The organism is Phreatobacter sp. AB_2022a, assembly GCF_026847585.1.
GTDB lineage: Bacteria > Pseudomonadota > Alphaproteobacteria > Rhizobiales > Phreatobacteraceae > Phreatobacter.
This window is the reverse complement of record NZ_JAPSET010000003.1, coordinates 114,142-170,543: the sequence shown is the minus strand read 5'-3', so window position 1 is coordinate 170,543 and position 56,402 is coordinate 114,142. Positions and strand designations below refer to the sequence as shown.

The window sequence follows — 56,402 nt, the reverse complement described above, 5'->3', positions numbered from 1 at the left end:
AACCGCACCGGGCTCGCGCCCGGCAAGACGCCGCTCGCCGTCGAGCTCGGCCTGGAAAAGGTCGTCCCCGAAGCCTACCGCCTGCATGCGCACCATTGGCTGATCCTGCACGGCCGCTATGTCTGCAAGGCGGCGAAGCCGGCCTGCCCGTCCTGCGTGATCAAGGATATCTGCCGTTTCGAGTTCAAGACCGCCGCCTGAGGCGCAAGCCGGTCTCCCTTGCGCTGCCTCGGCTTGCTTCGCCCCGCGGCGGCGGCCGACATTGCCGCAACGACAGGCGCCGGGGAGGGGAGGGCCATGACCACGATTGCCGAACTGAAACGAATGCGCGTCGACCAGGTCGGCTCGTTCCTCAGGCCCGAGGACCTGAAGGCGGCCTTCCTGCGCCATGCCCGAGGCCAGCTGCCGATGGAGGGCCTGGTCGCCGCCCAGGACGAGGCGATCACGGGGCTCATCGCGACTGAGGAGGCCCATGGCCTGCCCTTCGTCAGCGACGGTGAATATCGCCGGCTGAACTGGCAGGTGAGCTTTTCCGACGTGTCGGGCTGGGACCTCTGGTCGGGCTCCTGGGCGCAGTTCCTGACATCGCCCGACAATCTCGGCGCAGGCGAGCAGCACAACAGCAAGGGCGCCGACGCGGTCCTGAGCTTCCGGACGCCCGCCACCGCCCGGCTGAAGCTCGAGACGAGCTTCCCGGCGGGCGAGCTCGCCTTCATCCGCAAGACCACGAAGACACCGGCCAAGATCACCCTGATGGGTCCCGACCGGGTCTGCCAGATGTGCGACATCGACGGATCGAAACCGTTCTATGCCGATGCCGACATGTTCCTTGCCGACGTCGTCGCCATCCAGAAGGCCATGGTGGCCGGGCTGATCGAGGGCGGCGCGGCCTATGTCCAGATCGACGAGCCGAGCTTCACCGGCTATGTCGATCCGCCGACCCTGGAGCGCATGGCCGCGCGCGGCGAGGATCCGCTCAGGAATTTGAAGCGGGCGATCGCCGCCGACAATGCGGTCATTGCGGGCCTTGCGGGCAAGGCCGTGTTCGGCCTGCACATCTGCCGCGGCAACCGCGCCAGCATGTGGCATCGCGAGGGCAAATATGACGGCATTGCCGAAGCGGTGTTCGGCGGGCTCGCCTATGACCGGCTGCTGCTCGAATACGATACCGAGCGGGCCGGCGGCTTCGAGCCGCTGCGCTTCGTCCCGAAGGGCACCATGGTCGTGCTCGGCCTGATCACCACCAAATCCGGCGAGGTGGAGACCGTGGACCAACTTCGCCGTCGACTCGACGAGGCTTCTCGTTCTATCGATCTCGATCAGGTCGCTCTGTCGCCGCAATGCGGCTTTGCCTCCGGCATCGGCGGCAATGCGCTTTCGGAAAGCCAGCAATGGCGTAAGATCGATGTGATGATGGAAACGGCGCGCAGGGTCTGGGGCTGACGGAACCCCGCGCAGGGCCGACGGGCTGAAGACCCCCTTTGGGAGGATGATACCAATGACGTCGACAATTTCTCTTTCCCGCCGCACGGTCCTGGCCGGCGCCGGTGCGGTCATCGCCGCGCCCGCCGTGGTCAAGGCCCAGGCGCAGACGCTGAAGATCGGCGTGCTGCTGCCGCGTTCCGGCTTCTTCGCCCAGGCGGGGCAGAGCATGCACCGCGGCGCGCTGGCAGCGCCCGCCGTGCTCGCCGATCTCGGCTACAAGGTGGAACTCGTCCATATCGACACCGAGTCCAATGCCGATGTCGCCCGCACCCAGGCCGAGCGCGCCATCAATGACGGCTGCCATGTCCTGACCGGCGCCTTCGATTCCGGCCACACGCTGGCCATCGCCCAGGTCACCGAACAGCGCCAGGTGCCCTTCGTCATCAACATTGCCGCAGCCCCGCAGATCACCGAGCAGGGCTACAAATATCTCGTCCGCAACTTCCAGACCGGCGGCCAGCTCGTGACCAACGGCCTGCGCCTGATCAAGGACGTGATGGACGCCAAGAACGTCAAGCTGGAAACGGCGGTCTTCCTGCACGCCAACGACACGTTCGGCACCGCCCAGCGCGGCGCGATGGATGCGATCTATCCGCGCGTCAATCTGCCGATCAAGCTGGCCGAATCGATCGCCTACGACCCGCGCGCCCAGGACCTCGCGGTCGAAGTGACGCGCATCCGCGCGATCAATCCCGATCTCATCATGTGCGTCACCCGCGCCTCCGACGCGATCAAGCTGGTGCGCGACATGGTGCGCCAGCGCTTCGAGCCGAAGGCGATCATTTCGCCCGGCTCGCCCGGCTTCTACGACGAGGAGTTCTACCAGGCGCTCGGGCCGCTGTCGGACTTCGTGCTGTTCGGCCTGCCCTGGGTCAATCCCAAGGCGCCGATGACCCAGGCCCTCGAGAAGTCCTTCGCGAAGGCCAATCCGAACAACCGCTTCGCCGTCGACAGCTTCAATGCCGGCTTCACCTTCGAGGCCCTGCTGATTGCGGCCGATGCCTTCAAGCGGGCCGGCACGACTCAGGGGACGCCGCTGATGGAGGCGGTCAAGGCGAGCAACATCGCCGACCACGTGATGATCGGCGGGCCGATCCAGTTCGACGCCAAGGGGCAGAACCCCAATATCGGCTCGGCGCTGATCCAGAACCAGAAGCGCTCGCCGGTCGTCGTCCTGCCGAAGGACGTGGCGGTCGCCGAGCCGGTCCTGCCCATGCCGGGCTGGCAGGGCCGCAGCTGATCCGGACAGGGGCGGGGGGCTTCAGGCCTCCCGCCCGGCCGGCCTCGCGGGTTGCCGAAGCTGAGCCGGCACGCTAGAGCAGGCGGGCTGTGAATTCGGCGAGAGTTGCACCACAGTTGGCCGTGGTTCGAGGCTCGCCTGCGGCTCGCACCTCACCATGAGGAATGGAGAGTTTTGCAACAGCGGCGGTGCCGGATGCGCGCGGAGCGTCAAGCTTCATGCGCATCGGTAGTGCCGATCTCCTTCCGGCCTCATGGTGAGGTGCGAGCGCAGCGAGCCTCGAACCACGGCCAACCTGATGCAGGGCTCCCTGCGCCGACCATCCATCGCGGCCTCCCGGCCACTCCCCGTCAACCCCTGTCCCCGACCCCCTTGCCCATGCTCTGGTCGCTTTACGGAAATGTGCTCGTCCAGGGCATCCTCACCGGCCTCGTCTATGGCCTGATGGCGCTCGGCCTGTCGGTGATCTTTGGCGTGGTTCGGGTGGTCAATTTCGCCCATGGCGAGTTTGCCGTGGTCGCGATGTACGCCGCCTTCGTGCTGTTCCATACGCTCGGGCTCGACCCCTTCATCAGCCTGTTCCCGATCGCCGCCGCGTTTTTCGTCATCGGCTACGGCCTGCAGCGCACCCTGATCAATCCCTTCGTCGGCCGGCCGGACCACGAGCAGTTCATCCTCCTGGTCGGCCTCGCCATCATCCTGGTCAACGGCCTCCTGATGATCTTCGGGCCGGATGCGCGCCACGCCAATCTGCCTTATTCCTTCGACAGCTGGCTGATCGGGCCGATCATCGTCGACAAGGTGCGCGCCTATGCCGCGCTGGCCGCGCTCGCCGTGTCGGCGGCCCTGTTCGCCTTCTTCCGCTTCACGTCCGCGGGCGTCGCCATCCGCGCCTGCGCCGACAATCTCACCGGTGCGGCGGTGGTCGGGCTCGACGTGAAGAAGCTCTACGCGCTCACCTTCGGCCTCGGCCTCGCCTGCGTCGGTTGCGCCGGCGCGCTGACCGTGACGCTGACCGACGCCACCCCGATGATCGCGCCCGGTCTCACCCTGCTCGCCTTCACCATCGTGATCATCGGCGGCATGGGCTCGATGGTCGGGGCGCTGGTCGGCGGCCTCCTGATCGGCGTCGCCGAGGCGCTGGCTTCCGTCATCTTCGTCCCGTCGATGAAGACCATGGTCTCGTTCGGCCTGCTCGTCCTGGTCCTGGCGCTGCGCCCGCAAGGGCTGATGGGCAAGGCGTGAGGGAGTGACCCGGCAATGACATCAGGCCTGTTCTCCATGCTCGCCCGGATGACCGACGAGACGCCGCGCCGGGCGCTCGCGCTGCTCGCCGGCTTCGCCGCTCTGCTCACGGTCGCGCCGCTGGTGCTCGACCGCTATCTGCTCTCGGTCTTCTTCCTGATCTTCTGGTTCGCGACCGTCGGCCAGGCCTGGAACATCATGATGGGCTTCTGCGGCCAGCTCTCGCTCGGCCACGCGCTCTATGTCGGCCTCGGCGGCTATGTCGGCGCCATCCTCTGGGTCAAGTTCGGCATATCTCCGGCGATCGCCGTCGTGCCGGCCATGGCTGTCGCCGTCGTCTTCGGCATGGCGATCGGCTGGCTCGGCTTTCGTTTCGGCATCGAGGGCGTCTATTTCGCGCTTCTGACCATCGCCTTCGCCGAGGTCGCCCGCATCGGTTTCGACAACTGGTCCTTCGTCGGCGCCGCCGCCGGCTTCTTCATCCCCGTGTCGTCGGGCGGGGGGGCGGCGATCAACCTGCGCGGCGGGCCGCTGCTCTTCTATTATGTCGGCCTCGGCATGATGGTGCTGGCCTTCCTGATCTGCGCGCTGCTGCGCCGCTCCAAGCTCGGCCTGTCGTGGCTGGCGGTGCGCGAGGACAGCGAGGCCGCACGCGCGCTCGGCATCAACGTCTTCCGCGCCAAGATGGCCGCGGTGGTGATCTCGGCGGCGATGACCGCGGTCGCCGGCGTGGTCTACGCCTTCTACCAGAACAACCTCTTTCCCAGTCAGTCCTTCGACATCGCGCGCTCGATCGAGATGATCCTCGCCCCGATCATCGGCGGGCTCGGCACGCTGTTCGGGCCGATTCTCGGCGCCTTCATCCTGACCCCGCTCGGCCAGACCCTGATCGCGCTGGTCGAGAAGATCGCCGGCCGCGCCGTGCCGGGCGTCAACCTCGTCTTCTACGGCGCGGCGCTGATGGTCATCATGTGGTTCGCGCCGAACGGCGTCTGGCCCTGGGCCAAGAAGACCCTGCGCATTCCGGAGGAGCGCTAGATGGCCGCGCTGCTCGACATCAAGGGCGTCACCAAGCGCTTCCGCGGCCTCACCGCCGTCGACAATGTCAGTCTCGACGTCGCCGAGGGCGAGATCTTCGCGGTGATCGGCCCGAACGGCGCCGGCAAGACCACGCTGTTCAACCTGATCGCCGGCGTGTTCCGTCCCGACGCGGGCTCGATCCATTTTGCCGGCGAGCGGTCGGACGGCGTGCCGCCGCACGAGCTCTGCCGGCGCGGCCTCGCCCGTACCTTCCAGATCGTCCGGCCCTTTCCCGAACTGACCGTCATCGAGAACGCCACCATCGGCGCCATGATGCGTGCGCCCGACGTCGAGACTGCGCGTGGCCAGGCCGACGCGGTGCTGCGCCAGCTCGATCTCTTCGACAAGCGCAGCGCCAAGGCGAAGTCGCTGACCCTGCCGGACCGCAAGCGGCTGGAATGTGCACGGGCGCTGGCGACGCAGCCGCGCCTGCTGCTGCTCGACGAGGTGATGGCGGGCCTGCGCCCGACCGAGGTCGACCGGATCGTCGCGATCCTGAAGGACATCAACAGGTCCGGCGTCACCATCGTGCTGATCGAGCACGTCATGCGCGCGGTCATGGCGCTCGCCCAGCGCATCCACGTGCTGCATCACGGAGCGACCATCGCCGAGGGCACGCCGGAGGTGGTGACCCGCCACCCCAAAGTGCTGGAAAGCTATCTCGGGGCGGAGGCGCTCTGATGCTCGAGGTTCACGACGTCGATGTCTTCTACGGCGATGCCCAGGCGCTCGACGGCGTCTCGCTCGACGTGCCCGAGCGCGCCATCGTCGCGATCGTCGGCGCCAACGGCGCCGGCAAGACCTCGCTGATCCGCACCATTGCCGGCATGCTGCCGCCGAGCGCCGGCACCATCCGTTTCAAGAACCGCGACATTACCGGCCTGCCGAGCCATGAGGTGTGCAATCTCGGCATCGGCCAGGTGGCCGAGGGCCGGCAGGTCTTTCCGAGCCTGACGGTGGCCGAGAATCTCGCCACCGGGGCGATGATCCCGCGGGCGAAGCCGCACAGGCAGCGCAATCTCGAACGCGTCTACGCCATGTTCCCGCGCCTCGAGGAGCGCCACGCCCAGGCGGCCGGCACGCTCTCCGGCGGTGAGCAGCAGATGCTGGCCATCGGCCGCTGCCTGATGGGCGAGCCCGAGCTTGTCATGTTCGATGAGCCTTCGCTCGGCCTCGCGCCGGCCGTCGTGCAGGAGGTGCTGCGCATCATCCGTGACCTGGCCGCCGGCGGCCTCACCTGCGTGCTGGTCGAGCAGAACGTCGCGGTCTCCCTGAAGCTCGCGAGCCGCGCCTATGTGCTCGAAAACGGCCGGGTCACCCTGTCGGGCACGGGCGAGGAACTGCTCGCCGACGATGGCGTGCGGAAGGCCTATCTCGGGCTTTGAGTTGCGGGCCCTTGTGGGCTGTGGCATCGCGCTCTTCCGGCCGCTGGGCATTGGTCTCCCGTCTGACGAAGCGGTTGCGGAGCTCGTCTCGGCATCTTCGGGACTTCATCGGCGCCGATGCTCGAAGACGCTCAAAATGCCGGTGCTGACCACTGCGGCCGCGCGGTGGCGGTCATCTAGGAGCGACCGGCCATGCTCAACCCGGCAGCGCTGCCGGCGAGGACGGCCGCCTGTGTTCGGGTGGCGACGCCCAGCTTTCGGAAGATGGTCGAAACGTGGATCTTCACGGTCTGCTCCGACACACCGAGCTCACCGGCGATCTGCTTGTTGAGCCTGCCCTGCACGATCATCGCCAGAATCCTCAGCTGCTGCGGAGAGAGGGACGCGAAGCGCCGGGCCATCGTCAGATCCTGCTCATCGATTGCCGGGTCGGTATCGCATCCCCTCGGCGCCCAGAGATCGCCTGCGAGGATCGCCCGGATGGCTGCGACCATCTCGCCGAGCGCGAGGGATTTGGGAATGTATCCGGAGGCGCCGCCGGCCATCGCCCGGCGGATGGTGGCGGTGTCTTCGGCGGCTGACAGGATGGCGACCGGGATCGTCGGAAAATACGACAGCATCAGAAAAAGCCCGGCCAGACCGCTCGATCCGGGCATGTTGAGATCCAGGAGGACGAGATCGACCACTTCGGGAGCGTTCCGGACGGCTGCGACGACCTTGTCGATGTCGTGACATTCCTCGATCGTCGCCAGCGGGAATGCTCCGGCGAGCGCACTCCGCAGTGCGGCCTGGACGAGCGGATGATCGTCGCCGATGACGATGCGCGGCGCTTCCGGCGCCCCCTGACGAAATACGTTCACCCGACCTCCTCGTCGCGCTGTTGCGGCGCCCTCAGGCCAACTGAGGACAGGAAGCGCCGCAGCGCGGCCGGCCTTAAAGGCTTCAGCAGTACGTCGCAGCGCTGCTCCGCGGCCAGCCGCTGCACGTCTTCGCTGCGATCGGCGGTGACGAGCAGTGCGGGAATATCGACGCGCAGGTCGCGCCTGAGATTGCGGAGCGCGTCGAGGCCGGAGCGAATGCCGTCGAGATGATAGTCGACGATGATGACGTCGGGCGTCCGGCCGGCCAGGGCGGCGGCGACCTCGCCGGGCCCGCGGGCACTCGCCACCTGATGCCCCCACTCCACGAGAAGGGCTTGCATCCCGTCGAGGATGATCTGCTCGTTGTCCAGGCACAGGATCAGCAGGGACGCTGCGGCGGCCGGCGCCATGATCGGAACGGGCCGTTCGAGCCCGGAGAGAACCTCCGCCTCCGCAAGGGGGACCTCGACCGCGAAGCAGCTGCCGCGCCCGAGGCGCGAGCGCACGGCGATGGTCAAGCCGAGCAGGCTGGCGATGCGCTCGACGATGGCGAGGCCGAGCCCCAGCCCCCTGTCGCCATGGTCGCCGGCATTGTCCAGCCGCCTGAACTCCTCGAAGATTTCGCGGGTCTTGTCGTCGGGAATGCCAGGACCGGTATCCCACACCTCGATGCGAAGATGCCCACCGTTGCGGCGGCCGCCGAGCAACACGCGTCCCGATCGCGTGTATCGCAAGGCATTCGACAGGAAGTTCTGCAGGATGCGCCGCAGGAGCTGCGGATCGGTTCTCACCCAGGCGCGGCAATCGACATGTCGCAGGACGATGTTCCGTTCCTCGGCCAAGGCCGAGAACTCGACTGCCAGGCGCTCGATCAGCGGCCCGACCGCGAACGAGCGGGCTTCCGGCAGGATGGCGCCGGCATCGAGCGAGGAGATGTCGAGAAGCCCGGCCAGTAGCTGCTCGGCGGAACGCAGAGCGCTGCTGGCATTGCCAGCTAGCCGCCGCTCCTTGCCGTGATCCGCTTCTTCATGCGCAACCCGCGTCGCGAGGCTTTCGTCGAGGGCCGAGACGAAGAGCCGCGCGGCGTTGAGAGGCTGCAGCAGGTCGTGGCTGGCCGCTGCGAGGAAGCGGGTCTTGCTGGCATTGGCGCTCTCGGCTTCCGCCTTGGCCTGCATCAGCGCGTCGGTGCGCTCCTGGACGCGCACTTCCAGCGTCTCGTTGGCGGCACGCAATGCCTCGGCGCTGCGATGGCGCTCGGTGACGTCGGTATAGGTCGAGACATAGCCTCCGTCCGGCATCCTGTCATAGACGACCTCGAGGACGGTGCCGTCCGGCCGGCCGCGCTCGTAGGCGTAGGGCCAAGTCTGTGCGGCGACGTCGCGATTGACGAGCAGGACCGAGAGGTCGCGGTTCACATATTCGCCGCGCGCCCGGTTGTAGGCGACGAGTTCGCGCAACGGCACGCCGACCCGCACCAGCTCGGCGGGCAATTCCAGGAGCTGCAGAAAGCGCCCGTTCCAGGCGGTGATGCGGAGCTGGTCGTCGATGGTGCAGATGCCCTGGGGAACGGTCTCGAGCGCCCCCTCCAGCAGCTGGCGATTGAACCGGAGCGCTTCCGTCGCCTCGTCGAGCATGGCCATCGCCGCCCCCCGCGACAGCGAGAAGCCTTCCAGCGAAGAAGCCATGACGACACGCGCCGAAGGCGCGCCGATGGCGCCGGCGACGATATGCTCGGTGAAGCGGATGGCGTGCAGATCGGCGAGGCCGGACTGGTCGAGAGCCGGCCCCTCGCCGTCGCGGCGACGAGCCAGATAGTCGCGGAAGGCCGCGTTGCCACGCTCCGCTCCCAGGAAGCGCAGCACGACGGCCCGCAGGTCGTCCAGCCGAACGACGGCGCGGCCGCGCCGGGGCGCGTCGTCTGGTCCCCCCGGGCCGTCGACGAAGATGCTCGCCTGCCGGCGCTCGATTTGGCCCTGGCCCGACAGCAGCGAGCCCAATACGAAGGAGACGCCATTGGCGGACAGGCTCCACAGCGTCGCGTGGGAGATCGGGTCCAGCGCCATTCCCATCAGTGCGTGCGGCCGCAGCCAGTCGATTCCCCAGGGGCCGTGGCTGAGCAAGGTCGCCGGCAGAGAGGTGAAGGGCAAGGTCGCCGGCAGGAGCAGCACATAGGCCCAGACCGCCAATCCGGCGAGGATCCCCGCGAGCGCGCCGGCCCGGCTGGCGCGGCGCCAGTAAAGGCCCCCGAAGAAGGCCGGGCCGAACTGCGCCACCGCGACGAAGGAGACGAGGCCGATCTGGGTGAGCGGATAGTCGCGGTCGACGACGCGATGCATCAGATAGGCGAGCAGAAGGACGCCGATCACGGCGCCGCGCCGGATGCGCAACAGGACCCGCGAGACATCGCCGCTGGATGCCCAGCTCGCGAGCGAGCGCATGCGGAGCAGGAGAGGCATGGCGACGTCGTTGCAGAGCATCGTGCTCAACGACACGGCCGCGACGATGATCATGCCGGTCGCCGCCGACAGGCCGCCGATGAAGGCGAGCAGGGCGATGCTGCCGTGTCCCGCAGCGATCGGCAAGGTGATCATGTAGGTGTCGGGATTGACGCCGCGGCCGATGGTGGTGAGCCCGGCGATGGCGATCGGGATCATGAAGACGCTGAGGACAAGGAGATAGCCGGGGTAGAGCCAGGCGGCCGAGCGCGTATGGCGAGGCTCTTCGTTCTCCACGATGGCGACGTGGAAGGCGTGCGGCAGGCAGATGAACGCGATCACCGAGATCAGCGTGTTGGTGATCCAGGTCGGGTCGTTCGGCCGGACGGCGACGAGGCCTTCGAGATCCGGGCGCTGCCGCGCGAGCTCGAAGACCTGGCCGAAACCGCCTGAGACGCCGAACACGATGAAGGCCGCGACGGCGACGAAAGCCGCGAGCTTGACCAGGCTCTCGCAGGCGATGGCGAGCATCAGGCCGCGGTGATGCTCGCCGGCATTGATGTGGCGAACGCCGAAGACGATCGTGAAGACCGCCATGGCGGCCGCGACCGCGAATGCGCTGTCCTGCCAGAAGACGCCTGCCGTCCCGGGATGGTCGGGGTTTGCGGAGGTGAGGATGTCGAAGCTGGCTCCGACGGCCTTCAACTGCAGCGCGATATAGGGCAGGACGCCGACCAGGGCGCCGAGCGCCACCAGCGTGGCGACGGCCTGGCTCTTGCCGTAGCGTGCGGCGATGAACTCCGAGATCGAAGAGACGTTCTGCGTCTTGGCGACGGCGATGACCTTGGCGAGTAGGGGCTGACCGAAGACGAGCAGGAGCGTCGGGCCAATATAGATCGGCAGGAAATCCCATCCGCTCGTGGCCGCCCTGCCGACCGATCCGTAGAAGCTCCACGACGTGTTGTAGATCGCCAGCGTCAGGGCATAGGCAAGCGCCCCCCACCACCAGGGCGGCGGCCGCCCGTCCCGTGCGCCGGCCCGCCGCTCTCCCCACCAGGCGATGGCGAAGAGCGCGCCGATATAGGCGCCGGAAACGGTCAGAACCAGCCAGTTCTGCACGGCGAGGCGCTCCTGGACGTCGAGCGAGCAACTGCCGCAACGCTACCCAGCCAGCCGTCGGGCAGCAACCATTTCGCCGGCAATTCGACCTGAAACACCGCCCAGATGAGCGAAAGTAGGGGGGGCCAGGAGCGAAGGTAGGGGGTCTCGGCGCGGCGGCACGCCGGTAGGGCAGAGGCCAAGAGGACCGCGGAGGTCCCGGTCTGTCCCCGGGGGGAATCATGAGCATCCTTCTGCGCCTGGCGCGCGGTATCGACGACGTCAGCCGGCGTTGCGCCCAGATCGCCGCCTGGCTGGTCCTGCTGTCCTGCCTGATCAGCGCTGGCAATGCCGGCTCGCGCTACCTCTTCAATGCCTCGTCCAACGCCTGGCTCGAGATCCAGTGGCAGATGTTCGCCGGCATCCTGCTGCTCGGCTCGGCCCACGTGCTCAAGCTGAACGAGCACGTCCGCGTCGACCTGTTCTACGGCGGCCGCACGGATCGCCAGAAGCTGCTGATCGACGTCTTCGGCTTCCTGGTCTTCTTCTTTCCGGCGGTGATCTTCACGCTCTATCTGGCGTGGCCGTTTTTCCTTGAGAGCTTCCATTCGCGGGAAGCCTCGTCCAACGCGGGTGGGCTCATCCTCTGGCCGGTGAAGCTGCTGCTGCCGCTCGGCTTCTTCCTCCTCGCATTGCAGGGCATCGCCGAGCTGGTCAAGCGGCTGGCCGCACTGGGCGGCTCGTCCGAGCCCATCGGCGAAATGGCGGCCTACGAGAAGCCGCTCCAGTAACCGCCTCCTCTTCGACACTTCAGGGAGCGAGCCATGCTTGCCTACGGCTTCACTGCGCCTGCGATGTTCGCCGGGCTGATCCTCTTCATGCTCGTCGGTTTCCCGGTCGCCTTCTCATTGGCCGCGCTCGGCCTGTTCTTCGGCGTCATCGCCATCGAGCTCGGCCATTTCACCATGCCGTTCCTGCAGGCCCTGCCGTTCCGGATTTTCGGCATCATGTCGAACGAGCTGCTGCTGGCGATTCCGTTCTTCACGTTCATGGGCGTGGTCCTCGAGAAATCGGGCCTCGCCGAGGACCTCCTCGACGGCACCGGCCAGCTCTTCGGCTCCATTCCCGGCGGCCTCGCCTATGCCGTGATCATCGTCGGCGCCATCCTGGGCGCCATCACAGGGACCGTCGCCGCCTCCGTCATCGCCATGGGCATGATCTCGCTGCCGGTCATGATGAAATACGGCTACGACATGCGTATTGCCACCGGGGCGATCGCCGCATCGGGGACGATCACCCAGCTCATTCCGCCCTCGCTGGTCCTCGTCATCCTTGCCGACCAGCTCGGTGTCTCGGTCGGCGACATGTATCTCGGCGCGATCGGCCCCTCCGTGCTGCAGGTCGTCCTGTTCCTGCTGTTCATCGCGGCCGTCGCGATCTTCCAGCCGCACAAGATGCCGCCCTTGCCGCCCGAGGCGCGCACGCTGCGTGGCTGGGCGCTGATCGCCAAGGTGCTGTGGGGCATGGTGCCGTCGATCGTCCTGATCTTCCTCGTTCTCGGCACGATCTTCCTCGGTCTCGCCACGCCGACGGAAGCCGGCGCCATGGGGGCCGTCGGTGCGATCGCGCTGGCGGCGCTGCATCGGCGGCTCTCCTGGCCGCTGCTGTGGGGCGGTATGGACGCCACCATGCGCATCACCGCCATGGTCATCTTCATCCTGATCGGGGCGACGGTGTTCAGCCTGGTGTTCCAGGGCGTCGACGGCGCCAAGTGGATCGAGCACATGCTCGCCGACTTCCCCGGCGGCCGCATCGGCTTCCTGCTCGCCGTCAATCTTTTCGTCTTCTTCCTGGCCTTCTTCCTCGACTTCTTCGAGATCGCCTTCATCGTCCTGCCGCTGCTGGTGCCGGTGGCCAAGACTTTGGACATCAACCTCATCTGGTTCGGCGTGCTGCTCTGCGTGAACATGCAGACCAGCTTCATGCACCCGCCCTTCGGCTTCGCGCTGTTCTACCTGCGCGGTGTCGCGCCGAAGGAGGTGAAGAGCTCCGACATCTACTGGGGCTCGCTTCCCTGGATCGGCCTGCAGGTGCTGCTCGTCTTCATCGTGATCGCGTGGCCAGGGTCGGTGACCTATTGGATCGGGGACGAGACCAGGGCCGATCCGGCCGCTGTCCAGCGCACCCTCGAGACGCTGGTCCAGCCCGATGCGGACGACGGCGACCTGCCCGACCTGCCCCGGACCCCGCCGGCAAGCCGCCCGGCCACGCCGTGAGCGCCTCGGCCGGACGCGGCCCGGCTCGGCGCCGGTCCAGCCCGCCCGCCATCAGAACTTCATCAAGAGGGAGAGAAGCATGGAACGACGTCATTTCCTCGCTGCGTCGGCGGCCGGCCTCGCCGGCTCGGTGGCGGCACCGGCCCTGGCCCAGCAGGCCGGAGACATCCGCTGGAGGCTCACTTCGGGTTTTCCCAAGTCCCTCGATACGCTCTACGGCGCGAGCGAGACCTTCGCCCGGCTGGTGGCGGAACTCACCGACGGGAAGTTCCAGATCCAAACCTTCGCCGCCGGCGAGATCGTTGGAACCTTCCAGGCGCTCGACGCGGTCGCCAACGGCACGATCGAATGCGCCCATACCGGCGGCTACTACCATGTCGGCAAGGACCCGACCTTCGCCATTCCCTGCGCCATCCCCTTCATGCTGAATGCGCGGCAGATGAACGCCTGGCTCTATCACGGGGGCGGCATCGACCTCTGCAACCAGTTTTTCGCCAAGCACAATCTCTTCGCCCTGCCGGCCGGCAACACGGGCACCCAGATGGGCGGCTGGTTCCGCAAGGAGGTCAACACGCTGAACGATCTCAAGGGCCTCAAATTCCGCATCGCCGGCCTTGCCGGCCAGGTGATGATGAAGCTCGGCGCGGTACCGCAGCAGATCGCCGGCGGCGACATCTACCCAGCGCTCGAGCGCGGCACGATCGACGCCGCCGAATGGGTCGGTCCCTATGACGACGAAAAGCTCGGCTTCAACAAGGTCGCGCCCTACTACTATTATCCGGGCTGGTGGGAGGGCGGGCCCATGTTCCACGTCTTCATCAACCAGGAGAAATGGAGCAGCCTGCCGAAGCTCTACAAGGCCGCCGTCCTGTCAGCGGCGGCGCACACCAATATCGACGTCCAGGCCAAATACGATGCCCGCAACGCGGCGGCATTGAAGCGTCTCGTCGCCGCAGGAGCGCAGCTTCGGCCCTTCAGCCGCGATATCATGGAGGCCGCCTTCAAGGCCGCCAACGAACTCTATGACGAAATCGGCTCCACCAATGCCGAGTTCAAGAAGCTCTATGGCAGCATCCGCGCCTTCCGCAACGATGCCGTGCTGTGGTTCCAGGTCGCGGAATACGGCTTCGACAATTTCATGATCAGGAGCCGCAACCGCAGCTGAGACGACCGGTCTCATTTTCGCGCGATGAACGACCGGTCGGGTGCTCCGATCGGTCGTCGGCGCGATGCAGGGCCATGCTTTTGGAAGACCTTGCCGCCGTCGTCGACGCCCGGGGAAATGCGCGTGCGCGACACCTGACGCCATTCCCGGCTGCGACCTTGCCGGTGGGGCAATGGTCATCGAAACGCGGCCCGGCGAATCGCCCGGCGGTGAACCGGATCCATTGCTCCACAAAGCGGATAGCGCGATCGTTGCGGTCGAGGCCATGCATGCTGACCGGTCGCGTCGCGTCGTGCTTACGACGCAATGCGCGGCGGCGCGCAACTCTTGGGTCGCCGGCCGGCATCAAGCTCGGCCGCACGGCTATCGCTGCCCGATCCCCTCGACGACGATCCGCACGATGTGGCGGATGTCAGCCGCGCTGATCGTGGCCGTCGACAGCGCGGTCAGCATGGCCTGGCCGTAGACGGCGAGCAGGACGAGCGCCATGAAATCGGCGTTCTCGTCCTTGCGGATGCGGCCTTGGCGCTGGCCGAGCCGCAGCAGGTCCCTGACGAGCCCCTGAAACGAGGGCCGGTCCGCGGGCGGCGCGAGCGAAGGCCGTTCGGCGGGCGCGAGCGCGAGACGCGCGAGCGAGGGATTGGCAAGGCACCAGCCGGCGCTGTCGATGAGAACCTGCTCGATGAGGACGAACACATCCTCGTTCGCCGCCATGCGGCTGCGATAGGCCGCGTCGCCGGCCTCGACGCGGGCGATGAGCGTCAGGGCGATCTCCTCCTTCGTGCTGAAGAGATTGTAGAGCGTCTTGCGCGCCAGGCCGGCGCGCCGTGCGATGTCCTCCATCGATGTCGCGGCAAAACCCTGCGCACGAAACGCAGCGTCGGCGGCCTCGAGGATGAGCAGGCGAGATCGATCCGTCCGCTTCGGGCTTGGCATTTTTATACAGTAGTATAAATTTACACATGCGTAAATATTTGCGCGATCAGGCGGAAGGCCGGGAGCCCGTCGCACATGGCCACCACGCTCACCGCGTTCGGCCCCGAGATCTGGATCGCCCGCGGTCCGACCGTCACCGCCGCCGGCGGGTTCCATTATCCGACGCGCATGGCGGTCATCCGGCTCAACAGTGGCGACCTGTTCGTCTGGTCGCCGACAGCCCTTTCGGACGACCTGCGCGCGGCCGTTGCCGCCCTGGGGGAGGTGCGTCATCTGGTTCCGCCCAATGTGTTGCACCACGTCTTCCTCGGCGACTGGCAGGCCGCCTGGCCCGGCGCCCGCGTCTACGCGCCGCCCGGCCTGCGGCGGAAGCGTGCGGACATCCGGTTCGACGAGGATCTGGGCGACGCGCCGGTCGCCGCCTGGGCCGGCGAGATCGATGCCGTGGTCATGCGCGGCAACCTCATCGCGACCGAAATCGTCTTCTTTCACCGCGAGAGCCGCACGGCGCTGTTCACCGACCTCATCCAGCATTTCCGGCGCGGCTGGTTCGGCGGCTGGCGCGCCGTCGTCGCGCGTCTGGACCTGATGGAGGGAGCCGTGCCGGCCGTGCCGCGCAAGTTTCGCCTGGCCTTTGCCGACAGGCGTGCCGCCCGGGCGGCGCTGGACGCCGTCCTCGCCTGGCCTGCCGAACGGCTCGTCATGGCTCATGGCGAGCCGGTGACCGAGGGCGCCCGAATCGTCATCGCCGATGCGTTCCGCTGGTTGCGGGCCTGATCGTGATGCCGGGGCTTCAGAACTGGCCCGCCAAGGTCAGCCGGAAGGCGCGCGGCTCGGCCGGGTGGAAGTGCCGGTCGGCGACGCCGGTCGCGGCTTCGCCGGGCAGGCGCGACGTATAGAAATAGTCGATCTGGCTCGCCGCCGTATTGAACAGGTTGAGCGCGTCGAGCTGAACGCGGATGCCATTGTCGAAACGGTAGCCGACCCGGGCATTGACGAGGGCGGCCACCGGCGAGCGCGCGCTGTTGTCCTCGACCAGCGGCCGGGGTCCGAAATAGCGCAGGCGCAGGCCGCCGAACCAGCCGGTCGCCGCGCCGAGCGTGACGCCGGCGCTGGCAACGAGCGTCGGCGCGCCCGGCACATGGCGACCGGCCGGATCGGCATCGGTGAAGCGCGCCCGCGTATAGGCAATGTCGGCATCGAGCGCCAGCCAGGGCGCAGGGCGCCACTGCGCCGTCCATTCCAAGCCGACGCGCCGGCTCGGCCGGCTCGGCTCGGTGGTGCCGGCATCGCCGACGAACAGGTTCTCGGAGGCAAAGTCGAGCACGAAGAGGGCGAGCGTCGTTTCCAGGCCGTCCACCGGCCGGCTGCGCAGGCCGATTTCGGCGCCTTTCGATTTGACCAGCAGCGGCACCCGGTCGACCGGGGTCGTACGGTCGTTCGGGTCGATCCGGATCGTCGTGCCGCGGGCATCGTTCGAGTGGAAGCCGTGGCCTGCATTGAAGAACAGTTCGGTCCGTGCGAAGGGACCGAGCACCAGGCCGAATTTCGGACTGGTGATGGCGGCGGTCGTCGATCCCGAATTGGCGGCGATGTCGCTGGCGACGGAGGCTGTGTACCAGTCGCTGCGCAGCCCGACCGTGGTGCGCAGCCAGGGCGTCCAGCGCTGGGTCGTCTCGACGAAGGCTGCAAGGCTCGTCTCGCGTATCCGGTCGTCGCGCACCGTCCAGAGCGGCTGGCGCGCCTCGGTGCGGCCGAGGCCGACACGGATGTCGTCGTGCCGGCCCTGGGCGCCGACCTTGACCTCCACCGGCACGGCGCCGAGCCGGCCGAACAGGCTGTGGCTGGCATTGAAGCCGAACAGGCTGCGCTGGTCGCTCTGGCGGAACTGGTCGCCATTGACGGGATTGTCGAGCGCATAGGTGAAGTTGTTCCAGAGGTTGAGCGAGGCATTGACCGCATAGGCCTCGATGCGGCTCGCGCTCCGCTCGTCCGCCCGGCTCCAGCGTCCCGAAAGGCTGTAGCGGCCGGCATTGCCGCCATCGGTCGGATCGAGCGTGCCGTAGCGGTTGATCAGGCCGGCCTGGACGGCGCGCAGCGGGATCTGGTCGGTCGCCGTCCAGCTGTTGCGATAGGCCATCACGGTCAGCGCGAAGCCGTCGCGGTCGGTGCCCTGGCTGTAGCGCAGGAACCCGGAAAACTTGCGCAGGGCATCCGGCTGCGCCCAGGGACCGTTGTAGAAGGTCATTTCGGCCGCGCCGACGACATGGCCTTCGCCGATCGGGCGGGACGCGGCGGCGAGCGAGCGCCAATGGCCGAAGCTGCCGATGCTCGTCTGGATGAGGTTGCGGTCGAGCCGGTCGACATAGGTGAGCCGCACCGATCCGGCGGAGGCGAAATCGCCGTCCTCGGCAAAATAGGGACCCTTGCGGTACCAGACGCCGCCGATCATCTCGGGGATCAGGAAGTTGGTGTCGGCATAGCCTTGGCCGTGGCCGTGGCTGCGCATGTTGAGCGGCATGCCGTCGAGATGAAGGGCAATGTCGGTGCCATGGTCGAGGTTGAAGCCGCGCAGGAAGAACTGATTGGCTTTGCCCTCGCCGCTGTGCTGGGTGACGATCAGCCCAGGCACGACCTCCAGCGCTTCGCCCGGCCGGCCGAGCGGCCGGTCGTTGACCTCGCGGCCGGTGACGACGCCTTCCGAGGCGGAGACAGGAGCGGCAAGCTCGGTGGAAGCGGCGCCGCCGGTCGCGTCGCGCGGTGCATGGACCGCGATTTCGGGCAGGGCGATGTGAGGCGACTGCGCCAAGGCCTGCCCGGTGCCCGCAAGCAGCGCCAGCCCTGCCGCCAGGCCGGCGCGCGCCGCTTTTTCGATCCCCTCCGCCAAGGCCTGCTCCCGCCGTCTCCGTCGCGGCCATTGCAGCAGAAATCATGCCAGGGCGTAGGCAAAATGATCGGGTTGTTCACACGATGCTTTGGGCGGATCGTGCCCAAAATTGAGGCGCAACGCCGCAATCCTGGGCGCCTGATCGCCGGTCTCATGGCCGTTACATGAGCGCCTTGCGGCCGGCCTTGCGACGGCCGCCGAGCTCGAGCAGCGCCTGCCAGTTCAGCCGCGAAGCGAGCTGCAGGGCGACAAGGTCGAGCCAGCCGTTCACGTGCCAGCTTTTCACCGTGCGCGGGGGGAGGTTGCGCAGGGCCGGCTCGTCGATGACGCGGAAGCCGTTCAGCGCGTGGCGGGTGCCGTCGGGAAACTGCATCTCGGCATTGCTCGGCGCCAGAATCTTGGCGGCGAGGAGGGCCTGGCTGAAGGCGGCCGTCGCCAGGAAATCGGCATGATAGGCGTGGCAGAAGGCCATGGCCGATTGCGTGAAGGACGTCGGCTTGCCCTCGCTGTCGAACAGCGGCTGCGCGCCGGCATGCGCCGTGGCCCGGGTGACGACGCGGTTCGATGCACGGTCGAGCGCCAGCAGCTGCTGGGTCTTGTCGGGAGGCTCCATGACGATGAAAGGGTAGCGCCTGACATAGGCCGGCACATAGCTGCCGGCGCGCCAGGATCCGTCGCGTTCGAGAAAGAGATTGTGCCCTTCCTTCAGGCCCACGATCGCCAGCGGCATCGCCAGCTCGTCCTGGGCGAAGACGATCGGATAATGCCGCATGGCGATCGCGAATTCGCTCGTGCAGAGCGGTATGGCAATGGCCTCGTTGGCGAAACCGAAGCCGGCTTCGGCGAGAAGGCCCATGTCGCGGTGCTCTTCGAAACGGATGAGAACAGGATCCCGGTAGAACAGCGGGAGCGGTGCGAGGGGGACCTCGGTCTGTCGCGCTTTGGTCATGGCCTTCGAAAGCCCGCGGCGGGCGGTTTGTCTTGGATGGGTCTGGTCAGAATCGGACATTGAGGCTTGCCTTGAAGCCGTGCTGTTGCGCGGTGCCGGCGATCTGCCCGGAATAGGAAAGACCGAGCGTCGCGGCGCGCGCGACGGCCATGTCGAGGCCGGCTTCGACGACAGCCGCGTCCCGTGCGATCGGCACGCCCGCGACCGAGAAGGCTTCGCCCGTCGAGAAGGCATGGGCCGAGAGCGGGACGGTGGTTCCGAGCGCGTGGCGCCAGCCGAGGGTGCCGCGTACCGTCGCGGGCATGCCGGCGAGGCTGAAGCTGCCGGAGGCGCGCAGGCCCAGCGTCGTCAAGGTGGTATCGGTCGCCCGGCCGGCGCCATGGAGGGCGCCCGGGGCACCCCACTCGCCGAAGCCGTCGGTGCCGAGCCGGACATAGGCGAGGTTGGCGAAGGGCTCGAAGGCCGCAGGGCCAGCCTCGATGCGATAGCCGAGATCGCCAAAGGCCTGGAAGGTCGTGGCGCTGTAGCGTGCCCTGGGCCGGTCGGCCATGCCGGGGAGGACGACCATGCGGATGGTCTCGATGGCGTGCCAGGTCTGGGCGAGGCCGGCGCGCAGGCCAAGGCTGCCGCCAGCGACGGCGAGGCGCGTGCCGCCATAGAGGCCGAGATGATAATTGTCGCTCGCGCCCGACGATGCCCGGTCGCGGATATTGAAGCTGGTGCGGCTGTAGCCGGCCATGAGGCCGAGCCGCCAGCTGTCGAACACTGCCCCGTCGGCGCCGATCAGGAAGCCGCCAGTCGAGCGGGAGAGCCGTGCGGCATTGCCGTCGCTTCGTGTCGAGCCCCAGGCGCCGAAGCCCTGCGACCAGAGGGCGAAGCGGCCGGTCGTTGCCGGCGCTGGCGCGATGCCGCCCGGCTCATAGGCCATGACCGCGGCGGTGGAGGCGCCGGCGTCGCCGAAGGCCGCGCGCAGCCGCTCGCTCGCCGCATCGCGCACGAAGCGGCCGTCCTCGATCAGCACCGTCCTGGCCGTGGCATGGACCTCGCCGGTCATTGCGGTGAGCCCGGCGCGGGCCATGGGCGTGGATGATCTTTGCAGGGCGGCGGCGGCCTGCAGCATGCCGCCGTCGAAACGGTCGAGGCCACGCTCCAGCGCGGCGCCGACCGCGCGCTGGTTGTCCGTATTGGCGACGCGACGGTCGTCGAAGGGGAGGCGCCGGACGATCAGGTCGACGGCGTCGCCGCGATAGCTGAGCTCGGGTTTCAGGAAGGCGGCCTCCGGCCCGCCGCCGCCGTCGAACCGGCCGATCACGGCACGCGCGGTCAGCACCGTGCCCGTCACGTCGTGACGGTAGAGGCCGGGCAGAAAGTCCGCGGTCACCGTGCCTCCTTCGAGCGTTGCGGTGCCGGTCACGGCGAGGCTGTTGCGCAGGCCGATGGGATCGATGCTCGCTACAAGCGCCGCGCCCGGACGCTGGCGATAGGGTCCGTCGAGGGTCAAGACGCCCCGCCGGCTGGTGATACCGGGAATGATCGCGCCGGCATTGTCGACCTCGCCGTGGATGATGCCGGTGCCGGCGACCGTGCCGCCGGGGTCGATGCGCAGGGGCGAGGCGATGCTGCCCTGGATCGCCAATATGCCGCCGTCGACGCGGGTCGCGCCGCGATAGGTGCTGTCGCCATAGAGGACGAGCGTGCCTGCGCCGGATTTGATCAGGCCGCCCGCGCCGACGATGTCGTTGAGCCAGTTGCTCGTGCCGCCGGGCTGGACGACGTGGAAATCGCCCCAGTCGAACCGGCCCGGGCCTCGCACCGCCCGGCCGGCGCTCAACAGGCCGTAGCCGTAAATGTCGTCCACGCCTGGAGGGCCGATATCGGTGGCGGTGCCGAGCAGGACCTGCCGCACCTGGTCCGTCGTCATATAGGGGAACATCTGCCAGACCAGCGCCGCGGTGCCGGCGACATGCGGGGCGGCAAACGACGTGCCGACCGCCAGGGCATAGCTGCCGTCCGGTCGCGCGACCTCGAGGCCGTAGACGTCTCCGCCGGGGGCGGCGAGGCACCAGGTCTTCGCGACGCCGCAGGCATTGGCATAGCTGGCCAGAGAACCATCGAGATCGACGGCCGTGACCGCCAGCCAGCCGCGCTCCAGTTCCGGAAACAGCCGGGGCAGGCCGGATTCGATATTGGGCTGGTTCAGTCCCGCATTGTGGGTGATGAAGATCATCAGCGCGCCGCGCCCGACGGCCTGGCGCGCGGCGGCCAGGTGGTTCGGCATGCCGGTTCTGATATCGTCGGCCGTGTAGAGTGTGATATCGCCTTCTGGCAGGCGTGCACCCCAGCTGTTGTTGAGGATGCGGACACCGCGATCCATCAGATCGGACCAGGCCCTGCCGACGATCGGACTATCGAAGGCTATCCGGCCCAGATCGTCGAGGATGCGTGCGCCGACGATTTGCGCGCCGGGGGCAACGCCGTGGATGCCGATGCCGTCGCGCCGTCCGGCAATGATCGAGGCGACGCCGGTGCCGTGGCCACCGGGATCGGTCAGGTGAGGCGATCCGACGACATAGTCGTATCCACCGGCGACCTGCCCGCGCAGTTCGCGGATATCGGGCGCTATGCCTGAATCCACGACGCCGACCCGCACGCCGCTGCCGTCGACTCCCAGCATGTAGGCATATTGCGCGTCGATCAGGGGCAGGCCCCAGGATCGCCAGAACTCGGCTGTTTCATAGTCCTCGGGCCGGGTTTGTGCTGCGGCTGGCTGGCAGAGCACACCAGCAAGAAACAGCAAGGCGAACAGCCTGCGGCCGACCCATGCGATGTCGACGAGATGCCTTCCGGGCAAGGGGGGCGAATCCGCAAAATCAAGACGGAGCATGGGCTGCGCCTTCTCTTTCGAGCTTGATCTTGAGGCCGGCCGACGTGGGCCGGCCGGCGGTCCCGGCTCCGGACGGCGCGTCCTGGGCGGCGGCAAGCGCGATGCCGAGGCCGATCAGGATCGCGCCGCAGACATTCGGGACGATCCGCAGGGCCGGCCCCGACTGGAGGCGGTCGCGGATCAGCGCGGCGCAGCCGACGGCGACGAGGTCCATCGCGGAAAAGGCGATATTGACGACGAGGCCGAGGATCAGGAACTGCGCCCAGACCGGCATGGCCGCGCCGGTCTCGACGAATTGCGGCAGGAAGGTCAGGAAGAACAGCGCCGTCTTGGGATTGAGCACTTCCACGGTGATGCTGTCGCGCAACGTGGTCGCCTGCGGCGCGGCGCGCCCGATGTCGGGTCGGCATTGGCCGAGCACCATCATGACGCCGAGCCAGATCAGATAGGCGGCGCCGGCTAAGCGGATGGCGGCATAGACCCGCGGCGCACTGGCGATCAGCGAGGCGAGCCCGATCGAGGCCGCGACGATATGGGCATAGCAGCCGATATGGACGCCGAGTGCAGACAGGAGGCCGGCCCGGCGGCCATGCGCCAGGGTCTGCGCGGTCATGTAGAGGATCGCCGGCCCGGGCATGCAGGCGAACGTGACTGTCGCCACGATGAAGACGATCCATGGCTCCGGCGACGCCATGGCGGCCTCCCTGGCTTGGCGATTGCGTCGCGTGAGGGGTCGTCAGCGCCGCGGCCGGAACCATAGGCAGCGGCCAGCGATGAGGCTGTACGGCACCTGTCGTATTTCGACGGGGTTCCGCGGTGGGATGCGGGCCGGGGTTAACGGCCTGTTGTGGCCAAGCGCCCCGCCGCGACGGAGATCGCGATGCGCAACCGCACAACGGCAATTCGCCCCGCCGGCCGGCCCGGGGGTTCGGCAATATGCATCATCAGGACGGGCGGATATTGCCGGGCGTCGTGCCGTATGTGCTGCCGAAGACCCGGTAGAAGGTGGCGAGGCTGTCGAAGCCGCAGGCGAAGGCGATCTGGGTGACCGACAGCGAGGGCATCTCGACGAGCAGCTTGTGGGCCATCTCGATCCTGAGCGCCGCCAGGGTCCTGGCGAAGGAACGGCCGGTGCGCTCGAACAGGATGTGGAGCTGCCGCAGCGAGATCCCGAGTTCGCCGGCCACCGCAGCGGGGGAGAGCTCCGGCTGGAGCTTGTCGCGCGCCATGATCGCGAGCGCGCGGTAATAGAGGCCCGCCCTGAAGGCCGCGCGTACTTCCGGCTGGTTCGGCCGGAGCCGGCCGCGTGCGGCCAGCGCCAGCCTCGCGGCATGGGTGACGTCCTCCGCGGGATCGACGAGCGGGATGTCGGGCGAGACGAGGGCATCGAACAGCGCGCGGAACGGGCCCATGAACCGCATGCTCTCCATCGGTCTGGCGGCGAACAGGTCATCGGCCCGACGGCCGAGGGTGATCTCGTCGGTCAGCGGGATCTTCAGCATCAGGAAGTGGAAATCGCTGTCGCTGTCCGGGCCGCCCGCATAGGGCAGATCCGAATGGCAGATCGCCATGTCGCCGGGGCGAACGGCGTCCAGGCCGCCGCGGCCGGTATCGAGCCAGCCGCCTCCCTTCACCTGCAGCGACAGGCACAGGCTGTCTCCGGCAACGCGTGCGATGTCGCGCCCGGTCCGGCTGACCCGATAGGCCGAGGCCTTCATCTCGGAGGCCACCGCGCCGCCCACCATATGAGCCCGGAAGGCCCCGCGAAACAGCAGCCGGCGTTCGAACGGGAGGTCGATCGTCACTCCGAACAGGCTCTTGCCACGCACTTCGCGCCATTGCTCGAAGCGGTGCTCGGGAGCGATATCGTCGGTCGAGAAACTGAGCATCGGGCCGTCCGGGCACGCCCGGACCAAGGCGTGCCATTACGGCAAATTATCCGCATTTTTGCAGACAATGACCAGCGGCAGAATGCAGCACCCGTCCGCGGGCGCGGACGGGGCGCGATCAGGGCCGGCCGGCGGCGCGGCTATGGGCCAGCACGAAATTCTCCACCGCGGCCTGCTCGGCCGGCAGATGCGTCATCTGCTCCTGCCGCTCCATCAGATTGCCGAGCCAGGCCGGCAGGGCCGGGCGCTGACCGGCCGCGGCTTCCACCGCATCGGGGAACTTGGCGGGATGGGCGGTCGACAGCACCACGGTCGGCACGGCCGGGTCGTGCGCGGTCTTGCGCGCCGCCGCCACGGCCACCGCCGTATGCGGATCGATGAGATAGCCGCTCGTCGCGAGCACGTGGCGAATGGTTCCGGCCACCTCGGCCTCGTCCGCGCGCGCGGCGGAGAATTCCGACCGGATCGCCGCGATCGCTTCGGCGCCGATCTCGAAGCTGCGCGACTGGGCCAGGCCGGCCATGAGCCGGCGCACCGCCGCGGCGTCCCGGCCATGGGCGTCGAACAGCAGGCGCTCGAAATTGGACGAGACCTGGATATCCATCGAGGGCGAGGAGGTGGCGACGACGCCGGTCACCTCGTAGCGGCCGGTGCGGATGGTACGCTCCAGGATGTCGTTGACATTGGTCGCCACGACGAACTCGCTGACCGGCAGGCCGAGGCGCTTGGCGACATAGCCGGCGAAGACGTCGCCGAAATTGCCCGTCGGCACGACATAGCGGGCGGCGCGGTGCGGCGCGCCGAGCGCCGAGCCGGCAGCGAAATAATAGACGACCTGGGCGACGATGCGGGCCCAGTTGATCGAATTGACGCCCGACAGCTTCACCGCGTCGCGGAAGCGGTGGTTGTTGAACATGCCCTTCACGATCGCCTGGCAGTCGTCGAACGTGCCCTCGATCGCCACCGCATGGACGTTCGGGGCGTCGACCGTCGTCATCATCCGCCGCTGCACGTCGGAGACGCGCCCGTCGGGGAAGAGGATGACGACGTCGACCTGGTCGAGGCCCTTGAAGGCTTCGATCGCGGCTCCGCCGGTGTCGCCGGAGGTCGCGCCGACGATGGTCGCGCGCTCGCCCCGGGCCTTCAGCACATGGTCCATCAGCCGGCCGAGGAGCTGCATGGCGCAGTCCTTGAAGGCAAGGGTCGGGCCGTGGAACAGTTCCAGCACCCATTCGGACGAGCCGGTCTGGACGAGCGGCGTCACCGCCGGATGGCGGAAGGTCGCATAGGCCTCGTCGATCATGCGGGCGAGCGCGTCCGCGCTGATCGCCGCGTCGACGAAGGGCGTCAGGACGGCCTGCGCGATCGCCTGGTAGGACTGTCCCGACAGCGCCGCGATCGCTTGCCGGGAGAAGGCCGGCCAGGTCTCGGGCAGGTAGAGGCCGCCGTCGCGCGCAAGGCCCGCGAGCAGGGCATCCGAGAAGGTCAGGATCGGGGCCTCGCCCCGGGTCGAGATATAGCGCATGGCCTCAAGGCTCCGTCGGTGACCGGCGGGTTAAACCCGCAAGGCGGCCCTGGCAAGTGCGTAACCGCGCGGCATCGTTGCCGATGGTCCGCGGCCGGGCTCGCCGGCCACCGATGCCGGGCGCACGCGCCAATGCCGGCAATGGACCACCGGGCATATCCTGCCGTTTTGTCGGGCTTTGAACTGGACGTGCGCGCCCGCGCCTGGAGCCGTCCGGCATGGGACTGTCGAATTTGCTCCCACTGGACCGGATGTCTTAGGTCTGTCACAGGGGTCGAATAGGGGCTGCGATCCCCGACGCATCCGATCGCATTGCGAGACCGCCGATGACCCTGCGCGCCATTCTGTTCGACAAGGACGGGACCTTCGTCGATTTCGACAAGACGTGGGGCCCGGCGGCTTTTCGCGTCATGCAGCGCATGGCTGGCGGCGACCGGACCAAGGTCGAGCGGCTGATGGCGGTGAGCCTTTACGACGAGGCCGCGCAGCGCTTCCTGCCGACCTCGCCGCTTGTCGCCGGTTCCTCCGCCGATTACGGCCCGCTCTGGGCCGAGGCGATCGGCGTGCCCTATTCGGTCGCGGTGACCGACGAGATGGACCGGCTGTTCGGCGAGGAGGGCGTTGCCGCGCTGGTGCCGATCGGTGACCCGGCCGGCGTCATGGCCGCGCTCAAGGCGCAGGGCTACAGGCTCGGCGTCGTCACCAACGATTCGGAGAACGGCGCGCGGCGGCAGACCCGGGCGCTGAACATCGACCACCATTTCGACTATGTGGTCGGCTGGGACTCCGGCCATGGCCGCAAGCCTGCGCCGGGCCAGATCACCGCTTTCCTCAAGGCCTTCGAGCTGCGGCCCGAGGAGGTTGCGCTCGTCGGCGACAGTCTGCACGACATGCATGCGGCGCGGGCGGCCGGCATCGTCGCCATCGGCGTCACCTCGGGTCCGCTCGTCCCCGAAGGCTTTGCCGAACAGGCCGATATCGTGCTCGGCTCGATCATGGATCTGGAGGCCTGGCTCGGCCGCCGCGCGGCGGCCTGATCAGCCAAGGGTCGCAGCGAAAGCCTCGCCGTCGCGAAGGCCGAGCTCATAGGCTGCCCGGATGGCTGCCGCATCGGTCACCGCGAAGCGGCTGGTGACGATCGGTACGCTCGGCCGCACCACGGTGCGCCCCGGCGCGCCGGGCAGCGGCTTGCCGGCCCGCGTGGTCAGGACCAGCGTCTGCCCGCCCGCCGCCTCGACCGCCGCGATCTTTTCCACAGGCGGATTGTCGACGAGGCCGCCGTCGAGCGCCGGCCGGCCGCCGACCCGCCCGATCGGCATGAAGGGCGGCACGGAGGCGGTGCCCATCAGTGCGGCGACCAGCTCTTCCGGCGTCTCGACCTGATGTGTCGACACCCAGGCCGGTTTCAGGCCGACATGGCGGCCGGCCTTCGAATAGGCCGCGCCGTTCAGCGCCTTTTCCACCTGATAGGCGCCGATGGCGGCATAGGCCGCGATGATCGGCGGCATGAAGCGGGGCGGGTGGGTGACCTGGATGAGGATTTCCGGCGCGGCCCTCAGCGCTGCAAGTTCCAGCGTGCCGAAAATCTCGGCGAGCAGGTCGCGATAGAGCCCGCCGACGATGAAGGGCGAGCGGCCACGCGCGAGCTCGCCCCATTTCAGCTCCTTGTCGATGGCCGCACAGGCCTCGATGACGATGCCCCGCACCCTGGCGCCCTGGCCGATCAGCGAGAAACAGGCCTGGAATGCGCCGGCCGAGACCCCCACCACCATGGCGGGGCTCTGCGGGTGGATCGCCGAAAAGGCTTCCCAGAAGCCGCCCTGCCAGTAGCAGCGGTTGCCGCCGCCGGCGAAGGCGATCGCGTCGAAACGGGTGGCGTTCATGGCCGAGATTTAGCGGAGCGACCGGCCATGCGTCGAGAGTTGAACGAAGCGCGCAAGATGGGGTTGCGTCCCTCATCGGGCATCGCTATACACGCGGCCTGTTCGCGAGGCGGAGTGTAGCGCAGTCTGGTAGCGCACCACGTTCGGGACGTGGGGGTCGCAGGTTCAAATCCTGCCACTCCGACCAGCGAAAGCTTTCGGGTTTTCGGCTGGCGCGAACGAAACGGGCGGCCTTCGGGCCGCCCTTTTTCGTCTGGCCGGCTGGACTGGGTGGAATTCGCCTGCAGGCGGCAAGGCTTTTCAACCGGATGCCGGGCGCGCGATGGCCGAACAGCTCTCTGGCGACGATCTCATGGCCGTTCATGCGGCGACCTTGTTCGTGCTCGACGACGAGGGGCGTATCGTCAGGGAGAACGATCCCGACGAATCGGCCGGGCCGCTGGCATTCGTCACCTCGACCGGCCTCCGGCAAGGCCTGCATCGTCACGTGACGCTCGCCGACGACCTGGCGCGCCATCTGGCCGGTTGCGTCGGCCGGTTTCCGGCCTGGCGTGACCCCGATGAGGCGCCCGCGGCTTTGCCGGCCATGCGGGCCCTGCTCGCTGCCGGGCGGGGCCGATGTGACGTCGAGCGGGTGCTCATCCATCATCTACCCCGGCAATGCGCTCCGTCAGGTCCTTTCGAGGTCGTCGCGAGCGGCACGGATGCCGGCGATGCGCTCGTCGAAAGGCTGCGCCGCCAGGGCCTGCCGCCGCATCTCGTTGCCGCGGGCTTCGTCGGCCTCGCCGATTTCTGGGCGCCCTGGTGCGCCATGCTGGTTGATGGAACCATCGCTTCGCTCGCCTTCGCCGCCCGGCTCGGCCGGGCTGGGGCCGAGATCGGCGTCCACACCTTTCCGCCATGGCGCTCGCGCGGGCTTGCGGCGGCGGCGGCGGCGCATTGGGCGGGGCATCCCGATCTCGCCGGCAAGGCCCTGTTCTACAGCACGGCGTTCGACAACCGCAGCTCGCGGCGTGTCGCCGGGCGGCTCGGCCTGGAGCTGTTCGCCTGGGGGCTGCGGTTCGGGTGACGGCGCCGGAGGCAGCAGCTACCTCTCGTCGCCATCGACCATGGCGCCGAGCGCGCCGATGATCGTCGCGAGCGCCTTCAGATAAGCCTCGCGTTCGGTCGGGTCGAGGCTGGCGAGCGCGCCAGCATTGACGGCCTCGACGGCCGCGCGCACCTCGCCCATCTTCGCCAGCCCTGCCGGCGTCAGGGAGACGAGGGTGCTCCGTCCATCCTTCGGATCCGGGCGCCTGTCGACGAGGCCGTCGCGTTCCATGCGTGACAGGGTCGCAGCCATGGTCGGCTGCTCGATGGCGGCGGCTTCCGTCAGGGCCTTCTGCGACAGCGCCCGGTTGTCGCCGAGCGCGAAGAACACCGGCAACTGCCCGGACGAAATGCCCATCGGCTTCAGGCGTCGGTCGATGGCGCGGGCGAACAGGCGGGCTGCCCAGTTGGTCAGGTAGCCGGCGGAGCGGGAGCGGTCGAGGGTCATTTAAATAGCTTGCTATATAATTGGATCGCGTGCTATCTATCTTGCGTTCCGCCACCGATCGCAAGAGGTCGCGCCATGAGCCTCAGGCCATTGCTGCGCATCGTCCACATCGTTGCAGGGCTCGCTGCCTTCGCGCTGGTCGCCCGTTTCCTTGCCGGCACCGTCCGTGCCGAACTGTTCGGCACGGCCGCGGAGACCGTTGCGGCCAAGCTCTGGATCGCCTGGCGCCTGCCGCTCCTGGTGCTCGCCATGGCGCTCGCCGGGGCCAGCGGCCTCGCGCTGGCGGGCCGGCGGCCCAGGGGGGTGGCCGCGGTGAAGATGGGCCGCATGCGGGTCATCGGCGCCAACGGCCTTCTCGTGCTGGTGCCGAGCGCGCTGTTCCTCGCCTGGCAGGCGGCCGCGCTCCGGCTCGATGCGCTCTTCTATGCCGTGCAGGTCGTCGAGATCGTCGCGGGCGGCATCAATCTCGCACTGCTCGGCCTCAACATCCGCGACGGCCTGCGCATGAAGCGCCGTTTCGGGTTCGCCGGGCGCGAAACGCCCGGTTGACGGAGACCGAGGCCGCGTCTTTCGCGGCGCCTCGTTCGGGGACGAGACTCATCCGTGCGGACGGCACCGAAGCCCGCCTCGATCCGGCGCCGCCGTCGCGCCTCGTCTCCGGCCGAGGCCGTCTCAGCCTTCCGCGAGAGCCTGGCGGCGGCCGCGCGTCATCGGCCCGATCACGTCCTCCTTCCAGGCGAAGCGGTGGACGAAGGACATGGCGACATGGCCGAGGATCAGTGCGAACAGGGTCCAGCCGAGCGGTCCGTGCAGGGCATTGCCCGGCGCCATGAGCTCGGGCACGCGGTTGCCGGTCGCGCTGAAGATGGTCAGGCCGAAATAGCTGAAGGCGCGACCGCCGCCATAGGTCCGGACCAGCGCCAGCACCGGCACGGTGACCATCAGGGCATAGATGGCGAGATGGCCGACGAGGGCGGCGCGGCCGAGGCGGCGCGAAGCCTGCTGCTGCCGGCGGCGGGCATTGGCAAGGCCCCAGGCGCCGCGCAGCAGCACCAGCAGCAGCAGGCTGAAGCCGACGGTCGTATGGGTCGGCCAGAACAGCTGGCGCGCACCGCTCTGCGGCGCCAGCAGATGGACGAGCGCGCCGGCGAACTGCCAGGCGAACAGCCCTGCCATCAGCCAGTGCAGGGCGCGGCTGACGACGCCATAGCCCTGCCTGTCGTCGAAGATGTTCCGGCGATAGTGCGGGTGCAAGCGCGCGTCCTCCCGGTCCGTGGCGATCGCGGCGTCTTAGCCGGACCGGCCGATCAACCGGGAGTCAACAGACCGTGAGGGGGCCATCCTCAGCGCAGCGTCTCCATCAGGCCGGCCAGCAGCCGCGCGCGCGGCACGATCGAGGAGACGAGGCCGTGCTCGTGCAGCGTATGGGCACCGGCGCCATCGATGCCGAGGCCGTCCAGGGTCGGAACGCCGAGCGCCGCAGTGAAGTTGCCGTCCGAGCCGCCGCCGGTCATCGGGCAGTCCTGCAGGTTGAAGCCGATGGCGCGGGCAACGCCCTGCGCGCGCGCCAGCATGCTCTCGATCGGCGCGGTTTTCGGATAGGGCGGCCGGTTGATGCCGCCCTCGACATGCACGGTCACATCGGGCGTCACCGGCTGGAGGCCGAGAATGCGGGCGACCATTTCAGCGCCGGTCTCGGGATCGGGCACGCGCAGGTCGATCTCCGCCGTGCAGTTTTCCGGCGTGACATTGGCGGCGGTGCCGCCCTTGACCAGGCCGACCGTGGTGGTGATGGCGCGGGCATAGTCCGTCATGCCCTCCACGGCGAGGATCTGGTGGGCCATTTCGCGGATGGCGCTGCGGCCGTCCTCGTGGCGGGCCCCGGCATGGGCGGGGCGGCCATGGGTGGCCAGCGTGAAGCGCGCCACGCCCTTGCGCGCGGTGACGATGCGGCCGCCGTCGCGCGCCGGTTCGGTCACCAGGACATAGGCGGCCTTGCGCGCCTCCTCCTCGATCGCGGCGCGCGAGGTCGGGCTGCCGACCTCCTCGTCGGGCGTGAACAGGAAGGTGACCGGCCGGGCCGGCGCGACGCCGGCGCGCACCAGCGCCCGATAGCCGGCGACCGCCAGATAGGCACCGCCCTTCATGTCGTAGAGACCGGGTCCGTAGAGCTTGTCGCCGTCGCGGTGGAACGGCAGGCGGCCGGTCAGCGTGCCCTTGGGGTGGACCGTGTCGACATGGCTGAGCACCAGGATCGACGGCTCGTTCGACGGCTCCGCCGTCGCGACCTTCAGGATGCCGCCATAGCCGCCGGTGCCCGGGCGCCGGTCGATGGTGACGGGCAGGCCTTCGAAATCCTTCTCCACCTCGTCGAGCACGGCCTCGACGCCGCCGGCGTCGTGGCTCGGGCTTTCGGCGACCACCCAGCGCCTGATCCCCTCGATGATCTCGTCCTCGTTGAGGGGCATGGATGCGGCCTTGAGCGTCATGGGAAGTCCCAGCCTTTCGTCGTCTCTAGCGTTGGGCCCGCCGGGCGGCGAGGCGCAGGTCATCGAGCGCCGCGATGACGCGGCGCGCATTGGCTCCAAAGTCCTGGCTGCCGTAGCGGGCGGCCGAGCGCATGTCGATGCGGGCGCGGCCGTTGACCGTGCGCACGCGGATGACGATGTCGTCGCGCAGGCCGAGGATCAGCGAGCGCGTGACCATTTCGATGCGGCCGTCGCGCGCCGCGCCGCGATAGTCCACCTGATCGAGGACACGCCACTTGTGCGTGTCGATCAGGTCGCTGAGCAGCTCGTTCACGTCGTCGGGCGCGAGATCGACATCCAGCGAGCGGATTTCCGGATAGAGCTGGCGCTGCAGCGGCGCGCGGGCGCGGTCATAGGCGGCAGGGTTGGCGCCTGGCGGTCGCGCGGCCGCGACGATGTCGAAGGCCGGCGGGTCGCTCGTGTCGGTGGTCACGTCGTTGATCGACTGCTGGCGCAGGCCCGTGAAGCCGAGCGCCGCCGGATAGGCCAGCATGGCGCAGCCGATCAGGCCGGCGAGCACGGCATAGCGGGCGCCGCGATAGCCGGAGACCCAGATCGTCGCGCCGGCGGTGAGGGCCGCGGCGACGCCGATGGCGGCAATGGCCAGGCCGGCGCTGATCGCCACCACGGCCTGGCCGCCATCGAGCCAGTCGGAGCGGGCGGCCGCGACCGCGACCGCCGAGACGGCAAGCCCGACCAGGGCGAAACGCAGGCTCCAGACGGCAAGGCGCGAGGTGGGTTCGACAAAGGCACGGCGGCGCATGCTGATCGGTCCGTGACCCGCAGGGTTTGATCCGCGTGAGGGCAGACTGCTCACTCAGTCTTCTGGCAGATCGCGCGCAGGGCTGTCCATTGTTCCGGCGTCAGGGCCGGCCTGCGGGCGGCGGCGTCCTTCAGCGCGTTGCGGATCGCCTGCTCGCGTTCGGCATTGGCCGGGTGGCTGGAGATCCAGGCAAAGCCGCCGGGGTCGGCGACCGCGGCATCGGTGAAGAAGCGGGCAAGGCCCATCGGGTCGCCGCCGGCCTTCAGCATCAGGTCGATGGCGAAGGCGTCGGCCTGGCGCTCGGAATCGCGCGAGAAGGCGCTCTGGATCAGCGAGCGCGACGCCAGGATGATGGCGGTGCCGCCGGCGAAGTCGCCGAATACCGTGCCGAGCAGGAAGCCGAGCCCGCCGGCCTGGATCACCGAGCGCAGCCCGTGGCGCAGCTTCACATGGCCGATCTCGTGGGCCAGGACGCCGGCGGCCTCGTCTGGGCCGCGTGCCTTCTGCAGCAGGCCGTTGAACAGGTAGACATAGCCGCCGGGCAGCGCGAAGGCATTGACCAGCGGGCCGTCGACCACCACCACCTTCAACGGCACATGCAGGCTGGCGGCCTGTTCGAAGCGGCCGACGAGCTCGTTCAGCACCCGCTGGCCCTCCGGCGCGACGCAGGTGCGCAGGGGGCTCGACCGGCCGAAGGTCCTGCGGATCTCCGGATCCATTGCGGCGCCGAGCCGGATCTCCGCTGCGGCCGGCACCAGCGGCGCGAGCCGGCCCGCGATCGCCGGCAGGCCGTAGAAGGCGAGGCCGATGAGGGAGACGATGGCCGCGAGCGCCCAGAACACGACAGCGCGCCGCTCGCGCCGTGCGCTGACGCCCTTGGTGAGGGTCAGCGGCGCGCGGGCCGCAAGATCGGAAGCGAAGACCGGATCGGGGATTTCGAGCTGCGGTTCGGCCGAGGAGCCGGGCACCTTCAGCAGCGTCACGGCGAGGCCGGCGCCGGCGAAGCCCTCGATCCGGCGGATCTCCTGATAGGGCCAGATGGCGATCGGCCGGCCGCTCGCGGCGAAGATCGCGAGGCCTTCGGGATGCAGCGACACCTGGACGGCGTTCCGCTTCGCCGTCACCCCGTCATAATAGGTCGCGGCGACGCTGGGCATGGCTCACGGCTCCCTGTGGATCGCGCGGGCGGCGGACACGGCCCTACAGCCCGATGCCGAAGTCGACGGCACTGCCGAGACCTTCGCCGAGCGCCGAGGCATCGACGTTGCGGGCGTGCACCTCGTCGAGAGAGGCAAGATTGCTTACCGCTACCGAATTCATCTTGGCGCGGAACATCGGCAGGTCCAGGAAGATCTGCTTGATCATCCAGAAGCCGCCGATGAGCGCGAGATAGCCGACGACGACGAAAATGATCAGCATGACGCCGAGGCCGGTCGTCGAACTGCCGAAGGCGAGGTAGGCGCCGCCCGCCGCAAGGGTTGCGGCGATGCCGGCGGCCGTGCCGAGCACGCTGAAGATCAGCATGGCGACGAGATAGACCCGGTAGGCCGTGCCGATCCGGAAATCGGAGCTGAGCGCAGCGCCGCCGAGGCGCATGCCGCCGGTGCGCCAGCGGAAGGTGATGGCCTGGAAGGCCGGCACGAGCAGCAGGATGATGAGCGCGCCGGCTCCGAGGACGCCCGGCACCGCGACGGTCAGGAAGGCGAGGTGCGGCGGCAGCGCCGGCGCCTCCGGCTCGATGCGGGACAGCATGTAGGCCCACGCCTCGGGCGGGGCCGAGGCATAGACGGCGGCGGCAAGCCCGATCGGCACCGCGATGGCGATCAGCCACAACGGCCAGAGGCGGCGCATCAGCTCGCCGGGGCGGCCGACGAAATCGCCGGGCGCGTCGCCGTAGAAGGTCTCGCGCATCTTGATGCGCTCGACCACCGTCGTCGCATAGGGATAGGCAATGCCGAGCGTGGCGATGACGAGCAGCCAGAGGCCGAAGGCCTTGATCGCGTAGGTCCAGGCCGAGCCGGTCATGCGCAGGCGCAGGCCCCGCCAGGATGTGCGGGCGAGCCGGTAGCGGCGGCTGGCATAGACGGCATACTGGCCGAGGAACAGGAGGATGAAGGTGACGGCGATGGTCACCACGCTTTCGGCCGACGGCAGGCCGAGGGCGAGGAAGAAGCCGAAGGCCTGCAGCGGCACCAGGATGGCGAGGGCGAACAGAAAGCCCTTCAGCAGTTCCATGCCGGTGCCGGTATAGGTGAAGGCCTCGCTGCCGACCGCCGTGTTCGACCAGTAGAACCGCCTGATATCGGTCGTCAGCCAGAACCGGTAGATGCCGAGCGTGACGAGCTGCAGGAAGAAGCCCTTGAACAGGAGGCCGAAGAGCGGGCCGCCGCGGCCGGAGAAGCCGATTTGCACCGCGCCGCCGCCGGCCGGCGGCGGCGCGGCCGGCGGGTTGTTGCGCGCGGCCATCTCGGCCGCGGCGACGGCGCTCGCGGTCGAGCGCTGGCCCCAGGGACCCTGCACGGCTTCGGTCATCCGATCCTCCGGTGGCGCCCCGGGGCTTCCCGTGGCGCCGTCACATCCGGAATGCCGGCCCGATGCCCTGACGTCAAGTGGCAAGGCCTTGGCGCGGCTTGGCTTTCCTTGGCAGGGAAGGTTCAGGCCGTCGGCAGCTTGTAGTCCTTGAACTGCTCGCGCAGCGCCGTCTTCAGGATCTTGCCCGTGGCGGTGTGCGGGATCTCGTCGACCAGCACCACGTCGTCGGGCAGCCACCACTTGGCGATCTTGTCCTGCATGAAGGCCATGAGGTCGTCGCGGCTCGGCGCGCGCCCGGCCTTCGGCACGACGACCAGGAGCGGCCGCTCGTCCCATTTGGGGTGGGCGACGCCGATCACCGCGGCCTCGGCGACGTCGGGATGGCCGACGGCGAGGTTCTCGACGTCGATCGAGGAGATCCATTCGCCGCCCGACTTGATCACGTCCTTCGAGCGGTCGACGATGCGCATATAGCCGTGCGGATCGATCGAGGAGACGTCACCCGTGTCGAAGAAGCCGTTCTCGTCGAGGATCTGCCCGCCATCGCCGCGGAAATAGGCGCCGGCGACCGCCGGTCCGCGCACCACGAGGCGGCCGAAGACATGGCCGTCGCGGGCGAGCTCCTTGCCGGCATCGTCGACGATCTTCATCTCGACGCCGAAGGGCGGATGGCCGGTCGTCTCCTTGACGTCGAGCCAGGCATCGCCCGTCAGCCCCTCATATTCGGGTTTCAGCGAGCAGACCGTGCCGAGCGGCGACAGCTCGGTCATGCCCCAGGCATGCAGCACCTCCACGTCGTAGACGTCGCGGAACTTCTCGGTGACGGCGCGCGGGCAGGCCGAGCCGCCGATCACCACCTTCTTCAGGTGCGGCAGCTTGAGATTGTTGGCTTCCAGATGCTGCAGCAGCATCAGCCAGATGGTCGGCACGGCGGCGGAATGGCTGACCTTGTAGGTGTCGAGCAGCTCGAAGATGCTCGCCCCGTCCATCTTGGCGCCGGGCATGATCATCGACGTGCCCGACATCGGCGCGGTGAAGGCGAGCGACCAGCCATTGGCGTGGAACATCGGCACGACCGGCAGGATCACGTCGCGCGAGGCAAGCCCGAACATGTCGGCATTGTTGACCACGAGCGAGTGCAGCACGTTCGAGCGGTGCGAATAGACGACGCCCTTCGGGTTGCCGGTCGTGCCCGAGGTGTAGCACATGCCGGCGGCGGTGTTCTCGTTGAAGCGGCCCCAGGCGAAATCGGCATCGACCTCGGCGATCCAGCTCTCATAGGGCACCGCGTTCTTCAAGGTCGTCTGCGGCATGTGCTCGGCATCGGTGAGCACGATGTATTTCTCGACGAGGGGCAGGTGCTCCTGCAGCTTTTCCAAGAGCGGCACGAAGGTGAGGTCGGTCATCATCATGCGATCGCCGGCATGATTGGCGATCCAGGCGATCTGCTCCGGGAACAGGCGTGGATTGAGCGTGTGATAGACCGCGCCGATGCCGGTGATGCCGTACCAGGCTTCGAGGTGGCGCCAGGTGTTCCAGGCGAGCGTGCCGATCCGGTCGCCCGGTTTGATGCCGTCCCTGGTCAGGCGCTTGGCGACCCTGAGCGCATTCTCGCGGATCGCCGCGTAATTGGTCTCGACGATCGGCCCCTCGATCGAGCGCGACACCACCTTGCGGCCGCCGTGATAGAGCCCGGCATGGTCGATCACCTTATGGATCAGAAGCGGCCAGTCCTGCATCAGACCCAGCATGAGCGTATCTCCACCTTCATGTTTGCGCGCGGCGACCTTTGCCGGCGCCTTGTCGTTCCGGAAAGCTAGAGCGCTACGGGTGGCTCGTCCACCCCTCCGAAGGGCCGCTCGGGAGTGTCGGAAACCCGACATTTCAAGGCTTTGCGGCACGCATGCCGGTGCCGTGCGGCGTCCTGGCCGGCCGCGTCGCCGCCGCTTCCCACAGCCTCGTCAAGGAGGCCGTTGAACGAAAGCTCACGCCTCGCTATGGTCCGCGCCGCGGAGCAGCGCTCCCGCCCTGATGGGTCGTCGTCTAATGGTAGGACTCGGGTTTTTGGTACCCGCTATCTAGGTTCGAATCCTAGCGACCCAGCCAGGAGGCTCCGGTTCCCGCCGAAATCGTCGATCTCGTGGAGACGCCTGGAGCCGGCGAACGCCGCTGGCCGATCGCCCCGAACCGGCCGTTTTCCGCGCCGGGCCGCCTCGGCCGCAGCCGGGCGGCTTCGTCCCGCTAGGCCAGCTCGGCCAGGAGGTTGTGGTCGCCCGAGACGCGCAGGAAGTGCAGGAGGTCGGAGAGACCCTCTCCGAGCAGGGTGACATGGGCGCGCATCAGGCGCGCCGCCTCGGCGCCCTCGCCGCGGCAGATCGCTTCCATGACCTGTCCGTGCTCGGGAATGGAGGACTGCATGCGGCCGGGCCGGTAGGTGATGGTGCGCCGATAGGGCGAGATCTTCAGCGTCAGCCGGCGCAGCTCCTCCTGCAGGATCCGGTTGTGGCTCGCTGCGGCGATGGTCTCGTGGAACACGAGGTTCGCCTCGTAGAAGCCTTCCACGTCCTCCGCGTCGCTCGCCCGCGCGCAGGCCTGATGCGCGGCCTGCAGCCTGAGCTTCTGGTCCGGCTGCATGCGCCGGGCCGCCTGGGCCGAGGCGAGGGCCTCGAGCTCGGCCACCACGCTGAAGGCGTCGAGCAGGTCGGCGAGCGAGAGCTGGGCGACCTGCAGACCCTGGCGGCCGCGCGAGATGACGAGGCCGCTCGCCGCCAGGCGCTGCAGCGCCTCGCGCACCGGCGTGCGCGACATGCCGAACTGCTCGGCGAGCTGGCGCTCGTCGAGCTTGTCGCCGGGCCGCCTGAGGCCCTTGAGGATCTCCTCCTCGAGCCGGTGGACGACCTCGGCCGACAGCGATTCCGGTTCCTCAGACGCCATGGCCGCTCCGACGTTCCGTGCCGGGCCGATGCGGGGTTTCATCGGCTGTCCGCTGAGTAAAATCTGTTCGCGATCGATTCCGCGAGCGCGACAAGCCCGTACAGCAGCAATCCGCAAATGCAAAGCACCACGATCGCCGCCATCGACACCTCGGTATCGGCGCGGGCGGTGGCGAAGATGATGAGATAGCCGAGCCCGGCCTGGGCGGTGATGAACTCGCCGATGATCACGCCGATGATGGCCAGCGTGACGGCGATCTTGGCGCCCGAGAAGATATGCGGCAGGGCCGAGGGGAAGCGCACCGCCGTGAACACCTGCCATTCGGTGGCGGTGAGCGAGCGGCAGAGCCGGAGCATGCCCTTGTCGACGCTCATGAAGCCGGCCGTGGTGGCGATCACGACCGGGAAGAAGGCGATGAACACCGAGAACGCGACGCGCGACTGGGCGCCGACGCCGAGCCAGATGATGAAGAGCGGCGCGAGCGCGATCTTCGGGATCAGCTGGAAGAAGATCAGGTTCGGATAGAGCGCCTCGTGGGCGATGCGCGAATAGGTGATGACGATCGCGAGCAGGATGCCGAGCACCAGCGCGAGCAGGAAGCCGGCAGCCGATTCCAGCGTCGTCGGGATCGCATGCATCATGAGGATGTCGTAGCGGGCGACGATGTAGCGGGCGATCGACACCGGCGAGGGCAGGATCACCGCGGGAATGTCGCCGATCGTGACGTAGAGCTGCCAGGCGGCGAGGACCAGGAGGGCGAGGCCGAGCGGCAGGACGATGCTGCGCAGCCCGGCCGCGGCCTGGACGGCACCGGCCCTGGGGCTGGCGATGACGGCACCGGTCTCCGTGCCGACGGTGGTGGTGGACGACATGGCGGACCTCACTCGATGACGCTGGGACCGGCAGGCGCCGTCTGCGCCGGCGGCGCATGGCCGTGCGCGGCCTCGATGGTCAGGCGCAGCTGGCGGCAGACCTGGGCGAAATCCTGGGTTTCCTCGATCTCGAACCGGCGCGGACGGGGAAACGGCATCTTCATGTCCAGGATGATGGTCGACGGGCGCCCGCCCATCACCACCACGCGGTCGGACAGAAAGGCGGCCTCGCGGATCGAATGGGTGACGAAGACGACCGTCTTGCGATAGGTCTCCAGGATCTCCGAAAGCGCGACGTTCATCTGGTCGCGGGTGATGGCGTCGAGCGCGCTGAACGGCTCATCCATCAGCAGGATGTCCGGGTCGTGGATCAGCGCGCGGCAGATGGCGACGCGCTGGCGCATGCCGCCCGAGAGCTCGCCCGGTTTCTTGTGCTCGAAGCCGGTGAGGCCGACCATGGCGAGGAGCTCGCGCGCCCTGTCGCGGTATTTCGCGACCGGCAGCTTGAGGATGTGGATCGGGAAGAGCACGTTCTCGAGCGTCGTCTTCCAGGGCAGCAGGGTCGCGTCCTGGAAGATGATGCCGATGTCGCGGCGCGGCGCGACCACGTCGGAGCCGAGAAGGCGGATCGATCCGGCGGTCGGCTTTTCCAATCCGGCGATCATCATCAGCAGCGTGCTCTTGCCGCAGCCGGACGGGCCGAGCAGCGAGACGAACTCGCCGCGCGCGACATCGACCGAGGCGGAGGCCACGGCGTGGACGGGTGATTGGCGGGCGAAATAGGTCTTCCGCACGCCACGGACGGAGACCAGCGGCTCCTGCACGGAGACAGGCTCCGTCCGTTCTGCCAAGGCCAGCATTGCGTTCTTCCCTCGATCTGCGGCTGTTTGCGCGTCAGCCGACATATTTGCGATAGGCGGCGGCGGACTGTTCGGCCGCCGCGAGCTCGGCGGCGGTCAGCCGGACCTTGCCGGCGAAGGCGTTGGTGAACAGCGTGCCGACATCCGGGCGGCTCGCGCCTTCGCCCGCCGCATATTTCACCACCAGGTCGGCCATGGTGGCGACCTTCTGCGGGTCGGCATGACCGAGCCCCTTCTCCTTCACCTCGGGGACGAGATTGGTCAGGTTGGTGAGACCGAGACCGACGCGCGCATAGTCCTTGCCAGTGGTGGAGATGGCCACCTCGCTGTTCGCCTTCAGGAAGATGTCGACGGCTTCGTCGAAATTGGTCAGCGTGAAGCGGATCGCCTCCATCGCGCCCTGCACGAAGGCCTCGCACAGCGCCCGGTCCTTCTCGACCCGGGCCGGCTGGGTGGTCAGCGACTGGCCGTAGAACTCGATGCCGACCGAGGAGAACAGAAGGAAGCGCACGTCGGTGCCGAGCGGGGCGAGCGAGGGCACCGTGCTGGTGGCGAAGGCCGACACCGCGTCGACCTGCTTTTCCACCAGGGTGCGCTCGCGCACCTTGCCGTCCACCTGCAGGATCTGCACCTTCGACAGGTCGAAGCCGGCCTTCTCGGCATAGAGCGGCATGAAGGGATATTCCCCCGAGGTGACGCTGGCGCCGAGCTTTTTGCCTTCCAGGTCCCGAGGCGAGCGGATCGGCGAAGCGTTGAGCACGCCGATGCCCATCAGCGCGTCGTAGTTGATCTGGCCGATGCAGGTGATCGGCAGCCGCTTGGCGGCCTGCACGATCACGGTCGGGGTGGCGGCCATGCCGAAGTCGAATGTGCCGGCGCTCACGGCCTGGGCGGCGGCGCCCGAGCCGGAGCCGCGGGCGACGCTGACATCGAGCCCGGCCTTCTTCCAGAAGCCCTTGTCGCGCGCGACATAGGCGAACAGGTTCGGCCCCTCCGGAATCCAGGACGTGGTGAAGGAGACCCGGGTCGGGCCTTGCGACAGGGCGGGTGTGGCGAGCGGCAGGCCAGCCGCGAGCGTGGCGGCACCGGCGCCTTTCAGGACATTGCGACGAGACAGCATGCGTCTTCTCCCAAACGCTTCGGTCGTTAGGTGAGATCCCCTCTGCACCCTGTCTCAAGCTTCCCCGTGTTTTTCCGGCAGCGCAAGTCTCATTATGCCAGAAATTGAATACGGCATAATATTTTTGCCATATGCCGCATTTTTGGGCTGTTCGGCATGCCAGATTGATGCATAGTTGCCACCATATGGATATGGATCGGCATTTCATTATGCCAAATCGGCGCAAGATGCGGGGAGATCATGAAATCCTTCGAGATCAGGAATGCCCATTTCGACCGGCTGGTGAACACCGCCGGGCTGCGCTGGATGGGGCAGAATACCAACCACGCCACGCCGCACCCGGCCGTCGTCGAGGCCATGGAAAAGTCGATCCGGGATGAGGAGTTCCACATCTACGCCCCGCCGGCGGGGCTCGAGGCGCTGCGCCAGGGCATCGTCGCCGATCTCGGGCTCTCGGGGCAGGCGGCGCTGCTGTCGGACGGCGCGGTGGCCTCGCTCTACCACGTCTGCCATACGCTGCTCGGCCCGGGCGACGAATTCGTCACCACCGACCCGACCTGGAACTGGCCGATGGCCTTCGCCCGCTCCGTCGGCGCCACGGTGAAGCAGATCCCGATCTATGGCGAGGAGCATGGCTACCGCCTGGCGCCGGAACGGCTCGCCGCGGCCGTCACGCCGAGGACCAGGGTGGTCTATCTGGTCGACCCCAACAATCCCCTGGGCAGCGCCTGCACCGGCACGGAGATCGACGGCATTGTCGCCGCGGTGCGCGCGGCCGGCGCCTACCTCATCCACGACTGCACCTATCGCCACTTCGCCTACGACCACACGCTCGCGGCGAGCCGCTATCCCGAGAAGACGATCACCATCTACAGCTTCTCGAAATGGCTCGGCTTCGCAGGGCTGCGGGTCGGCGCGGTGGTCGCCCATCCCGACATCGTCGAGACGCTCGCCGGCGCGCCGCCGAACAATCTCGGCTCCAACATCCTCTCCCAGCGCGCGGCGCTCGCAGGGCTTGCGATCAAGGACGAATGGTTCCCCGGCGTGCTGGCGCAGCAGCGGGCGAACCAGAAGCTGATCAAGGACGCGGTCGACCGGATCCCGGGCCTCGTCATGCCGGTCTATCCGTCCAACGGCAATTTCATCGTGATCGAATGCGACCGCGCGGGCGTCAAACCGGAGGCGCTGGTCGCCGCCTATCAGGCGCACGACATCATGATCCGCCAGGGCGCCTACCACACGCCGACCTTCGGCGACCGCTTCGTCAAGGTGAGCACGAGCGTGCCCACGGCCTGGGTGGAGGAATTCGTCGCGCTCCTGCCGCGCCTCGTCGAGGAGGCCCGCGGCCGCAACGAAGCGGTGAAGCTGTTCTGACCCCTGGCCGGCCGACCGGTCCATTCCCATCAACGGAGAATTCGCATCATGGATCTCAAGCTCCAGGGCAAGACGGTGCTCGTCACGGGCGCCTCGCAGGGCATCGGTGAAGGGCTGGCGCGCTCCTTCGCGGAGGAAGGCTGTCACCTCCACGTCGTCGCCCGCTCCGGCGATCGGCTCGAGGCGCTGAAGCGCGAGCTCGAGGCGGCGCATGGCGTCAGCGTCACGGTCTATGCGATGGACCTGACCGCCGCCGGCGCGGTCGACGCGCTGGTCGGTGCGGCCGGCGACGTCGACGTTCTGGTCAACAATGCCGGCGTCATTCCGAGCGGCAGCCTGTGGGACGTCGACGAGGCCAGGTGGCGGGCCGGCTGGGAGTTGAAGGTTCTCGGCTACATCAACCTGACGCGCGCCATCTATCCGCGCATGAAGGCGCGCGGCGGCGGCGTCATCATCAACAATATCGGCAATGGCGGCGAGGTCTTCGACCCGGCCTATGTGGCGGGAACCACGGGCAATGCCAGCCTGATGGCGTTCACCCGTGCGATGGGCGGCCATTCGCTCGACGACAATATCCGGGTGGTGGGTGTCAATCCCGGCCCGGTCGACACCGACCGAATCTACAACATGCTGAAGAAGCGCGCCAAGGACTGGCTCGGCGATGCCGACCGCTACGGGGAGCTGCAGCAGCGCTATCCGCTGAAGCGTCCGGCCCACGTCCACGAGGTGACCGATCTCATCGTCTTCCTCGCCTCCTACCGCTCCGGCTACACGTCGGGAACCATCTTCACCGTCGACGGCGGCATCGCGTCCCGCCGCTCCGTGATCTGAGGCGCGCCATGGCCTTCGCAACCACGACCGACGGCATCAGGCTGTTCTACGAGACCGCCGGCACCGGCACGCCGATCATCTTCGTGCACGAGTTCGGCGGCAGCCACTGGAGCTGGGAGCCGCAGCTCAACGCCTTCGCCAGGCGCCACCGCTGCATCACCTACGCGGCGCGCGGTTATGTCCCCTCGGACATTCCGCGCGAGGTGGACAGCTATTCCCAGGCGCGTGCGGCCGACGACATCATCGACGTTCTGAATGCCGACGGCATCGACAAGGCGCATGTGGTGGGCCTGTCGATGGGCGGTTTCGCGGCTCTTCATGCCGGCCTGCGCCATCCCGGCCGCGTCCTGTCGGTGGTCGCCGCCGGCGCGGGCTATGGCGCGGAGAAGGCCCACGAGGATTACTTCAGGGGCATATCGGAGCAGGTCGCGCGCAATTTCCAGGAGCAGGGGCCGAAGGTCTTCGCACCCATCTATGCGGAAGGCGCATCGCGCGTGCAGTTTCAGGACAAGGATCCGCGCGGCTGGCGTCTCTTCGCCGACCGGCTCGCCCAGCACGATCCCCTCGGTGCGGCCAATACCATGCGCGGCGTCCAGATGCGGCGGCCCTCGCTCTACGATCTCGAAGCCGAGTTCAAGCGCATGGAAGCGCCGACCCTGGTGATGACCGGCGACGAGGACGATCATTGCATCCAGCCCGGCCTGTTCCTCAAGCGCACCATTCCGCGCTGCGGCTTCGCGGTGCTGCCGAAGGCGGGCCACACGCTGAACCTGGAGGAACCGGAGCTGTTCAACCGCCTGCTCGCCGAGTTCATCGCCCAGGTCGAGGCGGGCCGCTGGGGGCCGCGCGATCCGCGCGCCAATCCGGCCCAGATCATGCGCACGAACTGAGGCGGTCATGACCGGTTCCCGAACCTCCGACGCGGTCGACGGCGCGCGCCTGTGGGCCCGCCATATGGAACTCGCCCATTTCGGCGCGCGAGACGACGGTGGCGTCGATCGGCCGACCCTGTCGCCGCTCGAGGCCGAGGCCCGCGCCGAACTGATCGCCTGGGGCCGGCGCATCGGCCTCACGCCCTATACCGACGGGGTCGCCAACCTGTTCCTGCGCTACGAGGGATCCAATCCCGCGCTGGCGCCGGTGGTGATAGGCTCGCATATCGACTCGCAGCCGACCGGCGGCCGGTTCGACGGCGTCTTCGGCGTGCTGGCGGCGCTCGAGACGGTCGAGGCCATGGCGGCGCGCGGCGAGCGGCCGCTGCGTCCCGTCGAGGTGGTCGCCTGGACCAATGAGGAAGGCTCGCGCTTCGCTCCGGGCATGACCGGCTCGGACGTCTTCACCGGCGCCAAGACCCTGGACCAGGTCCTGCCGATCCGCGATGCCGACGGCATCGCGATCGCCGATGCGGTCGCAGCCATCCTCGCCGGCGACGACGGCGTCGCCCGGCGGCCTTTCGGCTTTCCGATCGCGGCCTATGTCGAGCCGCATATCGAACAGGCCTCGGTGCTCGAGGCGGCCGGCGTGCCGCTCGGCGTCGTCACCGGCATTCAGGGTACGCGCCGCTACCGGGTGCGGGTGAAAGGCGAGGCGGCCCATGCCGGCACCGCGCTGCGCGCGGACCGGCGCGACGCGCTGATGGCCGCGACGCGCATGATCCGCGCCATGGACGAAGCCGCCATGGAGCCGGCCGACACCCTGCTCACCGTCGGCATGGTCCAGGTGACGCCGAACGCGCCGTCGGTGGTGCCGTCGGAGGTGTTCTTCTCCGTCGATCTCCGCCATCCCGACAATGCGGTGGTGGACCGGGTGGACGCGGCGATCCGCGCGATCGTCGAGGCCGAGAAGGGGCCTTGCGCGGTGACGCTGAAACAGATCCAGCATTCCCCTTCGCTGAACTTCTCGCCGGAGGTCCGCCGGACCATCGCGACCGCGGCCGAGCGGCTCGGCATTCCGGCCATGGACGTCTATTCCGCGGCAGGACATGACGCCCGCCAGCTGCACTATGTCTGTCCGGCCGGGATGATCTTCGTGCCGTGCCGCGGCGGCATCTCGCACAATCCGGCCGAATGGGCCGAACCCGAGCATCTTGCCATGGGCGCGCGGGTCCTCGCCGACGTCGTCTGGGATCTCGCCAACCGGGCGTGAGGGGACCGCGGCGCGCCCGCCCACCGGGCCTGCCGCAGCATCAGGGAAGGTTTGTCCGCATGGACCAGGGCGCCGTACGTCTGACCCGGACCGGCCGGGTCGCTCACATCGTCTTCGACCGGCCGGAGGCGCGCAATGCCATGAGCGCGGCCATGTACGAGGAGCTCGGGCGGATATGCGCCGCGCTCAGGGCCGACGAGACGCTGCGTGTCGCGACCCTCCGCGGCGCCGGCGGCAAGGCCTTCGTTGCCGGCGGCGACATCCACGAGTTCCAGGCCTTCGCCTCCGGCGAGGACGGCGTCGCCTACGAGGCTCGGATCGAGGCGGTCCTGGCGGCGCTCGAGGCCTTGCCGGTCCCGACCGTCGCCGTCATCGACGGCTGGTGCGTTGGCGGCGGCCTTGCCATCGCCGCCTGCTGCGATCTGCGGATCGGCGCCTCCACCGCCCGCTTCGCCGTCCCCGTCGCGCGCACGCTCGGCAACTGCCTGTCGATGCAGGACCATGCCCGGCTCGTCGCGCATTTCGGCGTTGCCCGCACCAAGCGCCTCCTGCTGCTCGCCGAGGCGATCCCGGCGGGCGAAGCGCGCGATGCCGGCTTCCTTCTCGACGTGGTCGAGCCCGACGATCTCGACGTCCGGATCGCCGCCATCACCGACCGCCTCGCCGCCCATGCGCCGATCACGATGCGGGTGTCCAAGGAGGCGATCCGGCGCCTCGTCGCGGCGGCGGGGATCGACGGAGACGATCTGATCCGGGGCTGCTACGGCAGCCGCGACTTCGGGATCGGGGTCGAGGCCTTCCTTGCCAAGCGGCCGGCGGAATGGACCGGCCGCTGAGCGCGGGTCAGGGGGCCGTCCCGCCCTGCCTCGTGCCGCGGTGCCTTCAGGCGGTCTGAAAATCCTGCGCGCGCACCCGGTCGACGATGTGGCGGCCGAGCCGATGGGCCAGCGCCATGATCGTCAGGGTCAGGTGCTTGTCCGGCAGCAGAGGAATGACGCCGCCGTCGCAGACGAAGAGATTGTCGATGTCGTGGCTGCGCAGGTCGGCATCGACCACGCCGGCCGACGGATCGCGCGACAGGGCGGTCGTGCCGGCATAGTGGATGCCGGTGCCGCTGTTGTCGCTGGTGGCATGAACCAGGGTCGACGATGCCCGGCGCAGCACCTTCCTGCCCCAGGCCGCCATGGCCTGCATCTGCAGGCTGGCCTTGGGCGGCACGGCGAAATCGACCTCGACCTGGCGGATGCCGTAGCGGTCGAGCGTCCTGCCCGGCCGCACCAGGTTTCCCGGAGTGATCTCGCCGGCGCAGAACAGGCCGAGCGTCACGTAGCTGTGGAACATGGCCCGCGCCAGCGGCGTCTTCACGACGGCCGGAAACGGCGCGAGGCCGGTGAGATAGTGCGGAACGTCGGGAATGCCGTGGATCGCATGGCCGATGAACGGGAAGGTGGAGCCGTCGGGCAGCTTGCCGCGCGCCATGAGGATCAGCAGGTCGCCATAGCCGATGTCGTAGTCGCGCCGCCGGCCCCACAGGCGCCACAGCGACGTCGACAGGACGGTCTTGGGATTGTCCTGCAGGCCGCGCCCGAGACGGCCGCTGCTGTTGCCGAGGCCCTGCGGCGCGGCCTCGTCGGCGGAGTTGAACAGAATGCGCGGGCTTTCCAGGGCACCGGCGGCGAGCACGACGATCCTGGCGCGCAGCGTGTGACGCTCTCCGCTGCGCGTGTCGACATAGTGCACGCCCGAAACGCGGCGCGAGCCGTCCTCGCGCGTCAGCCGGGCCACCTTGGCATGGGTGCGCAATTCGTAGTTCGGCAGGAGGGCGATGTCCGGCAGCAGGTGGCTCGAGAACTTGTACATCGCGCCGGTCGGGCAGCCCGACGTGCAGATGCCGGTCGAGCTGCACGAATTGGCCATGCCCGGCCTGGTATTGACGGCCTTGCGATTGGGGATGGCGCGGGAATGCGGCTCGTTCAGCGAGCGCACGGCATCGACGATCATCCGGTCCGCCGGACGCAGCGGCTTGGGGGCGACGTAGTCGCCGTCGGGCAGGTCCGGTATGTTCTCGGTCGTGCCGCAGACCGTGATCAGGCGCTCGACGGCGGCATAGTGGGTGGCAAGGTCCGCATAGCCGACCGGCCAGCCGGCGAAATCGGCCTCGGAGAAGCGCACGCTCACCCCGTTCCAGAGATTCTGCAGGCCGTTGACCGCCAGGATCTGGAAATGGCGGAAGCCGCCGTCCGGCCGGCTCGTCGAGCCGATGGTGCCGTCGGCGAACAGCGGATGAACGAACAGGCTGTCATGCGGATCGCTCGGCCAGACCGTGTCCGGGCCGATGCCGAAATCCCGCGCGGCGCCTGCCGGGGCCACCGAGCGGAAATAGTCGGCGGCGAGCATCTCGCCCTGTTCCAGCGACACCACGCGGAGGCCCGCCTTGGCGAGGGTGTGGGCCAGCAGCCCGCCGCCGGCTCCGGTGCCGACGACGACGACATCGCACTGCGCTTCATTCGCCACGGCGGACTCCGAGGGGCCATTCGCCGACCGTTTCGAGGAACGGCGGGGACGCGAAGTGGACATGTTCGAGGAAGGCCGCGAAGGTTCTCGCTTCGGCGCCGAGATCCTGCCGGCGCAGCGCCGCGCCGGCGGTGAAGCCGGAGCGGCGGATCACCGCGGCCAGTGCCGCGCTGACCTGCTTGTTGCCGAGCGCGATGCGCGTGATGTCGGCCTGCAGGGGGCCGAGGACGCGGCGATACGGGCTGAGCGCGATGATTTCGAGCAGCAGCGCTTCGGCGTCCTGGCGCGGGGCGAGCGCGGGCGTGTTCATCGGCCGGCGGCCTTTTCGACGCCGGCGAGGGGCAGGGCCGGCTGGCGCAGGCCGGTGTCCTGCGCGGGTGCGCGCGTTCCAAGGTCGCGGAACGGCCGGCCGGACCTCAGGTGACGCTCGATCTCCTCGAGGCTCGCGCCGTTGGTTTCAGGGACGAGACGCAGGGTGAAGACGATGCCTGCGGCACAGACCAGAGCGTAGACGGTGAAGACGCCTCCGAGACCGATCGCGGCGACGAGCGGCGGGAAGGAGAACACGACGATGAAATTGAACGCCCAGTTGGCCAGCGAAGCGGCGCTCATGCCGATGCCGCGGACGTTCAGCGGAAACACCTCCGCCATCATGACCCAGGGCAGCGGTCCGATGCTGACGGCGAAGGCGGCGATGTAGAGGGCGAGGCCGATCATGGCGAGCACGTCGAGCGCCGCCGCCTCGGTCGCCGCGCCGATCGCGATCATGCCGAGGCTGAGCGCGGTTCCGGCAAAGCCGATGATCAGCAGCTTGCGCCGGCCGATGCGATCGATCAGCGCCATGCCGACGACGGTCATCGCGACGTTGACGATGCCGATGCCGATGGTGGCGAGAAGCTGCGTCGAGGCCGAGCTGAAGCCGGCTTCGCCGAAGACGACCGGAGCGTAATAGATCACCGCGTTGATGCCGCTCAGCTGCTGCAGCAGGAACAGGCCGATGCCGACGACCAGGGCCGGGCGGATCAGCGGGCTGAACAGCTCCGACCAGGTGCCCCTGTTCTGGTCGGCTTCGGCGGTGCGGGCTATTTCGGCGAGCTCCGCGGTCACGACCGGGCTCCGGGGCGCGACGGCGCGCATGCGGGCAATCGCTGCGCCGGCTTCTTCGGACCGGCCCTTCGTCGCGAGCCAGCGAGGCGTATCCGGCAGGACGAACATGCCGACGAACAGGGCGATCCCGGGCAGGGCGCCACACAGGAACATGGTCCGCCAGGAGTCGGAGAAGGCGAAGCCGACCACATACGCACCGAGAATGCCGAGCGTGACCGCCAGCTGATAGATCGACACGAGCATGCCGCGCCGTGCCGGAGGCGCGCTCTCCGCGATATAGAGCGGAGCCACGAGAGCGGCCATGCCGACGGCGATGCCGAGCACGAGGCGTGCGACACTCAGCATCCACACGGCCGTGATGAGGGCCGACAGGAGCGCTCCCGCCACGAAGAGCACCGCGGCGAAGAGCAGCATGGCCCGCCGGCCGAAGGCTTCGACCGCGCGCCCGGAGATCACGGCGCCGAACAGGGCGCCCAGCGGCACGGCCGCCGTCATCAGCCCCTCGTTGAGAGGGCTGATGCTGAACTCCCCGCGCAGGAGGTGGAGCGAGCCGGCAATGACGCCTTCATCGAATCCGAACAGGAAGCCGGCTATGCCGGCGATGGCTGCGACCAGATAGATCATGCGCCCCTCCACAAGCCCCGAGCAACCGGCTACTGGAGCGTGCTGGCCACCTTGCGGATGGCCAGGATGATGTCGGTCACGTCGGCTTCGCTGAGGACGGAGCCGATGGTGAGCAGTGCGCCGCGCGCGTGAAACGCATCGCAGGCCGGCAGGGCGCCGTGGCCGTAGCGGTAGTCCGCCGCGAAGGCATTCGCCGGATGCGACCAGGGGAAGCCGTCGCGCGCGTTGGAGCGACGGTTCACCAGGCTCGGAATATTCGAATACCAGTGCAGCCCCCATTCGCGGGTGGAGATGCAGACGAGGCTTCCGGGCGGACCGACAATGCCTTCGGCGCGCAGCGCCGCGACGAAGCGCGCGGCGGTCGGCTCGTCGCGCAGCAGCATGAAAAGCACCGGGCCGGTATCGCCCGAAGGATCCGGCACGTTGCGGAAGGCGATGCCGGGAACGTCGGCCAGGGCCTGCCTGACCCGCCACTTGGCCGCGCGCATCGCCCCGGTAATGGCGGGCAGCTTGCGCATCTGGGCGAGCGCCATGGCCCCCGCGAGCTCGGACATCCGGGCGCCCATGCCCCAGAGCTGGCAGGTCTCGTCCGAGGTGTCGAGGCGGCCCGCGGCGGTGCGCGGATAGCCAAGATCGTGCAGCGCGACGATCCGCCGGAACAGGGCGTCGTCCTCGCAGACGATCAGGCCGCCGTCGCCCGACGTCATGTTCTTGTTGAGCTGGAAGCTGAAGATGCCGATGTCGCCGAACCGGCCGACCGCGCGGCCGTTCTGGCTGCCGCCGGCGGCCTGGGCGCAATCCTCGATCAGCTTCAGGCCATGCTGCCGGCAGATCGCCGCGATCTCGGCGATATGGCCGGGCGCGCCGCTCATGTGGACGCAGAGCACGGCGCGGCTGTGCGGGCCGATCTTGCGCCGCAGGTCCGCCGGATCCATGCAGAAGGTCTCGTCGATATCGACCAGCCGCGGGATCGCGCCGGCGCGCACCACCGCCGCAACGCAGCTCACCCAGAGATAGCCCGGGATGAGCACTTCGTCGCCCGGGCCGATGTCGAGGGCGGAGACCGCGATGGCCAGCGCCGCCGTGCCCGAGGACACGCCCAGCGCGTGACGATGGCCGAACATGGCGCACCATTCGCGCTCGAGCGTCTCGACCATGTGCTGCGGGTCGGGCCCGTAGAAGCGGAACGGGCTGCGCGCGCGGATGACGCGCTCGACCAGCTCCCGCTCCTCCTCGCCGATCCACTGCGCACCCGGCAGCTCCCAGGGCAGCGGCTCCGCGCGGACCGGCGTTCCGCCGTCGATGGCCAGCCGATTGGGGCGCAGGTGCTGCGGATGGAGCGTGGCGGGTTCCGCGGTTGCCATGGCGATATACTCAATTGTTATGGATATGTATTCAAAAATACTTTTGAATACATAAATATTCGATGTATAGATTGATGAGATGATATTGTTACACCGGGTGCAGCGAGGCCGATATCGGCATTATTTGCTGATGTTGGAAGATCCCGGAAGAAAGTGGAAAGCGTGGAACTGCGATGCCGATGATCATGGCCATGGTAACGCTGTCCGGACTCCTGTTCGGCTACAGCGCAGCGTCGATCGCGGGGGTGCTCGATCACCTCAAGGATCAGTTCGCGACCGGTCTCTTTGAGGAGCAGCTGCTGGTCGCCTGCCTCCCCGGCGCGAGCTTCCTCGGCGCCGTCGCCGCCGGGCCGCTCTCGGCAAGGCTCGGGCGGCGTCCGGCCCTCATCATCGCCTTCGTCCTGGCCGGCGCAGGTTTCATCATCACGCTGGCCATGCCGCCCTATGGCTGGCTGCTCGCGGCAAGGGTTCTGGCCGGCCTCGCCGTCGGGCTGTCGTCCATGGTGGCGCCGATGTATGCGGCCGAAATCACGCCGGCGCGCCAGCGTGGCGCGGTGGTGGCCCTGTTCCAGCTGGCGGTCACCATGGGCATTCTCGCCGCCTATGGAACGCCGCTCGGCTTGCCGGGCGCGTCCTGGGGCGTGATCCTCGGTTTGGGCATCGTGCCGGCCGCGCTCGGCCTCCTGGTGGTGGCGATCCTGCCCGAGAGCCCGCGCTGGCTTCGGTCCAAGGGGCGGATGGTCGACGACCGCGCGGCGCGGCTGCTGGATCTCGAAGCCGATTGGGAGCCGCCGCCGGCTTCGGCCGCTGCGCGCGCGCCGGTCTGGTCGGCCATTCCGCTGGGCAGCACGCGCGCCGTTCTGGCCCTGTGCAGCGCCCTGTTCGTGCTGCAGAACCTCAGCGGGATCGACGGCATCCTCTATTATGCCCCGCGCATCTTCCAGAGCCTGGGCTTTTCGGCCGGCACGGCGGCGCTGGCGGCGACCTTCGGCCTCGGCCTGCTCAACTTCGCTGCGACGCTCGCCGCGCTCCTCCTCGTCGATCGTCTCGGCCGCCGCCCGCTGCTGATCGCCGGCTCCGCCGTCATGGCCGCCGGCCTCGCCGCGGTGGTGGCTGCGGCATTGTACGACTGGCCCTGGATCGGACTCGCCGGCCTCGGCATCTACATCGTGGCTTTCGCGATGAGCCTCGGCGCGCTGCCCTATGTGCTCATGGCCGAGCTGTTCCCCGCCGCCATCCGGGAAACCGGCGTCGCCGCGGCTTCGGCGACCAGCTGGCTGTTCAACATGCTGGTCGCCTTCACCTTCCTCTCGCTCGTCGAAGCGATCGGTCTCGCCGGGGTGATCGGGCTGTTCCTGGCGGTCTGCCTGCTGGCGCTCGGGGTCGCCGTCCGTTTCGTGCCGGAGACGCGCGGCCGCTCGCTCGAAACGATCGAACGGGACGTCCTCGCCGGCGTCGCCCTGCGTGCCGTCGGGGCGGGCGCGGGCGCCGCCCGCTGACGGCCGGGCGTGCCGCCCGCGCGCCCGTCAACCGCCGGCATGGGCGATCCTGGGGGCGATGCGATCGAAGTCCAGGCCGAGCGCCCCCAGCGCATCGGGCGGCATCTCGATGAGGCCATGGGGCGGCGGCGCCTGCAGCAGCGCGAGCAGCCGCCGGCTGGCGGCCATGCGCTGCGGATCGCCGGCATAGCCGAGATGGTCGAGCTCCTCGTCGAGGAGCTCCGGCGATGCCGCGAGATAGCTCGGCCGATGCAGCGGATCGCCGCGCTTCAGGTGATCGCGTATCAGGATGATCCGTCCAGCCACCGCCCGCGCCTCGAAGTCATGAAGCGCCGCGCCGCTGAGGATGCCGCCGATGATGTTGGCGGGAGGCGCGGGCGCGCGCAGCGCGAAGAAATAGAGCCGCAGGGTCAGGCTGCAGCGCACCGCCGCCTGCGCCGTGCGCCCGTCGCACAGCATCGCTCCGGTCATGGTGACATCCTGGCCGAACAGGCTCTCGGTGTAGCGGATGGTGAAGTCGCCGCCATCGGCGGGCGCGATTTCCGCGCGGCCCAGGATGAGGTTGCCCGTCTTCAGCTGCGACCACGCGAGGGAAACGGCGAGATAGTCCCCTGCCAGCCACTGGTTCGGTCGCAAGGAAGGCGGCCGCATCGGGCTGTCGGCAGCCGGCCCGCTTGCCGGCGCGGCCGGAGCCGGCGGGCTCGGATGATCGTGCCGCAGCTTGGTCAGCGCCGAATCCGGCACGGGAAGATGCCGTCTGATCATCTGCGCGAACTCGTCGAACGAGGAGGCGGCGATGAAGGAGGCGGTCAGCCCGCCGCCAAGAATGCGCGCCCAGTCCTCGTAGACGCTCGACAGCCGCGGCGTCGCCTTGCCCCGGACCCACTTGTAGGCGTTCTGCGTGGTGAAGGCGGTTTCCGGATTGACCGTGGCGAAACGCGCGCAGAGTTCCTTGCTGGTCGAGCAGCCAAGGGCAAGGGAGGTGAGCTGGAGCTTCATTGCAAGCTCCGTCCCCGACCCAGTGTTGAAGACCGGATCCATTGCCATTGATGCCCCCCAAGCCGCCGGCCTGCAGCCGCGCGCCAGCTCCGTTCGTAGCCCTCTGCGAAAGGAGTGCAAGCCGTTCCCGCCCCACTTGAGGCCGGCCGCCGGCGCGCGACAGCCGATCATCGGCAAATCTCGGCGTCGCCGTTAATCGGGCGTTATACGGAGGCCCGCTCTGCCGGCTGTGACGGCCGGGACGGCCCGGTGGTTTTCACAAGGCTCGGCCGCGCACGGCGACGGGCCGGATCGGATCGCCGGGGAGCGGCGCAGCCTTCGCAGCGGCCCGGCTGTGCTCGGTCTTGGGGCATCAGGCGAATTACGTTGGTCAACAGGCCCCGACATGTGCTCAAATTACCGCCGCATCGTCGCGAGAGGCCGTCATGTCGAGGCCATTGACGAAGAAGGCCGGCCTGGAGCCAGGGAGTTCGGAGCGCCGATCGGCGCCGCCCGGAGCATGGCCTTCTGCGGCCGGCACGCCCGTCGGCGGTGCAGGTCAGGACAGTCGGAGGTATGGAAGAGCGTTTCGGTGCCGGCCGTGACGCTGCGCGTTCTCGTCGTCCCGTAGCGTTACTTTGTCGTGTTCTTAATGCTGAATATGAGTGTCGAAACGGGGGCTTGACAAAATTTTCGAGCATATCAAACTCCCAATGCGAGAAGATCTTCCTGAATGGTCCATCATTTTTAGGAATCTTTCCGGAGGATGTTCTTCGACAACGATTGAGGTAACGAATAGGAGGGTCAAATGGCTCGGTTCAACCTGGCATCTGTTCTGACTGTCTCGGCCGCATCTGTTGCAACCATGCTTTTTCTCGTCAGTACGGCTGACGCACAGTCGCGCTCGGCGCGGCAGCGGAACAATCCGCAGGTCATTTCCAAATGCATGCACGATGTCGTCGATGCCGTGCCCGGCGATCGCAACGATATCGGCATCTCGCGCACCCGCGCCGCGATGTATCAATCCTGCGTGCGCAATGGCGGCTCGATCCCGCGGGCTCGCCGCTGACGCCACGCTTCCAGCCCGCAACGGCGGGCCAAGCCTCATCTGCCGAGAGAAGGCCGCCGACAGGCGGCCTTCGTCATTTCAGGCCGGCCGCCGGCCGGCGCGGGCAGTTTCGCGATGGCCCCCTATCCTGTGGCATGATGCTCCGGCACGCCGGACCGCCCATGCCACGGCCGACTCGAAGATGAACGCATGACCGATCAGCCATCCGCCCCGCCGCCGGTCGGCGAAATGCAGGAGCCCGCAGCGTCCGAGGTGCGGGTCGCGCTGAAGGTCGGCATCGTGGTCATCGGCGCGGGGCAGGCCGGCCTTTCCTCGGCCTATCACCTGAGGCAGCTCGGCCTTGCGCCCGGCCGAGACTATCTGGTGCTGGACAAGGCGCCCGGGCCGGGCGGCGCCTGGCAGTTTCGCTGGCCGTCGCTGACGCTGAGCACGGTCAACCGCGTCCACGACCTGCCGGGCCTCTCCTTCGCCGAGGTCGTCGATCCCGACGCCGTTGACGTGCAGGCCTCGGTCGCCGTGCCGCGCTACTTTGCCGCCTACGAGAAGCGGTTCGCGCTGCCGGTCTATCGTCCCGTCTCGGTCACCGTCGTCTGCGATCGCGGCGACCGCCTGCGCATCGAGACCGACCGGGAGACCTTTTCGGCGCGCGGCATCATCAATGCGACGGGCACCTGGGAGACACCGATCATCCCGGACTATCCCGGCGCCGCGCTGTTCAGGGGGCGGCAATTGCACGCCCACGACTACAAGAGCGCCCGGGACTTCGCCGGCCGGCATGTCCTGGTGGTCGGCGGCGGCATTTCCGCGCTGCAATTGCTCGACGAGATCTCGCAGGTGACCTCGACCACCTGGGTCACCCGCCGGCCGCCGCACTTCCGCGACCGGCCGTTCACGGCCGAGGATGGGCGGGCGGCGGTGGCGAGGGTCGAGGAGCGGGTGCGCCGCGGCCTGCCGCCGGGCTCCATCGTCTCGGCCACCGGCATCTTCCTGACCCCGGCGCTCGCGGCGGCCCGCGCGCGCGGAGCGCTCGAGCGCCTGCCCATGTTCAGCGCGATCACCGAGGACGGCGTCGTCTGGGAGGACGGCCGCAGGCAGAAGGCCGACGTCATCCTCTGGTGCACCGGCTTCCGCTCCTCGCTCGATCATCTCGGCCCCCTGCAGCTGCGCGAGCCGGGCGGCGGCATCGTCATGACCGGCCGCCTCGCCACCGCGGTCGCCAAGGACCGGCGCATCCATCTCGTCGGCTACGGACCGTCCGCCTCCACCATCGGCGCGAACCGTGCGGGCGGCGCTGCGGCCCGCGAGCTCACAACCTTTCTCGGCATGGCCGGAACCGGCGCGGCCTGAGACGGTCGGGTCCAGTGCCGGCAGGGCAGGGCGGCCCTGCCGATGCGGCACTCCTCCTTGGCGCCCGGCGCGGCAAGATGCGCGGCATTGCAATCACCTGCGGGAGCGAACCGAACCATGACCAACCATGACAGCAAGGCAGCGCTCGACCGCCTGATGCGTTTTCTCGCCATCGAGGGCGTCACCGGCCAGGAGAAGGCGATCGGCGAGGACGTGGCGCGGGCGCTGGTCGAGGTCGGCGTGCCCGCCGGCGCGATCAGCTTCGACGACGCCAATACGCGCATTCCCGTGCCCACCGAAACCGGCAATCTCATCGTCAAGCTGCCCGGCCGCGGCGCGCTCAGCAATGCCGAGCCGCTATTGTTCATGGCCCATCTCGACACGGTGCCGCTCTGCGCCGGCGCGCGGGCGCGCATCGACGGCGCGAAGATCGTCAGCGGCGGCGATACGGCGCTCGGCGGTGACAACCGCACGGCCTGCGCGGTGCTGGTGACGCTGGCGGCCGAGCTCGCGCGCCAGAACCTCGATCACCCGCCGCTGGTGCTGGTCTTCTGCGTGCGCGAGGAGAGCGGCCTGTGGGGCGCGCGTCACATCGACATGGCCGCGGTCGGCCCGGTCGCGATGGGCTTCAATTTCGACGGCAGCCGGCCCTCCGATCTCGTCACCGGGGCGGTCGGCGCGGACAGCTGGGAGGTCGAGATCTTCGGCCGGGCCTCCCATGCCGGGGTTGCGCCCGAGCGCGGCATCTCCTCCACCATGATCGCAGCCGTGGCGCTCGCCGACATCCGCGCCGGCGGCTGGTTCGGCAAGGTGGTCAAGGGCGAGCGCAGCGGCACCAGCAATCTCGGCACGATCGCCGGCCGCGGCGGCCGGGCGGCGGGCGATGCCACCAATGTCGTTACCGACTACGCCTTCCTGGAAGGCGAGAGCCGCAGCCACGACATGGGCTTCGTCGACGAGATCACCAATGCCTACGAGGCGGCCTTCGAGCGGGCGGTGAAGGCGGTGACGAGCAGCGAGGGCAAGACCGGCACGGTCAAGTTCACGCGCCACCGCAAATACCACGCCTTCTCGATCGACCGCGCCGCGGCCGTCGTCGCGCGCGGCACGGCGGCGATCGCAAGCCTCGGCCTCACTCCCAATCCGAAGCTGGCCAATGGCGGCCTGGACGCCAACTGGCTC

The 56,402-nt window shown here is 68.5% G+C and carries 49 protein-coding genes and 2 tRNA genes (2 of these 51 only partly in view); 25 read left to right on the top strand and 26 right to left on the bottom strand.

Annotated elements, in window-relative coordinates; all coding sequences use genetic code 11:
- The 7 genes from nth to OZ671_RS03465 all read left to right on the top strand — a co-directional run.
- Positions 1-201 carry the final stretch of an endonuclease III gene (gene nth / locus OZ671_RS03495; RefSeq protein WP_103167810.1) on the top strand. It extends 591 nt beyond the left edge of the window, so only the last 201 of its 792 coding nucleotides appear in the window; the start codon falls outside the window, past its left edge; it ends in the stop codon at positions 199-201.
- Positions 202-297: 96 nt separating this feature from the next.
- Entirely contained in the window at positions 298-1,443 is a 1,146-nt protein-coding gene (locus OZ671_RS03490) for a hypothetical protein (RefSeq protein ID WP_268859435.1), read from the top strand.
- 55 nt (positions 1,444-1,498) lie between these two features.
- Positions 1,499-2,725, top strand: a complete 1,227-nt coding sequence (locus OZ671_RS03485) for an ABC transporter substrate-binding protein (RefSeq protein WP_268859434.1) — start codon at positions 1,499-1,501, stop codon at positions 2,723-2,725.
- A 378-nt stretch (positions 2,726-3,103) separates the two neighbouring features.
- Positions 3,104-3,970: a branched-chain amino acid ABC transporter permease gene (locus OZ671_RS03480; protein WP_038308897.1), complete on the top strand. Its 867-nt coding sequence runs from the start codon at positions 3,104-3,106 to the stop codon at positions 3,968-3,970.
- A gap of 15 nt (positions 3,971-3,985) precedes the next feature.
- Positions 3,986-5,008: a branched-chain amino acid ABC transporter permease gene (locus OZ671_RS03475; RefSeq protein WP_268859433.1), complete on the top strand. Its 1,023-nt coding sequence runs from the start codon at positions 3,986-3,988 to the stop codon at positions 5,006-5,008.
- Positions 5,009-5,731 (top strand): ABC transporter ATP-binding protein, encoded by a 723-nt coding sequence (locus OZ671_RS03470; protein ID WP_268859432.1) that lies wholly within the window; start codon positions 5,009-5,011, stop codon positions 5,729-5,731.
- On the top strand, positions 5,731-6,435 hold the full coding sequence (locus tag OZ671_RS03465) for an ABC transporter ATP-binding protein (RefSeq protein ID WP_038308901.1): 705 nt from the start codon (positions 5,731-5,733) through the stop codon (positions 6,433-6,435). The genes OZ671_RS03470 and OZ671_RS03465 overlap by 1 nt, the downstream gene beginning before the upstream one ends.
- Positions 6,436-6,611: 176 nt before the next feature.
- On the opposite strand, the gene OZ671_RS03460 is transcribed toward OZ671_RS03465, so the two are convergent.
- Together OZ671_RS03460 and OZ671_RS03455 are read right to left on the bottom strand one after the other, a co-directional pair.
- The gene (locus OZ671_RS03460) at positions 6,612-7,295 is read right to left on the bottom strand and encodes a response regulator transcription factor (protein ID WP_268859431.1); all 684 of its coding nucleotides are present in this window, start codon (positions 7,293-7,295) and stop codon (positions 6,612-6,614) included.
- Entirely contained in the window at positions 7,292-10,849 is a 3,558-nt protein-coding gene (locus OZ671_RS03455) for a PAS domain-containing hybrid sensor histidine kinase/response regulator (RefSeq protein WP_268859430.1), read from the bottom strand. The genes OZ671_RS03460 and OZ671_RS03455 overlap by 4 nt, the downstream gene beginning before the upstream one ends.
- A gap of 221 nt (positions 10,850-11,070) precedes the next feature.
- Here OZ671_RS03455 and OZ671_RS03450 point away from each other — a divergent pair, with 221 nt between their 5' ends.
- The 3 genes from OZ671_RS03450 (at position 11,071) to OZ671_RS03440 (ending at position 14,269) form a co-directional block, all read left to right on the top strand.
- The gene (locus OZ671_RS03450) at positions 11,071-11,619 is read left to right on the top strand and encodes a TRAP transporter small permease subunit (RefSeq protein WP_268859429.1); all 549 of its coding nucleotides are present in this window, start codon (positions 11,071-11,073) and stop codon (positions 11,617-11,619) included.
- Between the two features lie 33 nt (positions 11,620-11,652).
- Positions 11,653-13,104, top strand: a complete 1,452-nt coding sequence (locus OZ671_RS03445) for a TRAP transporter large permease (protein WP_268859428.1) — start codon at positions 11,653-11,655, stop codon at positions 13,102-13,104.
- Positions 13,105-13,183: 79 nt separating this feature from the next.
- Positions 13,184-14,269: a TRAP transporter substrate-binding protein gene (locus OZ671_RS03440; protein WP_268859427.1), complete on the top strand. Its 1,086-nt coding sequence runs from the start codon at positions 13,184-13,186 to the stop codon at positions 14,267-14,269.
- 363 nt (positions 14,270-14,632) lie between these two features.
- On the opposite strand, the gene OZ671_RS03435 is transcribed toward OZ671_RS03440, so the two are convergent.
- Positions 14,633-15,205 carry a TetR/AcrR family transcriptional regulator gene (locus tag OZ671_RS03435; protein WP_268859528.1) on the bottom strand — a complete coding sequence of 191 codons (573 nt, stop codon included), beginning with the start codon at positions 15,203-15,205 and terminating at the stop codon, positions 14,633-14,635.
- A 75-nt stretch (positions 15,206-15,280) separates the two neighbouring features.
- On the opposite strand from OZ671_RS03435, the gene OZ671_RS03430 reads away from it, so the two are divergent.
- Positions 15,281-15,982 carry a DUF4336 domain-containing protein gene (locus OZ671_RS03430; RefSeq protein WP_268859426.1) on the top strand — a complete coding sequence of 234 codons (702 nt, stop codon included), beginning with the start codon at positions 15,281-15,283 and terminating at the stop codon, positions 15,980-15,982.
- A gap of 16 nt (positions 15,983-15,998) precedes the next feature.
- Here OZ671_RS03430 and OZ671_RS03425 read toward each other — a convergent pair whose 3' ends face one another.
- The 6 genes from OZ671_RS03425 to thrC form a co-directional block, all read right to left on the bottom strand.
- Positions 15,999-18,092, bottom strand: coding sequence for a TonB-dependent receptor (locus tag OZ671_RS03425; RefSeq protein WP_268859425.1), 2,094 nt, complete (start codon positions 18,090-18,092; stop codon positions 15,999-16,001).
- 160 nt (positions 18,093-18,252) lie between these two features.
- Positions 18,253-19,041, bottom strand: coding sequence for a SapC family protein (locus OZ671_RS03420; protein WP_268859424.1), 789 nt, complete (start codon positions 19,039-19,041; stop codon positions 18,253-18,255).
- 46 nt (positions 19,042-19,087) lie between these two features.
- Positions 19,088-21,892 (bottom strand): autotransporter serine protease, encoded by a 2,805-nt coding sequence (locus tag OZ671_RS03415; RefSeq protein ID WP_268859423.1) that lies wholly within the window; start codon positions 21,890-21,892, stop codon positions 19,088-19,090.
- A 19-nt stretch (positions 21,893-21,911) separates the two neighbouring features.
- On the bottom strand, positions 21,912-22,619 hold the full coding sequence (locus OZ671_RS03410; RefSeq protein ID WP_268859422.1) for a LysE family translocator: 708 nt from the start codon (positions 22,617-22,619) through the stop codon (positions 21,912-21,914).
- A 250-nt stretch (positions 22,620-22,869) separates the two neighbouring features.
- On the bottom strand, positions 22,870-23,814 hold the full coding sequence (locus OZ671_RS03405; RefSeq protein ID WP_268859421.1) for an AraC family transcriptional regulator: 945 nt from the start codon (positions 23,812-23,814) through the stop codon (positions 22,870-22,872).
- A 118-nt stretch (positions 23,815-23,932) separates the two neighbouring features.
- On the bottom strand, positions 23,933-25,339 hold the full coding sequence (gene thrC / locus OZ671_RS03400) for a threonine synthase (RefSeq protein ID WP_268859420.1): 1,407 nt from the start codon (positions 25,337-25,339) through the stop codon (positions 23,933-23,935).
- Between the two features lie 326 nt (positions 25,340-25,665).
- On the opposite strand from thrC, the gene OZ671_RS03395 reads away from it, so the two are divergent.
- Positions 25,666-26,376, top strand: coding sequence for an HAD family hydrolase (locus OZ671_RS03395; RefSeq protein ID WP_268859419.1), 711 nt, complete (start codon positions 25,666-25,668; stop codon positions 26,374-26,376).
- Here the strand turns inward: OZ671_RS03395 and OZ671_RS03390 are convergent, their stop codons facing one another.
- Positions 26,377-27,222, bottom strand: a complete 846-nt coding sequence (locus OZ671_RS03390; protein WP_268859418.1) for a patatin-like phospholipase family protein — start codon at positions 27,220-27,222, stop codon at positions 26,377-26,379.
- Between the two features lie 110 nt (positions 27,223-27,332).
- Between OZ671_RS03390 and OZ671_RS03385 the strand changes: the two genes are divergently transcribed.
- Positions 27,333-27,409: transfer RNA gene (locus OZ671_RS03385), tRNA-Pro, on the top strand.
- A gap of 135 nt (positions 27,410-27,544) precedes the next feature.
- Positions 27,545-28,291 carry a hypothetical protein gene (locus tag OZ671_RS03380; RefSeq protein WP_268859417.1) on the top strand — a complete coding sequence of 249 codons (747 nt, stop codon included), beginning with the start codon at positions 27,545-27,547 and terminating at the stop codon, positions 28,289-28,291.
- A gap of 18 nt (positions 28,292-28,309) precedes the next feature.
- On the opposite strand, the gene OZ671_RS03375 is transcribed toward OZ671_RS03380, so the two are convergent.
- Positions 28,310-28,759, bottom strand: a complete 450-nt coding sequence (locus OZ671_RS03375) for a MarR family winged helix-turn-helix transcriptional regulator (protein WP_268859416.1) — start codon at positions 28,757-28,759, stop codon at positions 28,310-28,312.
- Positions 28,760-28,834: 75 nt separating this feature from the next.
- On the opposite strand from OZ671_RS03375, the gene OZ671_RS03370 reads away from it, so the two are divergent.
- Positions 28,835-29,308, top strand: a complete 474-nt coding sequence (locus OZ671_RS03370; protein ID WP_268859415.1) for a hypothetical protein — start codon at positions 28,835-28,837, stop codon at positions 29,306-29,308.
- 123 nt (positions 29,309-29,431) lie between these two features.
- Here the strand turns inward: OZ671_RS03370 and OZ671_RS03365 are convergent, their stop codons facing one another.
- From OZ671_RS03365 to OZ671_RS03340, 6 genes are all read right to left on the bottom strand, one after another.
- Complete coding sequence (locus OZ671_RS03365) at positions 29,432-30,013, bottom strand: cytochrome b (protein ID WP_268859414.1); 582 nt, start codon at positions 30,011-30,013, stop codon at positions 29,432-29,434.
- Between the two features lie 89 nt (positions 30,014-30,102).
- Complete coding sequence (locus tag OZ671_RS03360) at positions 30,103-31,248, bottom strand: M20 family metallopeptidase (RefSeq protein ID WP_268859413.1); 1,146 nt, start codon at positions 31,246-31,248, stop codon at positions 30,103-30,105.
- A 25-nt stretch (positions 31,249-31,273) separates the two neighbouring features.
- Positions 31,274-32,050 (bottom strand): DUF1499 domain-containing protein, encoded by a 777-nt coding sequence (locus OZ671_RS03355; RefSeq protein WP_268859412.1) that lies wholly within the window; start codon positions 32,048-32,050, stop codon positions 31,274-31,276.
- 50 nt (positions 32,051-32,100) lie between these two features.
- Entirely contained in the window at positions 32,101-33,207 is a 1,107-nt protein-coding gene (locus tag OZ671_RS03350) for a M48 family metallopeptidase (protein WP_268859411.1), read from the bottom strand.
- A 43-nt stretch (positions 33,208-33,250) separates the two neighbouring features.
- Positions 33,251-34,582, bottom strand: coding sequence for a DUF898 family protein (locus tag OZ671_RS03345; protein WP_268859410.1), 1,332 nt, complete (start codon positions 34,580-34,582; stop codon positions 33,251-33,253).
- 122 nt (positions 34,583-34,704) lie between these two features.
- Positions 34,705-36,333 (bottom strand): long-chain-fatty-acid--CoA ligase, encoded by a 1,629-nt coding sequence (locus tag OZ671_RS03340; protein WP_268859409.1) that lies wholly within the window; start codon positions 36,331-36,333, stop codon positions 34,705-34,707.
- A gap of 281 nt (positions 36,334-36,614) precedes the next feature.
- Here OZ671_RS03340 and OZ671_RS03335 point away from each other — a divergent pair.
- A tRNA-Gln gene (locus tag OZ671_RS03335) sits at positions 36,615-36,688 on the top strand.
- A gap of 135 nt (positions 36,689-36,823) precedes the next feature.
- On the opposite strand, the gene OZ671_RS03330 is transcribed toward OZ671_RS03335, so the two are convergent.
- From OZ671_RS03330 to OZ671_RS03315, 4 genes are all read right to left on the bottom strand, one after another.
- Positions 36,824-37,516, bottom strand: coding sequence for a GntR family transcriptional regulator (locus OZ671_RS03330; protein WP_268859408.1), 693 nt, complete (start codon positions 37,514-37,516; stop codon positions 36,824-36,826).
- A 38-nt stretch (positions 37,517-37,554) separates the two neighbouring features.
- Complete coding sequence (locus OZ671_RS03325) at positions 37,555-38,388, bottom strand: ABC transporter permease (protein WP_268859407.1); 834 nt, start codon at positions 38,386-38,388, stop codon at positions 37,555-37,557.
- A gap of 8 nt (positions 38,389-38,396) precedes the next feature.
- A complete protein-coding gene (locus tag OZ671_RS03320; protein ID WP_268859406.1) occupies positions 38,397-39,212 on the bottom strand; it encodes an ABC transporter ATP-binding protein in 816 nt (271 codons plus the stop codon).
- Between the two features lie 70 nt (positions 39,213-39,282).
- Positions 39,283-40,368, bottom strand: a complete 1,086-nt coding sequence (locus tag OZ671_RS03315; protein ID WP_268859405.1) for an ABC transporter substrate-binding protein — start codon at positions 40,366-40,368, stop codon at positions 39,283-39,285.
- A gap of 240 nt (positions 40,369-40,608) precedes the next feature.
- Between OZ671_RS03315 and OZ671_RS03310 the strand changes: the two genes are divergently transcribed.
- Genes OZ671_RS03310 through OZ671_RS03290 form a run of 5 tightly spaced genes read left to right on the top strand, consistent with a single transcriptional unit; the run spans position 40,609 to position 45,554 of the window.
- Positions 40,609-41,742: a pyridoxal phosphate-dependent aminotransferase gene (locus tag OZ671_RS03310; RefSeq protein ID WP_268859404.1), complete on the top strand. Its 1,134-nt coding sequence runs from the start codon at positions 40,609-40,611 to the stop codon at positions 41,740-41,742.
- A gap of 48 nt (positions 41,743-41,790) precedes the next feature.
- Positions 41,791-42,573, top strand: a complete 783-nt coding sequence (locus tag OZ671_RS03305) for an SDR family oxidoreductase (protein WP_268859403.1) — start codon at positions 41,791-41,793, stop codon at positions 42,571-42,573.
- An 8-nt stretch (positions 42,574-42,581) separates the two neighbouring features.
- Positions 42,582-43,463 carry an alpha/beta fold hydrolase gene (locus OZ671_RS03300; protein ID WP_268859402.1) on the top strand — a complete coding sequence of 294 codons (882 nt, stop codon included), beginning with the start codon at positions 42,582-42,584 and terminating at the stop codon, positions 43,461-43,463.
- 7 nt (positions 43,464-43,470) lie between these two features.
- A complete protein-coding gene (locus tag OZ671_RS03295; protein ID WP_268859401.1) occupies positions 43,471-44,718 on the top strand; it encodes a M20 family metallo-hydrolase in 1,248 nt (415 codons plus the stop codon).
- 59 nt (positions 44,719-44,777) lie between these two features.
- Entirely contained in the window at positions 44,778-45,554 is a 777-nt protein-coding gene (locus OZ671_RS03290) for an enoyl-CoA hydratase/isomerase family protein (protein WP_268859400.1), read from the top strand.
- A 46-nt stretch (positions 45,555-45,600) separates the two neighbouring features.
- Here OZ671_RS03290 and OZ671_RS03285 read toward each other — a convergent pair whose 3' ends face one another.
- Genes OZ671_RS03285 through OZ671_RS03270 form a run of 4 tightly spaced genes read right to left on the bottom strand, consistent with a single transcriptional unit; the run spans position 45,601 to position 50,327 of the window.
- Positions 45,601-47,232 (bottom strand): GMC oxidoreductase, encoded by a 1,632-nt coding sequence (locus OZ671_RS03285; RefSeq protein WP_268859399.1) that lies wholly within the window; start codon positions 47,230-47,232, stop codon positions 45,601-45,603.
- Complete coding sequence (locus OZ671_RS03280) at positions 47,222-47,542, bottom strand: hypothetical protein (RefSeq protein ID WP_268859398.1); 321 nt, start codon at positions 47,540-47,542, stop codon at positions 47,222-47,224. The genes OZ671_RS03285 and OZ671_RS03280 overlap by 11 nt, the downstream gene beginning before the upstream one ends.
- Complete coding sequence (locus OZ671_RS03275) at positions 47,539-48,963, bottom strand: sugar porter family MFS transporter (RefSeq protein ID WP_268859397.1); 1,425 nt, start codon at positions 48,961-48,963, stop codon at positions 47,539-47,541. Before OZ671_RS03275 ends, OZ671_RS03280 begins: the two co-directional genes overlap by 4 nt.
- A 29-nt stretch (positions 48,964-48,992) precedes the next feature.
- Positions 48,993-50,327, bottom strand: a complete 1,335-nt coding sequence (locus OZ671_RS03270) for a DegT/DnrJ/EryC1/StrS family aminotransferase (protein ID WP_268859396.1) — start codon at positions 50,325-50,327, stop codon at positions 48,993-48,995.
- A gap of 173 nt (positions 50,328-50,500) precedes the next feature.
- Between OZ671_RS03270 and OZ671_RS03265 the strand changes: the two genes are divergently transcribed.
- Positions 50,501-51,826 (top strand): sugar porter family MFS transporter, encoded by a 1,326-nt coding sequence (locus OZ671_RS03265; protein WP_268859395.1) that lies wholly within the window; start codon positions 50,501-50,503, stop codon positions 51,824-51,826.
- Between the two features lie 27 nt (positions 51,827-51,853).
- Here the strand turns inward: OZ671_RS03265 and OZ671_RS03260 are convergent, their stop codons facing one another.
- The gene (locus tag OZ671_RS03260; protein WP_268859394.1) at positions 51,854-52,825 is read right to left on the bottom strand and encodes a hypothetical protein; all 972 of its coding nucleotides are present in this window, start codon (positions 52,823-52,825) and stop codon (positions 51,854-51,856) included.
- A 787-nt stretch (positions 52,826-53,612) separates the two neighbouring features.
- Here OZ671_RS03260 and OZ671_RS03255 point away from each other — a divergent pair.
- From OZ671_RS03255 to OZ671_RS03245, 3 genes are all read left to right on the top strand, one after another.
- Entirely contained in the window at positions 53,613-53,873 is a 261-nt protein-coding gene (locus OZ671_RS03255) for a hypothetical protein (protein ID WP_146052957.1), read from the top strand.
- A gap of 189 nt (positions 53,874-54,062) precedes the next feature.
- Entirely contained in the window at positions 54,063-55,220 is a 1,158-nt protein-coding gene (locus OZ671_RS03250; RefSeq protein ID WP_268859393.1) for an NAD(P)-binding domain-containing protein, read from the top strand.
- 117 nt (positions 55,221-55,337) lie between these two features.
- Positions 55,338-56,402 carry the 5' portion of a M20/M25/M40 family metallo-hydrolase gene (locus tag OZ671_RS03245; RefSeq protein ID WP_268859392.1) on the top strand. The gene runs 132 nt beyond the window's last position, so 1,065 of the gene's 1,197 nt are visible here — the first part of the coding sequence; the start codon lies at positions 55,338-55,340; its stop codon lies beyond the right edge, outside the window.

What these genes read in the sequence shown, in the direction of transcription:
- OZ671_RS03330 (WP_268859408.1), bottom strand. Translation starts at nt 37,516, where the DNA reads ATGGCGTCTGAGGAACCGGAATCGCTGTCGGCCGAGGTCGTCCACCGG.
- OZ671_RS03445 (WP_268859428.1), top strand. Translation starts at nt 11,653, where the DNA reads ATGCTTGCCTACGGCTTCACTGCGCCTGCGATGTTCGCCGGGCTGATC.
- OZ671_RS03290 (WP_268859400.1), top strand. Translation starts at nt 44,778, where the DNA reads ATGGACCAGGGCGCCGTACGTCTGACCCGGACCGGCCGGGTCGCTCAC.
- OZ671_RS03485 (WP_268859434.1), top strand. Translation starts at nt 1,499, where the DNA reads ATGACGTCGACAATTTCTCTTTCCCGCCGCACGGTCCTGGCCGGCGCC.
- OZ671_RS03375 (WP_268859416.1), bottom strand. Translation starts at nt 28,759, where the DNA reads ATGACCCTCGACCGCTCCCGCTCCGCCGGCTACCTGACCAACTGGGCA.
- OZ671_RS03475 (WP_268859433.1), top strand. Translation starts at nt 3,986, where the DNA reads ATGACATCAGGCCTGTTCTCCATGCTCGCCCGGATGACCGACGAGACG.
- OZ671_RS03370 (WP_268859415.1), top strand. Translation starts at nt 28,835, where the DNA reads ATGAGCCTCAGGCCATTGCTGCGCATCGTCCACATCGTTGCAGGGCTC.
- OZ671_RS03410 (WP_268859422.1), bottom strand. Translation starts at nt 22,619, where the DNA reads ATGGCGTCGCCGGAGCCATGGATCGTCTTCATCGTGGCGACAGTCACG.
- OZ671_RS03355 (WP_268859412.1), bottom strand. Translation starts at nt 32,050, where the DNA reads ATGCGCCGCCGTGCCTTTGTCGAACCCACCTCGCGCCTTGCCGTCTGG.
- OZ671_RS03345 (WP_268859410.1), bottom strand. Translation starts at nt 34,582, where the DNA reads ATGACCGAAGCCGTGCAGGGTCCCTGGGGCCAGCGCTCGACCGCGAGC.
- OZ671_RS03325 (WP_268859407.1), bottom strand. Translation starts at nt 38,388, where the DNA reads ATGTCGTCCACCACCACCGTCGGCACGGAGACCGGTGCCGTCATCGCC.
- OZ671_RS03360 (WP_268859413.1), bottom strand. Translation starts at nt 31,248, where the DNA reads ATGACGCTCAAGGCCGCATCCATGCCCCTCAACGAGGACGAGATCATC.
- OZ671_RS03340 (WP_268859409.1), bottom strand. Translation starts at nt 36,333, where the DNA reads ATGCTGGGTCTGATGCAGGACTGGCCGCTTCTGATCCATAAGGTGATC.
- OZ671_RS03395 (WP_268859419.1), top strand. Translation starts at nt 25,666, where the DNA reads ATGACCCTGCGCGCCATTCTGTTCGACAAGGACGGGACCTTCGTCGAT.
- OZ671_RS03265 (WP_268859395.1), top strand. Translation starts at nt 50,501, where the DNA reads ATGCCGATGATCATGGCCATGGTAACGCTGTCCGGACTCCTGTTCGGC.
- OZ671_RS03470 (WP_268859432.1), top strand. Translation starts at nt 5,009, where the DNA reads ATGGCCGCGCTGCTCGACATCAAGGGCGTCACCAAGCGCTTCCGCGGC.
- OZ671_RS03255 (WP_146052957.1), top strand. Translation starts at nt 53,613, where the DNA reads ATGGCTCGGTTCAACCTGGCATCTGTTCTGACTGTCTCGGCCGCATCT.
- OZ671_RS03435 (WP_268859528.1), bottom strand. Translation starts at nt 15,205, where the DNA reads ATGCCAAGCCCGAAGCGGACGGATCGATCTCGCCTGCTCATCCTCGAG.
- thrC (WP_268859420.1), bottom strand. Translation starts at nt 25,339, where the DNA reads ATGCGCTATATCTCGACCCGGGGCGAGGCCCCGATCCTGACCTTCTCG.
- OZ671_RS03420 (WP_268859424.1), bottom strand. Translation starts at nt 19,041, where the DNA reads ATGACCAAAGCGCGACAGACCGAGGTCCCCCTCGCACCGCTCCCGCTG.
- OZ671_RS03405 (WP_268859421.1), bottom strand. Translation starts at nt 23,814, where the DNA reads ATGCTCAGTTTCTCGACCGACGATATCGCTCCCGAGCACCGCTTCGAG.
- OZ671_RS03250 (WP_268859393.1), top strand. Translation starts at nt 54,063, where the DNA reads ATGACCGATCAGCCATCCGCCCCGCCGCCGGTCGGCGAAATGCAGGAG.
- OZ671_RS03280 (WP_268859398.1), bottom strand. Translation starts at nt 47,542, where the DNA reads ATGAACACGCCCGCGCTCGCCCCGCGCCAGGACGCCGAAGCGCTGCTG.
- OZ671_RS03490 (WP_268859435.1), top strand. Translation starts at nt 298, where the DNA reads ATGACCACGATTGCCGAACTGAAACGAATGCGCGTCGACCAGGTCGGC.
- OZ671_RS03275 (WP_268859397.1), bottom strand. Translation starts at nt 48,963, where the DNA reads ATGATCTATCTGGTCGCAGCCATCGCCGGCATAGCCGGCTTCCTGTTC.
- OZ671_RS03440 (WP_268859427.1), top strand. Translation starts at nt 13,184, where the DNA reads ATGGAACGACGTCATTTCCTCGCTGCGTCGGCGGCCGGCCTCGCCGGC.
- OZ671_RS03310 (WP_268859404.1), top strand. Translation starts at nt 40,609, where the DNA reads ATGAAATCCTTCGAGATCAGGAATGCCCATTTCGACCGGCTGGTGAAC.
- OZ671_RS03450 (WP_268859429.1), top strand. Translation starts at nt 11,071, where the DNA reads ATGAGCATCCTTCTGCGCCTGGCGCGCGGTATCGACGACGTCAGCCGG.
- OZ671_RS03300 (WP_268859402.1), top strand. Translation starts at nt 42,582, where the DNA reads ATGGCCTTCGCAACCACGACCGACGGCATCAGGCTGTTCTACGAGACC.
- OZ671_RS03315 (WP_268859405.1), bottom strand. Translation starts at nt 40,368, where the DNA reads ATGCTGTCTCGTCGCAATGTCCTGAAAGGCGCCGGTGCCGCCACGCTC.
- OZ671_RS03430 (WP_268859426.1), top strand. Translation starts at nt 15,281, where the DNA reads ATGGCCACCACGCTCACCGCGTTCGGCCCCGAGATCTGGATCGCCCGC.
- OZ671_RS03480 (WP_038308897.1), top strand. Translation starts at nt 3,104, where the DNA reads ATGCTCTGGTCGCTTTACGGAAATGTGCTCGTCCAGGGCATCCTCACC.
- OZ671_RS03380 (WP_268859417.1), top strand. Translation starts at nt 27,545, where the DNA reads ATGGCCGAACAGCTCTCTGGCGACGATCTCATGGCCGTTCATGCGGCG.
- OZ671_RS03295 (WP_268859401.1), top strand. Translation starts at nt 43,471, where the DNA reads ATGACCGGTTCCCGAACCTCCGACGCGGTCGACGGCGCGCGCCTGTGG.
- OZ671_RS03390 (WP_268859418.1), bottom strand. Translation starts at nt 27,222, where the DNA reads ATGAACGCCACCCGTTTCGACGCGATCGCCTTCGCCGGCGGCGGCAAC.
- OZ671_RS03465 (WP_038308901.1), top strand. Translation starts at nt 5,731, where the DNA reads ATGCTCGAGGTTCACGACGTCGATGTCTTCTACGGCGATGCCCAGGCG.
- OZ671_RS03260 (WP_268859394.1), bottom strand. Translation starts at nt 52,825, where the DNA reads ATGAAGCTCCAGCTCACCTCCCTTGCCCTTGGCTGCTCGACCAGCAAG.
- OZ671_RS03350 (WP_268859411.1), bottom strand. Translation starts at nt 33,207, where the DNA reads ATGCCCAGCGTCGCCGCGACCTATTATGACGGGGTGACGGCGAAGCGG.
- OZ671_RS03305 (WP_268859403.1), top strand. Translation starts at nt 41,791, where the DNA reads ATGGATCTCAAGCTCCAGGGCAAGACGGTGCTCGTCACGGGCGCCTCG.
- OZ671_RS03270 (WP_268859396.1), bottom strand. Translation starts at nt 50,327, where the DNA reads ATGGCAACCGCGGAACCCGCCACGCTCCATCCGCAGCACCTGCGCCCC.